35 protein-coding genes are annotated in these 43,180 nt (G+C 50.2%); 21 read left to right on the forward strand and 14 right to left on the reverse strand.

Annotation, left to right across the window (positions count from 1 at the left end; all coding sequences use genetic code 11):
- Positions 1-272 precede the first annotated feature (272 nt).
- On the forward strand, positions 273-2,099 hold the full coding sequence (gene mrdA / locus IQ256_RS14515; RefSeq protein ID WP_193856264.1) for a penicillin-binding protein 2: 1,827 nt from the start codon (positions 273-275) through the stop codon (positions 2,097-2,099).
- A gap of 141 nt (positions 2,100-2,240) precedes the next feature.
- On the opposite strand, the gene IQ256_RS14520 is transcribed toward mrdA, so the two are convergent.
- Positions 2,241-2,594 (reverse strand): phenylpyruvate tautomerase MIF-related protein, encoded by a 354-nt coding sequence (locus tag IQ256_RS14520; RefSeq protein WP_193856265.1) that lies wholly within the window; start codon positions 2,592-2,594, stop codon positions 2,241-2,243.
- A gap of 215 nt (positions 2,595-2,809) precedes the next feature.
- On the opposite strand from IQ256_RS14520, the gene IQ256_RS14525 reads away from it, so the two are divergent.
- Positions 2,810-4,228, forward strand: coding sequence for a folate/biopterin family MFS transporter (locus IQ256_RS14525; protein ID WP_193856266.1), 1,419 nt, complete (start codon positions 2,810-2,812; stop codon positions 4,226-4,228).
- Positions 4,229-4,413: 185 nt separating this feature from the next.
- Positions 4,414-5,892, forward strand: a complete 1,479-nt coding sequence (locus IQ256_RS14530; RefSeq protein ID WP_193856267.1) for a carotenoid oxygenase family protein — start codon at positions 4,414-4,416, stop codon at positions 5,890-5,892.
- On the opposite strand, the gene IQ256_RS14535 is transcribed toward IQ256_RS14530, so the two are convergent.
- Both IQ256_RS14535 and IQ256_RS14540 read right to left on the reverse strand, forming a co-directional pair.
- Entirely contained in the window at positions 5,889-6,398 is a 510-nt protein-coding gene (locus IQ256_RS14535) for a methylated-DNA--[protein]-cysteine S-methyltransferase (RefSeq protein WP_193856268.1), read from the reverse strand. The genes IQ256_RS14530 and IQ256_RS14535 overlap by 4 nt on opposite strands.
- Complete coding sequence (locus tag IQ256_RS14540) at positions 6,398-12,913, reverse strand: hypothetical protein (protein ID WP_193856269.1); 6,516 nt, start codon at positions 12,911-12,913, stop codon at positions 6,398-6,400. The genes IQ256_RS14535 and IQ256_RS14540 overlap by 1 nt, the downstream gene beginning before the upstream one ends.
- 501 nt (positions 12,914-13,414) lie before the next feature.
- Here IQ256_RS14540 and IQ256_RS14545 point away from each other — a divergent pair.
- The 3 genes from IQ256_RS14545 to cobT all read left to right on the forward strand — a co-directional run bounded on the left by IQ256_RS14545 (position 13,415) and on the right by cobT (position 16,147).
- Complete coding sequence (locus tag IQ256_RS14545) at positions 13,415-14,104, forward strand: Crp/Fnr family transcriptional regulator (RefSeq protein WP_193856270.1); 690 nt, start codon at positions 13,415-13,417, stop codon at positions 14,102-14,104.
- Between the two features lie 12 nt (positions 14,105-14,116).
- Positions 14,117-14,980, forward strand: coding sequence for a DUF2232 domain-containing protein (locus tag IQ256_RS14550; RefSeq protein WP_193856271.1), 864 nt, complete (start codon positions 14,117-14,119; stop codon positions 14,978-14,980).
- Between the two features lie 69 nt (positions 14,981-15,049).
- Entirely contained in the window at positions 15,050-16,147 is a 1,098-nt protein-coding gene (gene cobT / locus IQ256_RS14555; RefSeq protein WP_193856272.1) for a nicotinate mononucleotide-dependent phosphoribosyltransferase CobT, read from the forward strand.
- 227 nt (positions 16,148-16,374) lie between these two features.
- On the opposite strand, the gene IQ256_RS14560 is transcribed toward cobT, so the two are convergent.
- Positions 16,375-16,752, reverse strand: coding sequence for a hypothetical protein (locus tag IQ256_RS14560; RefSeq protein ID WP_193856273.1), 378 nt, complete (start codon positions 16,750-16,752; stop codon positions 16,375-16,377).
- A gap of 390 nt (positions 16,753-17,142) precedes the next feature.
- On the opposite strand from IQ256_RS14560, the gene petE reads away from it, so the two are divergent.
- The 3 genes from petE to IQ256_RS14575 all read left to right on the forward strand — a co-directional run bounded on the left by petE (position 17,143) and on the right by IQ256_RS14575 (position 19,277).
- On the forward strand, positions 17,143-17,550 hold the full coding sequence (petE, locus tag IQ256_RS14565) for a plastocyanin (RefSeq protein ID WP_193856274.1): 408 nt from the start codon (positions 17,143-17,145) through the stop codon (positions 17,548-17,550).
- Positions 17,551-17,866: 316 nt separating this feature from the next.
- Complete coding sequence (locus tag IQ256_RS14570) at positions 17,867-18,565, forward strand: hypothetical protein (RefSeq protein ID WP_193856275.1); 699 nt, start codon at positions 17,867-17,869, stop codon at positions 18,563-18,565.
- A 49-nt stretch (positions 18,566-18,614) separates the two neighbouring features.
- Positions 18,615-19,277, forward strand: a complete 663-nt coding sequence (locus tag IQ256_RS14575; RefSeq protein ID WP_193856276.1) for a glutathione S-transferase family protein — start codon at positions 18,615-18,617, stop codon at positions 19,275-19,277.
- 74 nt (positions 19,278-19,351) lie between these two features.
- Here IQ256_RS14575 and secA read toward each other — a convergent pair whose 3' ends face one another.
- Together secA and IQ256_RS14585 are read right to left on the reverse strand one after the other, a co-directional pair.
- Positions 19,352-22,141 carry a preprotein translocase subunit SecA gene (secA, locus tag IQ256_RS14580; protein ID WP_193856277.1) on the reverse strand — a complete coding sequence of 930 codons (2,790 nt, stop codon included), beginning with the start codon at positions 22,139-22,141 and terminating at the stop codon, positions 19,352-19,354.
- Positions 22,142-22,357: 216 nt separating this feature from the next.
- Complete coding sequence (locus tag IQ256_RS14585; protein WP_193856278.1) at positions 22,358-22,954, reverse strand: diheme cytochrome C; 597 nt, start codon at positions 22,952-22,954, stop codon at positions 22,358-22,360.
- A gap of 124 nt (positions 22,955-23,078) precedes the next feature.
- Here IQ256_RS14585 and IQ256_RS14590 point away from each other — a divergent pair, with 124 nt between their 5' ends.
- Positions 23,079-23,567 carry a GNAT family N-acetyltransferase gene (locus tag IQ256_RS14590; RefSeq protein WP_193856279.1) on the forward strand — a complete coding sequence of 163 codons (489 nt, stop codon included), beginning with the start codon at positions 23,079-23,081 and terminating at the stop codon, positions 23,565-23,567.
- 8 nt (positions 23,568-23,575) lie between these two features.
- Here the strand turns inward: IQ256_RS14590 and IQ256_RS14595 are convergent, their stop codons facing one another.
- Positions 23,576-23,821: a hypothetical protein gene (locus IQ256_RS14595; protein WP_193856280.1), complete on the reverse strand. Its 246-nt coding sequence runs from the start codon at positions 23,819-23,821 to the stop codon at positions 23,576-23,578.
- A 312-nt stretch (positions 23,822-24,133) separates the two neighbouring features.
- On the opposite strand from IQ256_RS14595, the gene IQ256_RS14600 reads away from it, so the two are divergent.
- From IQ256_RS14600 to IQ256_RS14625, 6 genes are all read left to right on the forward strand, one after another.
- Positions 24,134-25,420: a ferredoxin:protochlorophyllide reductase (ATP-dependent) subunit N gene (locus IQ256_RS14600; RefSeq protein WP_193856281.1), complete on the forward strand. Its 1,287-nt coding sequence runs from the start codon at positions 24,134-24,136 to the stop codon at positions 25,418-25,420.
- Between the two features lie 69 nt (positions 25,421-25,489).
- Positions 25,490-27,187, forward strand: a complete 1,698-nt coding sequence (gene bchB, locus IQ256_RS14605) for a ferredoxin:protochlorophyllide reductase (ATP-dependent) subunit B (protein ID WP_193856282.1) — start codon at positions 25,490-25,492, stop codon at positions 27,185-27,187.
- Between the two features lie 92 nt (positions 27,188-27,279).
- Positions 27,280-28,218 (forward strand): ferredoxin:protochlorophyllide reductase (ATP-dependent) iron-sulfur ATP-binding protein, encoded by a 939-nt coding sequence (gene bchL / locus IQ256_RS14610; protein ID WP_193856283.1) that lies wholly within the window; start codon positions 27,280-27,282, stop codon positions 28,216-28,218.
- A 238-nt stretch (positions 28,219-28,456) separates the two neighbouring features.
- Positions 28,457-29,284, forward strand: coding sequence for a lysophospholipid acyltransferase family protein (locus IQ256_RS14615; RefSeq protein ID WP_193856284.1), 828 nt, complete (start codon positions 28,457-28,459; stop codon positions 29,282-29,284).
- Positions 29,285-29,317: 33 nt separating this feature from the next.
- The gene (locus IQ256_RS14620) at positions 29,318-29,821 is read left to right on the forward strand and encodes a GNAT family N-acetyltransferase (protein WP_193856285.1); all 504 of its coding nucleotides are present in this window, start codon (positions 29,318-29,320) and stop codon (positions 29,819-29,821) included.
- 206 nt (positions 29,822-30,027) lie between these two features.
- Positions 30,028-30,618, forward strand: a complete 591-nt coding sequence (locus IQ256_RS14625; protein ID WP_193856286.1) for a sulfite oxidase-like oxidoreductase — start codon at positions 30,028-30,030, stop codon at positions 30,616-30,618.
- A gap of 67 nt (positions 30,619-30,685) precedes the next feature.
- Here IQ256_RS14625 and IQ256_RS14630 read toward each other — a convergent pair whose 3' ends face one another.
- On the reverse strand, positions 30,686-31,348 hold the full coding sequence (locus tag IQ256_RS14630) for a hypothetical protein (RefSeq protein WP_193856287.1): 663 nt from the start codon (positions 31,346-31,348) through the stop codon (positions 30,686-30,688).
- The gene (locus IQ256_RS14635) at positions 31,338-33,044 is read right to left on the reverse strand and encodes a cyclic peptide export ABC transporter (protein WP_193856288.1); all 1,707 of its coding nucleotides are present in this window, start codon (positions 33,042-33,044) and stop codon (positions 31,338-31,340) included. The genes IQ256_RS14630 and IQ256_RS14635 overlap by 11 nt, the downstream gene beginning before the upstream one ends.
- Before the next feature lie 314 nt (positions 33,045-33,358).
- Between IQ256_RS14635 and IQ256_RS14640 the strand changes: the two genes are divergently transcribed.
- On the forward strand, positions 33,359-33,955 hold the full coding sequence (locus IQ256_RS14640; protein ID WP_228024892.1) for a fasciclin domain-containing protein: 597 nt from the start codon (positions 33,359-33,361) through the stop codon (positions 33,953-33,955).
- A 148-nt stretch (positions 33,956-34,103) separates the two neighbouring features.
- On the opposite strand, the gene hpnA is transcribed toward IQ256_RS14640, so the two are convergent.
- The 3 genes from hpnA to IQ256_RS14655 all read right to left on the reverse strand — a co-directional run bounded on the left by hpnA (position 34,104) and on the right by IQ256_RS14655 (position 38,818).
- Positions 34,104-35,087 carry a hopanoid-associated sugar epimerase gene (hpnA, locus tag IQ256_RS14645; RefSeq protein WP_193856289.1) on the reverse strand — a complete coding sequence of 328 codons (984 nt, stop codon included), beginning with the start codon at positions 35,085-35,087 and terminating at the stop codon, positions 34,104-34,106.
- Positions 35,088-35,090: 3 nt separating this feature from the next.
- A complete protein-coding gene (locus IQ256_RS14650) occupies positions 35,091-37,841 on the reverse strand; it encodes an efflux RND transporter permease subunit (protein WP_193856290.1) in 2,751 nt (916 codons plus the stop codon).
- A gap of 137 nt (positions 37,842-37,978) precedes the next feature.
- Positions 37,979-38,818, reverse strand: a complete 840-nt coding sequence (locus tag IQ256_RS14655; protein ID WP_193856291.1) for a squalene/phytoene synthase family protein — start codon at positions 38,816-38,818, stop codon at positions 37,979-37,981.
- Positions 38,819-38,972: 154 nt separating this feature from the next.
- Between IQ256_RS14655 and hpnH the strand changes: the two genes are divergently transcribed.
- The 3 genes from hpnH (at position 38,973) to IQ256_RS14670 (ending at position 41,616) form a co-directional block, all read left to right on the forward strand.
- Positions 38,973-39,986, forward strand: a complete 1,014-nt coding sequence (gene hpnH, locus IQ256_RS14660) for an adenosyl-hopene transferase HpnH (RefSeq protein WP_193856292.1) — start codon at positions 38,973-38,975, stop codon at positions 39,984-39,986.
- Between the two features lie 165 nt (positions 39,987-40,151).
- Entirely contained in the window at positions 40,152-41,249 is a 1,098-nt protein-coding gene (locus IQ256_RS14665; protein ID WP_193856298.1) for a sulfotransferase, read from the forward strand.
- A 94-nt stretch (positions 41,250-41,343) separates the two neighbouring features.
- On the forward strand, positions 41,344-41,616 hold the full coding sequence (locus IQ256_RS14670) for an acylphosphatase (protein ID WP_193856293.1): 273 nt from the start codon (positions 41,344-41,346) through the stop codon (positions 41,614-41,616).
- 67 nt (positions 41,617-41,683) lie between these two features.
- On the opposite strand, the gene IQ256_RS14675 is transcribed toward IQ256_RS14670, so the two are convergent.
- Positions 41,684-42,130 (reverse strand): DMT family transporter, encoded by a 447-nt coding sequence (locus tag IQ256_RS14675; RefSeq protein WP_193856294.1) that lies wholly within the window; start codon positions 42,128-42,130, stop codon positions 41,684-41,686.
- 161 nt (positions 42,131-42,291) lie between these two features.
- Between IQ256_RS14675 and IQ256_RS14680 the strand changes: the two genes are divergently transcribed.
- Positions 42,292-42,474 (forward strand): CsbD family protein, encoded by a 183-nt coding sequence (locus tag IQ256_RS14680; RefSeq protein WP_193856295.1) that lies wholly within the window; start codon positions 42,292-42,294, stop codon positions 42,472-42,474.
- Between the two features lie 324 nt (positions 42,475-42,798).
- Here IQ256_RS14680 and IQ256_RS14685 read toward each other — a convergent pair.
- Positions 42,799-43,180: hypothetical protein (locus IQ256_RS14685; RefSeq protein ID WP_193856296.1), on the reverse strand; the 382-nt coding region annotated here is incomplete at its 5' end.

Consider the following 43,180-nt stretch of genomic DNA (forward strand, 5'->3'; position numbering starts at 1 on the left):
CCCCTGCACCACCGCCGCCACCTGCGGCTCCTATTCCACTACCGCCTACCGCTGCGCCGCCGCCGCCAGCTCCAGCTCCAGCTCCAGCGCCCGCTCCTACACCACCACGGCCTAGAGCTTTGGACAACTAGGACTTCAGATAATTAGAACGCTGTGTATCTAGGAGCCCTAGAAAGTTCTAGGTAGCTAAAGCACAGGTAAAATAGGCAGCACAATTAAAGTACATAGTAGCTAAGCTGTAGAGTAGCTCTAGTTTACGGCCCTAAGATAGTATGGCTTTTTCTCAGCGCACAACCTCTAGTTTTAGCTCATCTAGCTTTGGCGAAAAGAAAAGCGGACGTACGGTTGGTCGTCAATACCAGTCAGTTGTGATCATGCTACTGCTGAGCCTTTCGATGATTGGGGGCATTGGCAGTCGTTTGGCCTATCTTCAGATCGTTCAGGGAGAGCGCAATCGTGAGCTAGCTGAAGATAACCGAGTCCTGCTATTACCCAGGCGACCCGCTAGAGGAACCATCTTTGATCGTAACGGTGAAGTTTTAGTGGGTTCACGGCTATCTCATTCCGTTTCTATTTGGCCGATCGCACTTCCCAAAGAAAATGCGGACAAAAGGGAAGTCATCGAGCGCCTAGCGCAGATATTAGATGTGCCAGTTGAAGAAATAGACGAGCGCCTAGCGCAAAGTAGCTATAACCTCAATAAGTCTGTGCCAATTGCGCGAGGATTAAGCTCTGCTCAAACCACTGCACTCGCAGAATACGCAAACCAGCTACCCGGCATTCGCGTAGAAGCAGAAGCCGTTCGTAACTATCCTCGTGGGGACTTAGCTGCCCACGTCTTAGGGTATACCGGTGAGCTCAATGATGCTGAGCTAGAAACACTCAAAGAAGAAGGCTATCGACTAGGGGATGTCATCGGTAAGCTGGGATTAGAGAAGGCTCTAGAGTCTCAGCTACGTGGGGAGTGGGGCGGCCAGCAAGTAGAAGTGGACAGCAGTGGCCGCGTACTCAGTATCATTGGTGAAAAGCCTTCGATATCTGGTCAAGACGTACAGATTACCTTAGATTTAGAGCTGCAAAGGGCGGCAGAAGAAGCGCTCGGTGACACCATAGGTGCCATCGTGGCGATCGATCCGCGTGACGGCGCAGTCAGAGCGATGGTCAGCAGACCTACCTTCGATCCCAATATCTTTTCTACTCGAATTACTCAAGCCCAGTGGGAGCAAATTACGAAAAACGGCTATCCCTTAGTAAACCGGGCTATGCGTGCCTATGCGCCTGCTAGTACATTCAAGGTAGTAACCGCAACGGCGGGTATGGAATCAGGTAAATTCTCCCCTGATGTTGTGCTGCAAACCTATCCATTTTTGACTATTGGCGGTATTCAGTTCTGGGACTGGAACAATGCCGGCTTTGGGCCTTTGGGATTTAGGGGGGCGATGGCAATGAGTAGCGACACGTTCTTTTATCAGATCGGCAGAGGCGTGGGTGAGAAAAGCCTGCAAGAGTGGATGCATAACTATGGGTTAGGAGAGCTAACTGGGATTGAGCTAGGCGATGAGGAAGATAAAGGGCTGGTGCCCGACGAAGCCTGGAAGCGTCAAGTTCTAGATGAGCCCTGGTATCTAGGCGATACGATCAATTCCTCGATTGGGCAAGGAAATGTACTGGCAACGCCTTTGCAGATAGCGGTGATGTTTGCAGTTGTGGCCAATGGAGGCGATCGCGTCACCCCGCACTTCGTCATGGACGAGGAGCAAGATCCTCAACAGTGGCGAACCTCTATAGGCATGAAGCCCAGCACCGTAAAAGTATTAGAAGAGAGTCTGCGTCAGGTGGTAACCGCAGGCACAGGGGGAGCCGTGAACGATCCGGCCCTCCCCCCGATTGCGGGCAAAAGCGGAACAGCCGAAGCCCAGCCTAGAAAAAGCCACACTTGGTTTGGCGCTTATGGCCCCTACGAGAATCCTGAGATCGTAGTGGTTGCCTTTGGGGAGCACTCTGGCGGCGGCGGTGGCTCTTTTGCTGCGCCTATGGTGAAGAAGGTGCTAGATCAGTATTTTGGGGTAGAGCAAAAGGAAGGATCGACGACACAGTAGGGCGGGGCAGTAGGTAGAGAAAGATGGAAAGTGAGCCGTCGAAAGCAAGATCTTGCAACGCGCTTTCTATTGCGTTGGACAAACAAAACAGCTCACTACGGCTCACTACCTTCTTAGTCCAAAGCCTTTATCCAAAAGCCTCTATCCAAAAGTAGTCCCGTTCCAGCCCCACATTGCGCCTTGTGAATCAGCAAAGTCGATGTAGGTACGGTTGGGAGGAACGCCAAGGGAAGCTTGAACTTTGGCACAAAAGTCCTGACTCATCGTTTGGGTTTTATCGCTACCCATGGTGCCGACGCTTTTGATCTGGATATAGCAGGTAGGGTCGCTGGTGCCACCGAAGGTCATTGCTGTACCAGGTTCGAATGCCGTCATGACGTAGGATTCGGGTTTGTTTAGATGTTTAGCTAGGCTAGCTGATAGCTGTTTGAGTAGATCCTCGACAGTGGTTTTAGCCGGTGATTCTACTGAGGTTTGGACTTTGATTAGGGGCATGAGATAACACGCTTTACGGGGATAGACTATTTCTATCATCTCAAATCGCACTGATATACAGCGAAGCTATACGGCAGAGTGTGGAATGCTATAGCAACCAGCGAATCAGTTCTTCGTTGATAACCTTACAGAGCCAAGCACTCAACCAATAGAGAGACTTTTTAGAACAAATCGAAGAAGCCAGCTATCATAGAAGAGACTTTACACTTCTTCACATGTCAGCGTCTTCGACTACCCAGCGTTCAGTAGGCCAGCGGGTCAAAGGCTTTATTGAAAAGCGAATCCTATTAGGTCAGCCACTGACGCTAGAGCTGAGCGCGATTTTAATCGTGTATTTTGTCCAGGGAATTTTGGGACTGGCTCGTTTAGCTGTGAGCTTTTTTTTGAAAGATGACATTGCCCTATCGCCAGCAGAGGTGTCGGCGCTGATGGGCATTGCGGCGCTGCCGTGGACAATCAAACCCGTCTTCGGCTTTTTGTCAGATGGGCTGCCAATCTTTCGATACCGACGACGGCCCTATTTGATTTTGTCTGGCGTGATTGGGGCGATCGCGTGGCTGTCTCTAGCTACTGTTGTTCATACTGGCCTGAGCGCGACGATAGCAATTCTCTTGACCTCGCTCTCAGTAGCGATTTCAGATGTCATCGTTGATTCGCTAGTCGTAGAACGTGCGAGAGAAGAAGATCAAGGAAACGTAGGCACACTGCAGTCTCTAGCCTGGGGAGCCTCAGCAGTAGGTGGAGTGATCACCGCTTACCTAGGCGGACTGTTGTTAGAGCGTACTAGCAATCAGGTTATTTTTGGCATTACCGCAACTTTTCCGCTGGTTGTCTGCGGCGTGGCGTGGTTAATCGCAGAAGATCCCGTCACGGAGAAGTCAAATCTTGAGGTTGTCATTAATCAAGTCAGGCTGTTGAAACAGGCTGTCTCCCAAAAAGTCATCTGGATGCCAGCACTGTTCTTATTTTTGTGGCAAGCAACGCCTACCGCTGATTCGGCCTTCTTCTTCTTTTCTACCAATGAACTAGGTTTTGCGCCTGAGTTTTTAGGTCGAGTCAGGCTGGTCACTAGCCTGGCGTCTTTAATAGGTATCTGGATTTTTCAAAGGTTCCTCAAAGAAGTCTCCTTTCGTAAAATCTTTGGCTGGTCTACGCTCATCTCGGCAGCGCTGGGAATGACCACCCTTTTACTGGTGACTCACGCAAACCGCAGCCTAGGCATAGACGATCAGTGGTTTAGCTTGGGCGATAGTTTGGTGCTGACTGTAGCAGGGCAAATTGCCTTTATGCCTGTGCTCGTACTTTCGGCCAGACTGTGCCCTGCTGGTGTAGAAGCAACGCTGTTTGCGCTGCTGATGTCTGTTGTAAATCTGGCCGGGCTGCTCTCTCATGAGCTAGGGGCGCTGCTCACTCATCAGCTTGGCATCACCGAGACCAACTTTCAGAACCTATGGCAGCTGGTGCTGCTGACTAATCTAACTACGCTCTTGCCGCTACCTCTGTTAGGTTTACTGCCAGCAGCCTCTGCTGTGGGCAGCGAAGAAGTCAGGGATGGCGGTGCTGATTCGGTGCTGGTTCTTGCTACGCCGGAGGTGACAGACGACGCCAATGTTCGCCTAGATATTTCACTCTAGGCATTTTACGTCGGGCATTTCACGCTGGGCATTTCACGTTAGAGATCTCATTCTAGATATCTCACCTGAGGACAAAGTGCTTACACCTTTCTGTTTTAGATAAGACAATCGGCCTCAAGTATCTTCTGATAGATACTGATTCTCGTTCGACCGTATATTCCAATCACTTTCAACCTTTTCAACCTATGCAAACGCTCGAAGCTCCTAACCAAACACTCTCTTACACTCGTGAAGATTGGATAAGTGGCTACCGCTCCCAGCCAGAAGAATTTGCCTACTGGATCGATAATGTCGAAGGAGAGATTCCTGCGGATCTAGAAGGAACAGTGTTTCGCAACGGTCCAGGACTGACAGATGTCAACGGCCATCGGCTGAAGCATCCTTTTGACGGCGATGGCATGATCAGCTCGGTTGCCTTTAAAGGCGGTAAGGCTTTCTATCGCAACAAATTTGTGCAGACTGAAGGATATACCGCCGAGCAAAAAAGTGGTAAGCCTGAATACCGAGGTGTTTTTGGGACTCAAAAACCGGGCGGATGGATAGCAAACGCTTTTGATCTGAAGCTGAAGAACATTGCGAACACGCATGTCGTGTACTGGGGCAATAAGCTACTTGCTCTGTGGGAAGCAGCAGAACCCCATAGATTAGATCCGCAGACGCTAGAAACGATAGGGATTGATTATCTCGATGGTTTGTTGAAAAAAGGAGATGCCTTTGCCGCACATCCGAAATTTGATCCAGACTGTGAAGGAACACAGCGGATGATTAATTTTGGTGTAAAAGCAGGACTTTCTAGCACGATTAGTCTGTATGAGTTCACACCAGACGGACAGCTTGCTCATCAGCATAAGCACAGCGTACCGGGCTTTGCCTTTCTCCACGACTTTGCAATCACACCAAACTATTGCATCTTCGTGCAAAATCCAGTGGGCTTTAATCCTTTGCCGTTTGTTTTTGGCCTCAAGGGGGCGGCGGAATGCATTCAGTTTGATTCAAAACAGCCAACCAAGATTGTTTTGATCCCTCGCAATGGCAAGGATGAAATTCGCTTTTTCGATACCGATCCTTGCTTTGTCTTTCATCACGCGAATGCCTTTGAGCAAGGCGATCAGCTGATTCTAGATTCGGTTTGTTATGACAGTTTCCCAAGCATCGATGATGCGGAAGATTACAGCACTGTAGATTTTGATCATGTACCGGCTAGTCAGCTCTGGCGATTCACAATTGATTTGACGACAGAGAAAGTAGATGTGAAGAAATTGATTGAGCGGCCCTGCGAGTTTCCGACGCTAAATCCGAGGCAAGTAGGTAGGGAGTATCGCTATCTATTTATGGGTGCAACAGATGGCCTAGTCAAGAATGCGCCGCTGCAGGCCCTGATCAAAAGGGATATGAAAACGGGAGAAGAGCAGCTATGGAGCGCGGCACCACGCGGATTTGGGGGAGAGCCACTGTTTGTAGCAAGGCCGGGAAGCGAGGTGGAAGATGATGGATGGGTGCTGCTGTGGATTTATAATGCGGCGGGCGATCGCACCGAACTCGCTATCTTTGACGCAAAAGACATCGCACCCGGCCCCATCGCGACGCTGAAGCTAAAGCATCACATTCCCTATGGCTTACACGGTAGCTTCGTATCAGAGTACTTTGGACCAGCGCTCACCTAAGTATCTTGATATAGCAGATCTAGCTGAGCCACTGGTTCCTCATGCTGCAGCAGCCAGTGTTTTCGTTCAATGCCACCTGCATAGCCAGTGAGCCTACCGTTGGCGGCAATTACTCTATGACAAGGAACAATAATAGAGATCGGATTACGACCATTGGTAGCCCCTACCGCCCTAGAGGCATTCGGCTGTCCGAGTCTCCTGGCTAACTCGCCATACGAGATCGTTCTACCAAAAGGAATATCAGACAGATGCTGCCAAACCTGCTTTTGAAAATTCGTTCCTTTGGGTGAAAGCGGCAGGTTGAACTGTTGCCTGCGATTGTTGAAATATTCAGTCAGCTGTTGACAGGTGCGAGCGAAGGGAGCTGCGTCAGGCAGTTCCTGCCAATCAGTGGTAATGAGAGGAAAGTGCTTTTGCCCTTTTAGATAGAGGCCAGTGAGCGATCGCCCATCAGAAGTCAGCAGCAGCTCGCCAATAGGACTTTCTGACCAGCTGTAGTAAGTCATTACTGTCTCTTTTCCACGCTTTCGATCTCCGTTTGAGCAGTCAGAGAATCTGCTGTCATCGGCTTATCTAGCGATTGAGCTTTAGTCGATAGTAAAGACTCTAGGTGAGAGCGCAGTCTTTCACCCTGCTCAAAATCGGCGACATAGATTTGTCCCCCCTGTTTCCTCAGTAAAGGCAGCTCTGCTAACAGACGGTAGTTCTCAATATCTGAGGTTTGGGCGCTGACCAAAGGGCGATCGCCTTCGGTAGGCACTAAACCCGGTGGCAAACGACCTTCGATCAGCGCTAGCAGATGCGCCTGACAAGCTGGAATATCCACACCGCGCTGAGCCAGTAGGTGCATAATGCCACCAGCCGGTAAGGGCTGCTCTGGCAAAGTGCGTAACAGCTCTAACAGCAGGAAATAGTCGTTGTAGCGATGGCGAGTAGTGTCTAGAACAGCAGGATAGTGACATAGATTCGCTAAACCATAGGCAACTCGACTACAGCTATTAGAGTACTCACCAGCGTAGGTATCTTGAATAATGGTAGCGTTAGGAAATTTTTGTCTAAGCCAGTCGGAGATCGTCCCTAATGAAGCGGCACCCCCTGTACAAATAACTTGCTTGATTGACTGAGGTGAGAGGGGTTTTTGATCGAATAGGGCGCGGGTTAACCGATCGATGCGCTGAATATAGGGAGCGAAGACCTTGGCCTCTAGATCTTTGCGCGTGATAATCCAGGTGCGATCGCCTAGTTGCACATCCACTTCTTCATCTTCTTGCAGCATCATCTTTAGATCCTGAGCAGCGGCTAGGGCCTGTCGTCCTAAAGATGAATCGTTCAATCGCTGATACAGACGGTGACGGATGATTCGATCGGCCTCACCCGGTCGAGGCAGCTGAAGCTGATCGAGCTTCAAACTTTCCCAGTCATTAGCAGAAAATTGAGCGGATGATTCGTCCTCTCTCGCTTCATTTTGAATAGGCAGATGTAGTAGCTGACAGATAATGTCTTGGTCTATGCCGTCGCCTGCGTAGGTATAGCTGCGCGAAGTAAAGTCTGCATAGCTCAGCTGCGTGAGATCTTTCGGCAGATCGGCGATCGCAACTTCGGTTAGTGCTGCCCCCGCGCTCACGATAACGGTACCACCGCTCCAGTTGCAGTTGTACAAACCCGGCTGCTGATTATCGCTGGAGACATCTACACCGGGCATTGGCAAAGCAGATAGCAAAGCAGCGATCGCATCTTCTACAAAGAAAATCTGATCGGGCCTCGCCACCAGCTTGGTTGATAGCACCGCCTCGCGAATATTAAAGCTATAGGTATCTGGCCAGTTGGTCGGATAGCCGATGATCACACTTTGTAAATTCGCCAGCGCTCGGCGCAAAACGGTATCTTTTAGCCCCACGGCATGACAGCTCATATGGCTAGGGCTCAGCGTTCGTAATAGATCGCAAATTGCTGTTTGCAAAGATAGTAGTGGCAACGACATTTGATCAGACCACTGCATCCATGGCTCTCCTGAGACATCATCAGGAATGCCAGTTTTGACCATCGGTTTGAGCGATCGCAGCAAAGGCATATCCTCTTGCTGCAGCGCCGCTGGGCCCACTACACCAATGCCTAGCTGCCCAGTTGGCCCTTGTGTATTCACAGCAGCCACCGCTGGCAAGCGGAAGCGTTTGGCCTCGCGATCGCCTGCCACACTCCAGCACAGCTCATACATACGGTGAGTACGCCGCTCCATCAACACCGCTGATATGCCTGTCGTCCCCAAGTCGATACTCAGAAACCAGTTTGTCGGTCTATCCTCGTCGTCAAAGGTCAACCCTTCGTGATCAATCGGCTGAAGGGCAGTCTCTTTGACCGTTGTCTGGGCTGATTCTACTGACGCTAGCTCAGCAGCATCGGCCAAATCGGACAGCTCTATTGAGGGCGGCTGTGAACTATCAGATTGCGGAGAACTGTCTGGCTGCTCGGGCGAATCAATTGGGTCGATCGGCGGATCAACTAGTAAAGCAGTTGCCGGAACAGCAGATGGCAGCTCTGCTGGTGGCTCGGCAGAAGCAGTAAGCTGGCTAATCGCTCGATCTTCTTCTAAAGGAATTGCTGATTCTTCAGAGCTTTCTGACTCATTCTCCAGTGAAGTTGATGGTGAGACTTCTGTTACTGTTGTCATCGAATCTGCTGCTGACGGCTCTTCCGCTGGCTGATTTTCTGCAGGGCGATCTTCTACAGACTGACTCATGTCGAAGAAGTCGAGGTCATCGTCAAATAGAGGCACCGGACTATCAGTCTCAGGTTGTCCTAGCGTTGTTAGCAGTTCCATATCGTCAGCTAGCAGTTCCGTCACACCCGTCGAAGGTAAGCCTTCGACAGAAAGACCCTCGAAAGCAGAGTCTTCAATGAAAAGAGCTTCTATCGGCATTTCTCCAACAGGCACCTCTTCATCGAACATTTCTACAACAGGTAGCTCTTCATCGAACATTGCCTCAATAGGCGTCTCTTCATCGGATACTTCTTCGGCAGGCTCGTCCACCAGCATTGGCATGACGGTATCGGAGGACTCGGTATCGGAGGACTCAGTAGAGGACTCGGTGTTGGAAGACTCAGTAGAGACCTCAGCCGAGACAGCGGCAGGCTGGTCTGCTGCAATGGCCATCGACTCCAGGTCATCTGAATCGCTCTCTAGTGCTGCAATATCTAAATCTGCAGTATCTAAATCTGCAGCATCGACCGCTCCACTTAGTTCATCTAAGATTGGCTCATCTGGGATTGGCTCATCTGGGATTGGCTCATCTGGGATTGGCTCATCTGGGATTGGCTCGTCTGGGTTCGGTTCATCTGGAATCAATGCAGACTCTAAAGACTCTGAAGCAATAGGCGAACTTGAGCGTGAGACAAAAACATCCTCGGACAGCTCTGAGACGGTTGGTTCTTCTAGATCGGGAACCAGCTCGTCTTCAGCTACCGCTGGCGCTTCGAGGGCGTTTCGTATCGACGCCTGATTGTCTTCTTCTAACGCATTTTGTAACTCGTCTGATAGTGCCGTATCGCTCTCTTCTAACAGAGGAAGCTGGTCTGGCACCTCTTCGTCGGTATCGATTATGTCCGGTGTCAGAGATGACTCTAAAACTTCGACCGACTGGCTCTCTTGATGTTCTTCGAAGCCACGTTCTTCAAAGTCATGTTCTTCGAAGAACGTGCTAGCGTTCACTGGCGCTTCTTCGGCACTATACGACTCAACCTGGCTATCTACTTGCTGGCTATCTACTTGACCGCTGCCGTCTTCAGGCTCTACAACCTCGGTTATATCGTTAGTCTCGTTGTTAAGCCCTTCTGTATTAGGCTCTTCCACACCGGGCTCTTCTGCCAGGCCGATTTCATTCAGCTGATTAGTTTCACCTGATTGCTCGATTCGATCTGAGCGACTAATTTCCTCGTCTATAGGTTCGTCAGCAAGGTCGTCTGTGTCTGTGAGTTCGTTATTGGGTTCATCTGGAATTAAAGCTGATTCTAGAGGCGCTGGTTCTAGAGACGTTGTTATAGAAGTGGCTCGTGAGATCAAGGCGTCTTCAGACAGATAAGAAACGGTCGGCTCTTCTAAATCTGGCACCAGCTCGTCTGTATCTACCGATGACATCTGATCAATTGCGTTACGGATTGATGCCTGATTGTCTTCTTCTAACGTGTCTAATAAATCTTCTGATAGCTCTTCTGGTAGACCCTCTGATAGTGCAGTGTCAGAACTATTAGGTAGAAACATATCGTCTTGAGTCTCCTCGGCGTCAGGAGAATTTAGAGAAAAAGACTCTGAATCTTCGACTAGCTGACTTGTATCAACTGTGGGCTCTTCCACTCCTGACTCGGCGATTACAGTCGCTGGCTCAGTCACCCTCGTGGCATTCATGTACTCATCTTCAGCACTATCATGCTCTTCTTCAAGACTCTCTAATCCTAGGTAGCTTTCTTCGAGCGCGCGTTCTTCAGGTGCAATCTCTTCAGCATTTACATGCTCATCGTCTTCGTTATTTGAGATGTCTTCTGAGACGGTCTCTTCTGAGGCGGGCTCTTCTAAGACGTCTTCTGATGGCGACATTGCTGGAATGGCGACAGACGGCAGAAGAGGACCCAAATCAGGTAATACGGCGGCAAGCTCTACATCGTTTTCAGCTTCGTAGGTATCTATTGCTGATTGCGCCTCGGCGCTGTTGGTTCCTAACGCTGTCTCGGATGATTGATCAGAATCGTTAGTTGCCTCCATTGCTGGAGGAAGAAGGTCATCCGCAGGCACCTTGGCAGCGGTCAATTCATCGTCAACGGCTAGATCATCGATAGTCAGATCGTCAATGGTTAGCCCGGCTAGGAAGGTAGCATCTGCTGTGGGCATTACTTTTGCTTCAATCTCAGGATCTTCAGTTTCGGCTTCGGCTATCTGCGCGTCTGCGATCGCAGCATCTACCATAATCTCATCTGGTACAGGAGCGCTCTGATCGCTTCGATCAACGTCCAATTTCAACAGGTCAACATCGATTGTGCCGTCTTCTCGGATGAACGTTGTCGGATCGATGTCGCTAGCTTCAGGGTCTAATTCGTCAGCATTTAGTTCATTGACGTTAGGCTCACCTGGCAAGATCTCATCGAGAGAATTCACAGTATCTCTGGCTGGACTTGCGGCGACTAGCAAAGCTTCAGTATCTTCTGCAGCCATCTCTGGCTGGCTATTCTCTTCTACATCAGCTGCTTCTGTATCAGACTCTTCTGAGTCAACCTCTTCCGAGCCAGCCTCTTCCAAATCGAATTCTTGCTCGGGGGCTGTTCTCGCAGCTGGCTCTGGCTCTGGCATCGAAAGATCATCTGTGAATAAATCATCTGACAATTCATCCATCAGCTCGTCTAGCTCTGCATCATCTAACTCAGTAATCGGCAACACGGACGTATCACTTGAAGCATCATTAGATGACGTAGCAGGAGGTGACGTAGCAGGCATAGAGGCAGTCGTTTGATCGAGCTGGTCGAGCTGTGTAGTCAGACGCTCGACGAGCGATCGCATTACCTCTTCGCCCTGACGGCCTAGGCTTTTCACCGTTTCGATCTCTTCCCTTAGCGATCGCACAACTCCCTCACCCCGATGGCTCAGGCTCTGCATCGTTTCAAGCTCTTCGCTCAGCGAGGCTTGATAATCGTTGATATTACTTTGCAGCGTTTCGATCTCTTCGCTCAGCGATCGCACAGTCCCCTCACCCTGACGGCCTAGGCTGTGCATCGTTTCGAGCTCTTCGCTTAGTAACCGCACAGATCCCTCACCCTGACGGCCTAGGCTGTGCATCGTTTCGAGCCCTTCATTTAGCGAGGTTTGATAGCCGCTGATATTGCTTTGCAGCGTTTCAAACATCTGCTGCAAGAGCGATCGCACCTCCTCTTCGCCCTGGCGACTCAAGCTGTGTGTAGTCTCAATCTCTTCACTCAGCGAGGTTTGATAGCCGCTGATGTTGCTTTGCAGCGTTTCAAACATCTGTTGCCAAAGCGATCGCATCTCCTCTTCGCTTTGGCGACCTAGGCTGTGCGTCGTTTCAATTTCTTCGCTCAGCGAGGTTTGATAGCCGCTGATATTGCTTTGCAGGGTTTGAAACGCCTGTTGTAGCGTCGAATCAATCTCTACTAGCAGTTGATCGGAGCGCGACTGAAGCTGCTGCATCTTTTCTAGCTGAGCCTCACGGCTAGGCTGTAAGGCCAATCGATCAGATTCTGTGGTGGCTTTGATCGCGGCGATCGCAGCGGCATGGTCTGATTCCATCTGCACTAGCGTCTGTGTCACCTGTGTAGACAAGTTCTCTTGCAAACGCTCCATCAGCGCTGATAGAAACTGATTGAGCTGCGCTTCAGCGATCTCCTGGCGCACCTCTTGATTACGCGCCTCCTGATTACGCGCCTCAGCAGCTTGACGCTCATTAGTCTGTTCGGCCAACTGCTCAGCTAGCGTCTGACTAACCTGCGATCGCTGCTCTTCTAACGTCTCAACCTCTTGCTGCAGTACCTCTCTAGCCGACTGCAAACGGTCTATTTCTAGGCGCAACGGCTCCAACGCGCTCGACTTCAAGAATCTCATCTCGGTTCGTAGCTCCCGCAGCAAATCTTCAGCAGATTTGACCGCAGCGCTATCGACAGGGCTACTTGCAGAGGCGCTATCCGCAGAAACGCTTTCCACGGATCTACCTTTTGCCTGCACCGAAGCAGCAGCAGACGACGATCCTAGGGATTGATCAAGTGTCTGATAGGGCGATCGCCCCGCCAAAGCATTGTCCACTTGAGCATCGAGCCGTCCTGTATTGGGATCGACTGGCCCCCACCCACCGGGCACTTCAAACATCTGCTCTAGCGACATCAAATAGGTCTGTGCTCGCGCGAGCGCCTGACGCTGGGGTTCAATCTCACTGGCTTTCACCCAGGGCGTTCTTGGCTTCTGTGCCCCCAAGGCCCGTTCTATGTCAGCGATCAGCGATTGAATTTGTTCCTTCTGAGAAGTCACCATGAATGCCTTAAGTATAGTCAAAGATTCTTTACCCAAAAGCTGCTTGGCGCTAACAGCAAAAGTAGAGTATTCGGCCAGAGGAGGGCTGTAAATAAGCTAGCTTAGACAGTAAATGCTCAAAGTTTAAGTCAGCTTTGCCCAAAAAAACGCCCGCTCGAACCGTTCGCTCAAACCGCTCGCTCTGAAAGCGGCTTCATCCCGGCTCTACTACATAGATTTTGGGCTAGCTAGTAGTATTGGTTACAGCATTAGGAACGCAAACGAATATCCCGGAAAGTATACTATTCCTGTCTTTTTTGCAATGATCCTAAACAATAGAAGAGAATGGTATAAGTTATAAAACTTTAGATAGGCTCAAGTAGTATCAAAAATTGTTGCGATACTAGGGTCGATACCTCTGTCTAAAAGCGCCTGTTCTTCGGTATAGGGCTGTTTGATCTCCAAACGACGTGCATTCTGCTGTTTCAATCGACCCTTGTATACGCTATTTACTAGTTGACCATGGACGGACACCCTCTCGATACCAGCGAACTTATCCGCATTACTCCTTTTTTTTCTGAGCTCGATCCGGCGCTAGCCACAGAGGCTGCTGATCAGGTAGTTACCCGTCACCATCCTGCGAACCAGGTTATTTTGCTAGAGAACGACTGGGGAAATTCTGTCTACTTTGTTCTAGAAGGCTGGGCAAAAATCCGAACATACAATATAGATGGCAAGGAAGTCACGCTCAATATTTTAGGGAAAGGTGAGGTGTTTGGTGAGATGGCTCCTTTGGAGGAAATTCCGCGCTCTACCGATGTGATTACCCTGACGCCGACTGTCATTGGCAGCATGCCTGCACCGCATTTCGTTAAACTGCTCCATACAGAGCCGATGGCGGGTCTATATCTAGCGAGGCTGATGGCCAAGCGTCTAAGACAGGTTAATCGCCGCCTGCGTCTGCGTGAATCAGATAGTCAGTCGCGCGTTGCGGACGTTCTCTTGTTTTTGGCAGAAGGTCAGGGCAAAATCGCGGGTCAAGGAATGGAAATCCCTAACCTACCTCATCGAGAGCTCAGCGGACTGAGTGGGCTGGCTAGAGAAACGGTGACCCGAGTGCTGAACAAGCTAGAGAAGAAAGGATTAATTCAGCGCGATCGCGATATCCTCAAAATCATCGATATCGAAACCCTCGAAAAACTTCTGGGATAGCAGTCTTTGTCTATGACCGAGCCCAACCACGATCCAGTCTCAGAGCAAACAAAGGACGATGAGCCTTGGATAAAAGACGATGAGCCTTGGATATCGGATTCTGCGCTGCCTGCTACCCATGCTGCCGATCGCTATTTTGCTCGGCCCAGCCGCGCTACGAACACAGCTCATCCTCACGATCCTGCTCAGGCTGCTCAGCCCGCCGACCAACCCCCAATTTCGCCTAATCGTTCTCTGCCGCCTTCCCCGCTGCCTCTAGTCGAGACTGCCTTTCTCGCGAGCGCCGCTAGTCTCATGTGGTTAGTCAACGTCTACTTTCCGCCCGGTCCACTGCTACGAATTCTGTTTCCCTTACCAATTACGCTGATCTACCTACGTTGGAATGCCCGCGCTGCTTGGATGGGGACAGCGGTATCTGGGCTATTGCTCACTATCTTGCTAGGTCCTACTCGCAGTGTCCTATTTGTGATGCCCTATGGGATTTTAGGCGTGCAGCTAGGGTATCTGTGGCGTCGCAAAGCCGGATGGGGGATTGCTATTTTGACTGGGGGACTGCTCGTTGCGTTTGGCACGTTCTTTCGAATTTGGCTGGTCTCTATCTTGGCAGGCGAAGATCTGTGGGGCTATCTGATTGCTCAGATTACTCAGTTTATTGACTGGAGCGTCAGGCTGCTGACCAACTGGGGCTGGATTGGGCTAGGGCGATTTGGCCAACCCAATATGGAAGTGATTGCGATCGCGGCTGTCTTTATGACCGTCTTCGCCAGCGTTGTTTATCTATTTACCGTACATCTTGCCGCCTGGCTGATCCTAGAGCGTCTTGGTATTGCCATGCCAGAGCCGCCTAACTGGGTCCAGGTGCTGATAGATGAGTAGCACGAAAATAAGTAGCCTGATCAAAGTTCTGATGATTAATATCTGATGATTTCTGGTGATTAGAGTCTGATGATCAAAGTCTGCGCCGAAGCGGTTCCGGGCGAGAGCCGCCGATGGCTTGAGCACTACCAAGGAAAGAAGCCTCTGTTTGCCTGCGTTCTTAGCTTCACAGAAACCGCCCTCCTGCCAAATATCTCTGCTGCCGGACAAACCTCTCAAGACCGACTAGCTACTGCAGCTACCGACGGTAGCTATTTGCTCAAAGGAACACCGCTAGTCTCCCTATCATCTGGCGTTTCTCCTGCTGTGATTACTCGCGCTATCTTGCGCGGACAGACTATTCACTGTCAGCTAGTGAGTACTGGGCTGCCGACAGCGCTTAGCGTTCCACATCTGTCGCTACCTCGAACCCTAGCCAAATCTGTCCAAACGGGGCAGGCGATGTCGATAGCCGAAGTTAGCCAGCTCTTCTACTCAGCTCAAGCGCTAGGCCACCAGTTAGCCAGGCAGCTAGCTAATCACTGCCAAGACAGCTATCTAATCGTCGGAGAATGCGTGGTTGGTGGGACGACGACAGCCCAAGCCATACTGACGGGCCTAGGCTATGCCGTTGCTGGCCAAATGAGCAGCAGCTGGCGAGGGGGCAATCATTTACAAAAGCAAGCCTTGATTAAGCGCGGATTGGCGGAGTGGAAAGCTAGATGGCCGCAGCCTCAGCAGGCATCGGCTCTAGGGTTGGTTGCAGCGATAGGCGATCCGATGCAGATTGCAGCGGCGGGCATAGCACTATCGGCGAGTCAGTCGGGCGGGGTGCTGCTAGCAGGGGGGTCGCAGATGCTAGCGGTCTACGCGCTGTGCCAGGCGCTAGCGAGAGAAGAATGCATTGGGTGGCAGCCTGAGCAAGTCTTGGTAGGTACTACCCGCTGGGTAATAGAAGATTCCAGCGCGGATACAGTGGCGATCGCCAGGCAGATAGGCGCTGCTTACCTAGCCAGCGAAATCACTTTTGCTCAGTCCCCTTATATGCAGCTCCAGGCTTATGAGCGAGGGTTTGTGAAAGAGGGTGTGGGTGCCGGGGGATGTGCGATCGCCGCGCATCTGTACAAAAAATGGACGCGATCGCAGATTCGGCATGCGGTTGAAGCTCAGCTCCGGCAATCTATCTGACAAGCGCCCAACAATAGCTAATTCAACGAGATTTAGACCAATCGAACCCAGCCAATACAGCACAAAAAAAGGCAGTACCTTCAGTAGTGCCTTCCAAACGGTGCCTTTAACGAGTAGAAATTTTGAGCCTTTGAGTTAAAGCCTTCAAGCCTTTGAGTTAAAGCCTTCAAGCCTTTGAGTTAAAGCCTTCAAACCTTCAATTTAGGCATTGAACCTAATACTTTAACCTAATAAGAGCGATAGGCCATAATCTGCTCCTCTAAGGCCGCAATACGGTTGTATGCAGCAGTCAGCTGAGCCGTCAATCTCTGGATTTGAATCTCTGGCGATAGCGTCCTAGTAGTGCTCAATGACTCTCCTTCCAAATAAGGATCGTCGCTCAGCACATCCTTGTGCATCATCGATGGATTCGGGGCGCGGCGCATGGCCGTTGGTGATAGATTCACCGCGTTGGCGTCTGGCAAAATATCTTTACTTGTGGTGGCAAAACGATCTTGCCCGCTAGTGATGGTAGCATTCACTTTCTCAGTCAACTGCGCCATCAAGCTATGAAGCGAGTCGACTTTGTCACTCAGCTCAATTACCTGCATTTCTAAAACATTCATAGCCATAAAAGACAGTTGTGTTATTGATTTTTTCAATCCTATTAATAAGTGCAGTAACTGATCACTGAACCCACTAAATCATTTAACCTTTGCTAAAAAAAAATTATGGAACCTTAAGATTCATGATTCCAAGGCTCATCTTTCTCGGTGAGTCGTCACTACTTTTTAGCGCTCAGATGCTGTCTTGAACTCAGATCATAGGTGCCTTAGCAAAAGACAGGCTAACCCCATCGCCGCCAGGACTTGTTGTCTAAATAACGCTTGAAATCACCCGTATAAGACGAGTCGTCAAATCCGAACCTTTACAGAGCGTCAAAATCCTCGCCAGGCGATATATAATTCTCATTAAGTGCAAAGAAAGTACACACACGTTTTAGCCCCAGAGGTCCTATGAAATTTTTAGCGAAAGCATTCCGCAGCTTGGGTACTACCCTAATGATGGCTGCTCTTGTCGTCAGTAGCTGCGTAATGCTGGCGTCGCCAGCGCTGGCTGCTGACCACACCGTAAAGATGGGTTCTGACGGTGGACTGCTTGTCTTTGAACCAGCAACTGTCACTGTCTCAAAAGGCGATACCGTCACCTGGGAAAATAATAAGATGGCTCCCCACAATGTCATCTTTGATGCAAACAACATTCCTGGTGGCAAAGAAGTCGCAGATCAACTGACTAACAAGCAGTTAACTTTTTCGCCTGGTGAGTCCTACTCTAGTACCTTTGATGTAGAGCCCGGTGAGTATACTTACTACTGTGCGCCCCACCGTGGTGCTGGCATGGTTGGTAAGGTAGTTGTCGAATAGCTTTCGGCTGGATGATCAGCTTTTATGAGTATTTCTCGGCTGCGTACTTCAGCAGAAGGCCGCGTTGATGATAAAGACCAGTAATTGCGATAAAGCCCAGTAAGGAAGGACTCTGTTGAAAGTATTCAGCAGAGTCTTTCTTTATCTAGAGTCTTTACTTTATCTGAGGGTGCTTACCGCCGCCTTTTACCTGGCAGTTGCTACTGATCTAGCAATTGATTTTGTGTGATATTCTTTAGCTGATAAAGTTCCTGGCCAGGGCAGTATTGAGTAAAGAAGGCGTGTTGAAACGTTTGTTCGCTGGGGTGATAAGCCGATGAGCGATACAACCGCATACTTGGCGGGCTGTGCCACTACGGGTGTCGCAGCTTTAGTGCTGCTAGTAGCTCGGGTGGGAATGGTCTCTGCCGATGGTGATGCTGAGCAGGCTAATCGATCGGGCGATCGCACCGCTCAGATAGAATCTGCTACTACCCAGTCCCAGCAGGCGTTAGAAGCCGAAATTCGCAGAGAGTTAGACAAGCAGCAGACCCTCACTCAAGCATTAGAGGAACAGCTAGAAGAGCAGGAAACGCTCTCTGCCAATCTAGAGAACCAAATGCAAGAGCAGTCTGAAAAAACTCAAGACCTGCTCGATCGTATTCAGAACTATCAGCGCTCCGTAGAAGATCTAGAGCTAGAAGATAAAATCGCTGCCGCTGTTCAACCTGCCGCCGAAGCCAATGCCCGTCCATCTGGGCCTCCCACTTCGCTGATCTGGCTAGGCGCAGGCATTGTTATCGTGCTAGGGCTAGGTGGCGGTGGGCTGATCCTTTGCTCAGTGATTTTGATTTTGCAGGCTCAAAGGCGCTCTGTAAGACCTATGCCGATGCGGCCTATGCCAATGCCACCCATGCCTATGCCACCTACCGCGTCAAACTACTACGACCCGGCCTTCTTGTCTGCTCCACAGCTTCCGCCACGCCGCGCTCCCTACTACGACTATCCCGCTGCGCCCTACGACTACACACCGTAGGTCTTTTCTAAAAGTTTTCTGGGTTTAAAGAGGCTCGCAAGGTCGCTGTATGAAACTAATTATTGGTAACAAGAACTATTCTTCTTGGTCTTTGCGAGCTTGGATGCTACTGAGCAAGTTCGATATTCAGTTTGAAGAGGTTTTAGAGTCGCTTGAGCGCGAAAATTCACGCGGAACCCTCACAGAACGGCTAAAGCAGTATTCTCCAACGGGCCGTGTACCCGTTTTGATCGATCAAGAAATCACAGTATGGGACTCGCTCGCAATCTGCGAATATATTTCTGAAAAGTATCTATCGGGCGAGGGCTGGCCTGCTAAGGCGTCTCTAAGCGCTGAAGCTAGATCTGTCTGCGCCGAAATGCATGCCGGGTTTGTGGGTTTGCGTAATGAGCTGCCTATGAACTGCCGGGCTCGCAGAAAAGTCGATCCTTCTGCCGCCGCCCTTCAAGATATTGCTAGGATCGACGCTATTTGGTCAGGCCGTATGGAGCGAAATCCTGACACCTGGCTATTTGAAAAATTCTCCATCGCTGACTGCTTTTATGCGCCCGTAGTGATGCGCTTTAAAACATACGACATTGCTTTGTCAGCACTAGCCACTCAGTATCAAAACTTTTTCCTGAAGGATGTCACGCTGCAGAAGTGGGTTGAGGCTGGTAAAGCAGAAACCGAAGTACTGCCAGAAGACGAAGCAGGAGAACCTCGAAAGTAGCAGCCCAGCCGTAAAAAGCAAATAGCGTGTCTCAAAGGCACTCGAAACACGCTATAGCGCTTAGGTACAGGGGTCTACACCATTTCAGATTGCTTAGCGGCGGGCTGGGGCTGGGGCTGAAACTGGAAGAGCGTGTACACGACGTTGCGACGAATGCCTGTCATCATTTCTAAGAAGACTTCGTAGCCTTCACTTTTGTATTCAATTAGCGGATCTTTTTGACCGTAGCCACGTAAGCCGACGGTTTCGCGTAGGGCGTCCATCTGCTGTAGGTGCTCGCGCCAGAGCGTATCGATCTGTTGAAGAATAAAGAATCTCTCCGCTTCACGCATCAGGCCGGGCTTGATCATGTCAACTTGAGCTTCTTTGAGGTCATAGGCAATGCGAACCTGCTCAGCTAGAAAAGTTTTCATCTCGCCCATAGATAGATTCTCTAGCTGGTCTGGCGTCAGGTCGGCCAACAGATAGACAAACTCTTGCACTTTGCTAACGACGCTAGCGAGATCCCATTCTTCTGAAGGCAGCTCTGGGTTGACATAGGCTTCGACAATGTCGTCCATAGTCTGTACGGCATAGCCCAAAACCAGCTCTTTGAGCGCTTGGCCTTCTAGTACGCGGCGACGTTCAGCGTAGATAGCGCGGCGCTGATTGTTCATTACCTCGTCGTACTCAAAGACCTGCTTACGAATGTCGTAGTAGTAGGTTTCGACTTTCTTTTGAGCGCCTTCTAGCGAACGGGTGAGCATACCAGATTCGATCGGCATGTCTTCTTCTACGCGAAAGGCGTTCATTAACCCAGCAACGCGATCGCCCCCAAAAATCCGCAGCAAATTGTCTTCTAAGCTCAAAAAGAACTTGGTCGAACCAGGATCACCCTGACGCCCTGCCCGGCCTCGAAGCTGGTTATCTACTCGGCGAGATTCGTGGCGCTCTGTTCCGATTACGTGCAGACCGCCGAGTTCAATGACGTCATCATGTGCAGCTGAGGTAATTGCTTCGTACGCTTCTAGAACTTGATTGTAAACATCGCGCAGCTTCTGGATGACCGGCTCGTCGGAGGGTGCTTTCTCTGCGGCTACCGCAATCTTGTCTTCTGCGGCTAGCTCTGACAGGCTCTGCGCTCCATAGGTCTTGACCGCAAAATCAACCGCTGCTTTCAAATTGTCTTTGATCTCGGGGGAGAGATCGGTTGGAAAAATCTGCGGGGCGACTTTCCAGGTCTTGACCTTCTTTTTGTCGGCAAAGCCTTCTGCCTGGCGGCTGTTCTTGGCCGCAGACACTTGCGCTACGCCAAACTTATCGTCGTCTTCGGGCTTGACCAGCCTGGGCATAAAGTATTCACGTACCTTTAGTCGGGCCATGTAGTCGGCGTTACCACCGAGGATGATATCTGTGCCGCGTCCGGCCATATTAGTGGCGATCGTGACTGAGCCGCTACGACCGGCTTGAGCCACAATTTCTGACTCTCGCTCTACGTTCTCTGGCTTGGCGTTTAGGAGATTGTGCTCAACGTTGAGATCGCTTAGCAGGGCCGAGAGAACTTCAGATTTTTCGACGCTGGTCGTACCCACGAGAACAGGACGGCCAGTTTCGTGCATCTCAGCGCATTCTTGGGCGATCGCGTTCCACTTCGCATTTTCAGTTTTGTAAACGACATCCGGCAAATCGTGACGCTGCGAGGGGCGATTGGTAGGAATAATCGTCACTTCTAGCTTGTAGATCTTTTCAAACTCAGCTTCCTCTGTCTTAGCAGTTCCGGTCATTCCAGAAAGCTTGGGATACAGCAGAAAGAAGTTCTGATAGGTGATAGAAGCCAACGTCTGAGTCTCAGGCTGAATCTCAACGTGCTCTTTAGCTTCGATTGCCTGGTGCAGACCATCACTCCAACGCCGACCCGCCATCACCCGACCGGTGAACTCGTCGACGATCACAATTTCGCTATTGCGTACGATGTAATTGACATCTTTGGTGAACAGCTCTTTGGCCTTGATCGCGTTGAAGATGTAGTGGGCCCAAGGATCTTTAGGATCGAATAGATCGGTGACGTTCAGCAGGTTCTCTGCTTTCTCGAAGCCTTCATCTGTGAGCAGCACGTTACGAGCCTTTTCATCAACTTCGTAATCGACTTCATCGCCTTCTAGTTGAGTGGCAACTTCGGCTGCCTTCGTGTATTTTTCACCAGGGCGTTCTACTTGGCCAGAGATAATCAAAGGCGTCCGGGCCTCGTCAACCAAAATCGAATCGACTTCGTCAATTACACAAAAGTTGAAAGGGCGCTGAACCACATCGGCCATCTGCGTTGCCATATTGTCGCGCAGATAGTCAAAGCCAAACTCGCTGTTAGTGCCGTAGGTGATATCACAGGCGTAGTTTTTCTTGCGATCCTTTGGACTCATGCCCTGCTGGATCAATCCCACACTGAGCCCCAAGAATCGGTGAACCTGGCCCATCCACTCCGCATCCCGGCGAGCAAGGTAGTCATTAACCGTGACAATGTGAACGCCTTTGCCTGAAATTGCATTCAAATAGGCAGGCAGCGTCGAAACCAGGGTCTTACCTTCACCCGTTTTCATCTCAGCAATTTGACCGTCGTGCAGCACCATACCGCCTAGTAGCTGCACGTCGTAGTGACGCATGCCCAAAACTCGTATGGCGGCTTCTCTGACGACAGCAAAGGCTTCTGTCAGGATATCGTCTGTGTCTTCGCCAGCTTCTAGACGCTGTCTAAACTCGGCTGTCTTACCCGCTAGCTCATCGTCAGAGAGAGCCTGCACTTCTTCTTCAAGCAGATTCACCTCTTTAATATCGGGCTGATATTTTTTGAGCTTGCGAGTATTTGGATCGCCTAGAAGTCTTTTTAGCATGTCGGGCTGGAGAAACGACGAGCGAGGCGAGTATAGTCAACCCCGGAATATTAATTCTACCTGTATCTTATGGGGATAGCCGACCGATAGGAAAGGGTTGAGCAGGTCGGGTTTCCCTACAAAGCGTCTCAACGGCAGAGGGCAGTGCTCTAAGGACAGGTCAGTGCTCTAAGGCCTGAGCAGTACAGATCTAGGTGCCAAATCTACAGACTGGGTCTACCTATCTGAATTCGAGCTGATGTTTCGGTAGTTTTGAGTAGTGGCTGAGAGATGGCAGCTAGCACAGGTACGCAGATTTAGCGGTTGGGGAAGGGTGACCTGAGGATGGAGCGCCCGGAAGTAGTCGGAGTCAGATAGCCTGAAGGGCAGCGAATCGTGGCTTTGATGAGGACGAGAGTAGGCTTGGAGGTAGTTGGCAATTAATTGCTGCTCGAAAGTGGTAATGCCACTGAGAGTAAGGCCGTAGTGAGCAGAGTCAACGACGAGAGTCTGCCAGGTTTGCGTGGGGAGAACGGCTGGCGGCAGAGCGACGTGGCAGGTGGCGCATTCGTCGAGATAGACGCGATAGCTAGCCTCAAGCTGAGGGGAGACGGGATCGACCATGCCGTACGGATCGGCTGTAGCTGTAGAGTCGGCTGTAGCTGTGGAGACTGCTTTGATACCCGCGCCAATGCCCATATCAACACCCTCTATGCCTGTATCGACGCCTGAGCCAATAGCAGCGGCGACGCCCGCACCGAGCAAGATGCTAAGCGTAAAGCATAGGCAGAGCGAGAATAGCAGTGAGAGGCGAACTGGCCGATTAAATAGCATGTTTTAGGCGGTGCGTGGAGGACTTCAAGTCATGAAAGCTTCACTTTAATTCGAGACAGACCAGTGAGTCCGCCTCTATATTGAAAGATGGATTGTGTAAACAATTGTATTTTTGGTGAGGTCTATGGACGGTCGGAATACTCAGTTTCGCTATATGCAGACGTTTTCACCCTGTGAGCTTGAGCAGGTATGTGATTTGTTTGGGCGAGCTGCATTTTGGGCTAAGACTAGAAGACCGGCAGAGATGGCGGTGGCGATCGCACACAGTCATCCAGTCGTGACAGCATGGGATGACAAACATCTAATCGGGTTCTCACGAGCGACATCAGACGGCGTTTTTAGAGCGACCATTTGGGATGTTGTGATCCACCCCGACTATCAAGGGGCTGGGCTAGGCCGCAGATTGGTTGAAACTCTGATCGCCCATCCACACATGAATAAGGTAGAGCGCACCTATCTAATGACGACTCACCAACAGCGCTTTTATGAGCGGATTGGCTTCGAGAAAAACACGACTACCACCATGGTTCTACACAGCCAGCCGATTCCAGACTGCTTGCTACAGGCAACGGAGCCACAGCTAGTTGAGATAGCTGAAACCGTGGATGTGTAGGAATACCTCTAAGCTTCTTCTGCCTCAATTTTTGCTCTTGACTCTCCCCAATAAGCGCTGTAGGTCCATTCTTCTTTGGCCCCTTTGTCTACAGTTTTCCAACGGTAGATCACGCCTTGGTTTGGGTTGACGCCGACTTCTAGGAGTTTGGCTCCCATGTAGTATTCGGTTTGCTTGAGGGTGCGGTTACGAAAAAACTCACTCTCTCGCTTAGAAATCATTTTGGTGATGTGAGCTTGGGTCGGCTTGGCCATGATTTCGAGGATCTGTCTCTAGTCAGCAATTTTTATTGCTCTCTATAGTAGGCCGTTATGACCTCCGCCTTGTCATGTAGAGTCGATACTTTCACTAAAAGATGCGTTAGGTAAACATTAATGGCTGAATGTAAATAAAGCCTGCTGACTACCAAGACCGGATCAAACAGGTATCTATACTGAACACTTCAGCTCATTTTGTTGTGGCTTCTTTTGATTCGTTCAAAGAAAAACCAAGGCGAAGCAAAACAAGGCGCTGATACCTGCCCGCATATATTCTAATTTGTTGATACAAAGAGCGAAGAACTAAGTATGGCGCTACAGGCTTGCACAGATAATCCCACCGAAACAGTCAGCTCTGATATGCCGGTTCTAAAAGAGCGCGGCCAACGAGAAGTGTTTTGCGGACTGACGGGTATCGTTTGGCTGCATAGAAAGATGCAGGATGCCTTTTTCTTGGTGGTCGGCTCTCGCACTTGCGCCCACCTAATTCAGTCTGCCGCTGGCGTAATGATTTTCGCAGAACCTAGATTTGGCACGGCGATCTTGGGCGAGCGCGATCTAGCGGGGCTAGCGGATGCGAATGAAGAACTAGAGCGAGTAGTGGAAGAGCTGCTGCTGCGTCGGCCTGATATTGGCACTTTGTTTTTGGTTGGCTCTTGCCCTTCTGAGGTGATTAAGCTGGATCTGGCTAAGGCCGCTGAGAAGCTGAACCATCGGCATTTTCCAAAGACCAGGGTACTGAACTATTCTGGCAGCGGGATTGAAACAACCTTCACTCAAGGAGAGGACGCCTGTCTAGGTTCGATGGTGCCGGTGTTGCCTAGCAAGGAAACCGAGGAGCCAGCGCTGATGGTGGTCGGTAGTCTAGCTGATGTTGTTGAAGATCAGTTTCAGCGATTGTTCGATCGAATGGGGATTGGTCCGGTTTCTTTCTTTCCACCGCGCCGGGCCTCGAATTTGCCTAGCGTTGGTAAAGGGACAAAGCTGTTAGTCGCTCAGCCGTTTTTGAGCGAGACGGTGCGGCTGTTAATCGCTCGGGGCGCGGAACTGCTGCCTTCGCCCTATCCTTTTGGAATTGAGGGAACAACGGCTTGGCTGAAGGCGGCGGCGGATACCTGGGGCGTGGAGGAGGAGACGTTTGAATCGGCGATCGCACCCGCAGTCGCTAGGGCCAACACAGGGTTAGAGCGCTACCGTCAAGAACTCAGCGGTCGCAAGGCATTTCTTTTCCCCGATTCACAGCTAGAGATTCCGCTGGCTCGGTTTCTCTCGCGTGAGTGTGGCATGGAGCTAGTCGAAGTCGGCACACCCTACATCGATCGTCTGTTGATGGACCAAGAGATTGCGCTACTGCCAGAAGGAACTTCTCTTTCTGAGGGGCAAGACGTAGAAAAGCAGCTAGATCGCTGTCGAGCAGCTCGCCCGGATATCACGGTTTGTGGTCTGGGCTTGGCCAATCCTCTAGAAGCAGAAGGGATGGCGACGAAGTGGTCAATTGAGCTAGTGTTCTCGCCGCTGCATGGCTATGACCAGGCGGCTGATCTGGCGGAATTGTTTACGCGATCGCTAGAACGACGGAAGCGATTGACGGTTTGATAGTGCCGAATTTTGATACCTAGATAACCAGATAAAATCAGCCAACATTAACCCTTCTTTCTTTAACTTATGGAATTGACTCTGTGGACTTATGAAGGCCCTCCCCATGTTGGGGCCATGCGCGTGGCAACTTCGATGGAAGGGGTGCATTACGTGCTCCATGCGCCACAAGGGGATACCTACGCCGATCTGTTGTTCACAATGATCGAACGACGCGACCAGCGTCCTCCCGTCACCTACACCACCTTTCAAGCGAGAGATTTGGGTGGGGACACGGCTGAGATGGTGAAAACATCCGTGCGCGATGCCTATGAACGGTTCCAGCCCCAGCTCATGCTAGTGGGCGAAAGCTGCACAGCAGAGCTGATTCAAGATCAGCCCGGCGCACTGGCGCAAAGTATGGGTTTGCCAGTTCCAGTCGTGAATCTAGAGCTGCCTGCCTACTCCAAAAAAGAGAATTGGGGTGGTAGCGAGACCCTCTATCACTTAGTCAGAACTTTGTTGTTATCGGCAGCGTTGCCACCGGGAACGAAGCGTCCTGAGAGAGAGCCAGCCATTCGCCCTAAGGCAAATATCATCGGACCCACGGCGCTAGGATTTCGCTGTCGAGACGATATTCAAGAAGTGTTGAAGCTGCTAGGTGAAATCGGCGTCGATGCGAACGTAATTGCGCCTTTGGGAGCGACGCCTGAGGATATCAAGCGAATTCCTGACGCGGATTTTAATATCTGCCTGTATCCAGAGATTGCTCAGACCACTTGTGACTGGCTAAAGCGGAATTTCGCTCAGCCAATTGTGAAGACTGTGCCGATTGGCGTCGGGGCAACTCGCGATTTCATTGCTGAAATTGGTGAGGTCGCTGGCATTGATGTCAGCCGGGTACTGGCTCGCTCGAAGTCGGAGACGCTAGGCAACTGGAACGTCTCGCGAGTCGCCTCTTCTGCGATTCCTGGTGCTTCTCGGATGCCCTGGTATTCTCGCTCGGTAGACTCGACTTATCTAACCGGTAAGCGAGTGTTTATCTTTGGCGATGCTACTCATGCGATCGCCGCCGCCAGAATTGCGACCGAAGAACTTGGCTTTACCCTAGTGGGCATCGGTACCTACAGCCGCAAGTTTGCCCGTCAGGTGCGCGAAGTCGCTAAACAGCACGGCGTTGAGGCAGTGATCAGCGACGACTATCTAGCGGTGGAAACAGCCGTAGCAGAAGCTGCGCCAGAGCTAGTCCTAGGCACACAGATGGAGCGTCATATTGCCAAGCGGCTAGGCATTCCTTGCGCGGTTATTTCTACGCCAATTCATGTGCAAGATGTACCGGCTCGCTACTCGCCTCAGATGGGTTGGGAAGGGGCAAACGTTATCTTTGACGACTGGGTGCATCCATTGATGATGGGCCTAGAAGAGCATTTGATTGGCATGTTCCGTGAGGATTTCGAGTTTGCAGAAGGCCATATGAGCCATCTGCACACCGCACCGTCTGTAGAGGAGAGGACCGCAGAAGAAGCGGCTGAAAAGGCGACTGAAGAGGCGAAAGCACTGGCTGCTCCGACTGATCATGACGCCGCCGTAAAACCGATGGGCTCTGCGCCAGATGCGGCGACGGCAGGCGGGAACTGGAGCCCGGATGGTCTAGCTGAGCTGAAAAAAATCCCGTTCTTTGTACGAGGGAAAGTGAAGCGAAATACTGAAAAATTTGCGAGCGATCGCGGCATCACCTCCATTACCGTAGATACCCTCTACGAAGCCAAAGCCGCCATCGGCAAATAAGGTTTGCCGACGGGAATGACCTCTAGGCATCAGAGCTTTCAGACGCTCGAAGAAAAAGTATCAAACGTCAAACAAAAAATAGGAGACCTACTGTGGTAGTTTCAAACGACCTTCGACCTAACGTTGCCAATAAAGATGCTGTCAGTAAAGCTGTCGTCAACAAAGGTGCTGATGGCGAAGGCAGTGTCCAGGTCCATCAAGACGAGTCGATGAAGATCGAGTCCGGGGCCTTGGTAATTGCTGTGTACGGCAAAGGCGGTATCGGTAAATCAACCACCTCTTCTAATCTATCAGCGGCCTTCTCTCGGCTAGGTAAAAGAGTCTTGCAAATCGGCTGCGACCCCAAGCATGACAGCACCTTCACCCTGACCAAGAAGATGGTGCCCACAGTCATCGACGTGTTGGAATCGGTGGATTTTCACTCTGAAGAGTTGCAGACCGATGACTTTATGTTTGAAGGCTATAACGGCGTCATGTGCATCGAGTCGGGTGGCCCTCCGGCGGGTACGGGCTGCGGTGGCTACGTGACTGGCCAAACTGTGAAGCTGTTGAAAGAGCATCATCTGTTTGAAGATACTGACGTAGTTATCTTTGACGTGCTTGGAGATGTGGTCTGTGGCGGTTTTGCTGCGCCGTTACAGCATGCTCACTATTGTCTGATTGTGACTGCTAACGACTTTGACTCTATCTTTGCGATGAACCGCATCGTGGCGGCAATTAAATCCAAGGCGAAGAACTATAAGGTGAGACTGGGCGGTATCATTGCTAATCGAAGTGAAGGCACTGACCAGATTGACAAGTTCAATGAGCGGGTCGGCTTAAAGACTTTGGCGCATTTCAAGACTGTGGATGCAATTCGCCGCAGCCGACTGAAGAAGTGTACTGTGTTTGAAATGGACGAAGAGCCCGAAGTCTTGGAAGTGCAGCAAGAATATTTGAAGCTAGCAAAAGGAATGATTGAAGATGCTAAGCCGCTAGAGGTAAATCCCCTCAAAGATAGAGACATCTTCGACCTGTTAGGGTTTGAATAGGCAGAGTTTGAATAGGCAAAGTTTGAATATGCTGAGGTTTGAGTGCATTAAAGGTTCGAACTAAGGTCTGAAATGTGATCGCCTCTCAATCATCACGATCGCTACAAAATATAAAGTACAAAAGGGTTTGTTGGCACGGCTAACAGACCCTTTACTGTGAATGCGTATGAATCCTACCGCTTTGTTTTCTCTATTTGCTGCTGTAAAGACCGCACGTGAGGGGTATGCTACTCGCTCTATGCGGTCTTTAGACGGCTGGTCTCTTGAAGATCGCGATCCTGTGGTCTTGCAGAAAACAATGCCGCTGATGCGATGGTTTTACGAACATTACTTTCAAGTATCAACAGACGGATGGGAACAGATTCCAACTGGTGAAGCCGTAATGTTTGTGGGCTCTCATAATGGTGGACTGCCGACGCCAGATCTGCATATGATGCTGTATGACTGGTGTCGTCGGTTCGGTGTCGAAAAGCCACTCTATGGATTAATGAGTCCGAAGATGTGGGATGTGTTTCCTACTGTTGCTAGATCAGCTACGCAGGTAGGCGCAGTGCAGGCGCATCCGAAGATGGCGATCGCAGCGCTAAATAAAGGCGCAAATATCGTTGTGTATCCGGGCGGCATGCAGGATGTGTTTCGGCCTTATCACCAACGGCACCAAATCTATTTTCATCAGCGCAAAGGATTTATCAAGCTAGCAATCAAAAAGGGCGTTCCCATCGTGCCGATGATCTCTTGCGGCGCGCATTCGACCTTTGTTGTATTAGCCGATATCTATCCACAGATGAAAGTGCTGCATGAATTGGGAATGCCGTGGGCTTTTGGCATCGATCCAGAAGTTTTTCCTATCTATTTGGGACTGCCTTGGGGCTTATCAGTTGGGCCATTGCCACACATTCCACCACCGACAAAAATTCATACGCGCATCTGTGAACCGATTCGATTCGATCGATATGGGGGTAAAGCTTTGCAAGATAGTCACTATATTGATGCGTGTTTTGAGAAGGTTCGTAGCCAGATGCAGAGAGCCCTTGATCAGCTAGTGCGCGATTCCCTGCGTAGATAGTTAGTTAGGAAGCGATCGCTCACTAGCACTATCATGATTTTCTTTGAAACAAAACGACTACTATTTCGCCGCTTTGAACCAAGCGACTTAGACGAACTCGCCAGAATTTCTGCTGATGTGGCTGTCATCTGCTACGTCGGCAATGGACAGCCTCTCACCCGAGAGAAAACGCAGGCATGGATAGACAAATCGAGAAGCAATATCGCGCAGTTTGGCTATGGAACTGGAGCAGTGGTCGAGAAAGAGAAGAAAACCTTGATTGGCTGGGCTGGTATCGGACGCCCTACTGATGATAATGGGTTAGAAGAAGTGGTCTATGGATTGGACAGCCCATACTGGCGGTTGGGTTTAGGTAATGAACTGCTGACTGGACTGGTTCGTTGGTCGAGAGACACGTTGGGACTAGATGAACTTCGAGCCACTGTATTCCCCGAAAACGCGGCTTCAATTGCCTTACTATCGCGTTATGGGTTTGAGCTGGTTGACGATTGTTATAAGGGCGATCCCAATACCCATCTCTATACTGCTTCGTTCTAACAGTTGTCATGTTGATAACCCGTTATCTCAAACTGAAATCTTATGTGTTAGATGGGATCGCAGCAGCAATATTGACGAGCGTATCTAGATTCGATACCGCATACTTCAAGTCGTACAAAAAACTATGCAGACCCTATGCATTTTGACGGTATTAACCGATCGAATTAGAGCACTACAATAAGGGCAATCTCTATTGCTTTTGTGCCATGAAATTCTTTGAAAAACCCAGCACAGATCTAGCTGACCGGGTTCCGCCAGGACAGCATTTGGCCAAAGGGTTTCCGGTCTTAACCTATGGCGATACGCCACAAATTAGTACAGAAGCATGGCAGTTCACCGTTTCTGGTCTTGGCAGTTCTAAGACACTTTCGTGGCAAGATTTTATGGATATGCCACAAACTGAATTTACCGCAGACTTTCACTGCGTGACCCGGTGGAGCAAGCTAGACGTAAAATGGTGCGGTATCAAGGTTGTAGATTTTTTGAAAGAGATTGACGTAGAGCCGACCGTTACCGATGTGATGGCGCATTGCTATGGCGGCTATACCACCAATATCTCGATGGAAGACTTTGCGAGAGAAGAAAACTTTTTTGCTCATACGCTTTTTGACGAGCCGCTGCCCGCAGAACACGGTGGCCCCATGCGGCTAGTGGTGCCACATTTATACGCTTGGAAAAGTGCAAAATGGATCAATGGCTTAGAATTTTTGGCGGATAGGGAACTGGGCTTTTGGGAGAAGAATGGCTATCACCACCGGGGTGAACCGTTTGCAGAGGAGAGATACAGCTCGCTGTAAAAGGCATGGCTACAGAGAAAATGGCTCTAGAAGAAGTGGCTTTAGAGAAAGTGGCTTCAGAGAAAGTCTATTGCGAAAAAGCTCTGTGGGTCAGATCTTCTAGCGCTTTTAGTGCCGTTAGCGATCCACTAATCAACCGAATTGCTGCTTTTGGTTTTTTCACGAAGCCGATCGCTAGCTGAACGGGTTTGAGAGATCCGTCTGGCGCGATCGCATTCCCAATATCCGGCAGATCGCCCTGACAGTCATCACTGATCACTCTAACGACACCGACCGCAACAGATAGATTTTTCAACAAAACAGCCGCTTCCATATCAACCACATCAGCGCTGTAAGTATCTCCTAATTGCTGCTTTTCTTTGGCGGCGGTAATAATGTGATCACAAGTCACACCCGTGCCGATAGCGATTGCCAACCGATGCGCCAGCCGTTGCGTTGTTTCAACATCGCATTCAAAGATTTCTTGGCTGGCGTGATGCCAAATTTTTTGGAGTGCGATCGCCTCTCCAATTCCATGTTCATTTGCAAGACTACCGCCCAATCCCATTAGCAATAGACCTTTGCCATTCAGTTCGGGCACTGGCCAATCCCGCAAAAACGTCTTCAACCCCTGGGGTCCGGCTGGAATAGCGACCAGCCGAGGCGCATTCTGGATGTTGCTTAGCCCTCGTTTTACGGCTTTATATTCAGCACCTGCAGGCACCAATATGGTGTGAACCTTATCTCGCATAGGCTTGGGGGGTGGGCGCTTGATCGAGAGTAACGCTGCCGTAGTCGAGCTTGATAATGCGATCGGCTAGGTGAAAGTAGCGATCGTCGTGACTGATGACAAAAAGTGTTTTTCCTTTTGCTTTTAGGTCGGCGAGAAACTGGGTGTAAAAAATATCTTTGAATGTCGGATCTTGGTCGGCAGCCCATTCGTCGAATAGATAGATCGGGCGATCTTCTAGATAGGCGCTGAGCAAGGTAAGGCGCTTTCGCTGGCCCTGCGAAAGATCGGTCGTAGAAAATCGGCCTTGGGTGATGCTGACTTTGTGATCGAGCTGCAGTTTTTCTAGGTAGGCTTGGGCTTTGCGACCGTCGCTGCTAGCACTAAAGCCAAGCAGCCGCTCAAATAGATAAAAGTCTGAGAATATTGCTGAAAAGTGCTGGCGGTACCAGTCCTGGTTTTGCGCGGTGATCAGCTGATCGTCTAGGTAGAGAGCACCCGCCTGAGGGGCGTAGAGACCCGTGAGTAGCTTAGCGAGGGTAGATTTGCCGCTGCCGTTGCCGCCGATGATGAATATTAGCTCGCCAGGGTGAACGGTGAGATTAATTGGGCCAAGGGTGAATTCGCGATCGCCTTGGTCAGTTCGGTAGGTATTGGTCGCACCCTTGAGCTTAAGCTGATGCCAGCTATCGGGAGTCAAAGAAGCTGTAGAGCTTTTAACTGGAGAGCTTTCAACAATCGTAGAATCTGTTGATGCCTTAGCGTCACTGGTTCGGGCATTACCAGTTTGATCATTACTAAGACTCAACCCTAATGCCTTTATCTTCTTTAGGGCGATACTGGCTCGGCTGAGAAAAGGGATTTTGTTGACTAGGCTCTCCATCGGACCTAACACATAGGTGAAAGTGAGCAAATAGCCAAAGCGAGTTTCTGGGCTGATGCCAATCCAGCGGGGTAGTGCAAAGAGAATCAGGCCAACCGCAAAGAAATAGATAAATTTTCCCCAGCTATCGACCACCGCAAATTGACTCATGCCGCGCTCATTAGCACTTTTCACCTGCAAGGCAGTCTGCGAGAGATCGGCTGCCAAAAAGTCTTGTTGTCCAATCGGATGCAGCTTTAGTTCCTTGATACCGTCGATCAGCGTCCGAAAATGCTGAAACAGTCGATCTTGGTATTCTCTGGCTTCATTCAACCCGCGCCAGCCAGTGACCAAAAACCACCGACAGCTCACAGACGCGACTAACGTGAGCACCGCGACCAGCGCCAGCACCTGCCACGAAAGCCAAGAGATATAGAGCATACAGCCAGCGGCGCTAGCGGTGTTGATAATCAACATGGGAACGACGCCTGCTGCGGTGGCGATCGCCTGCACATCATCTGTCAGCACCACCAACAACCGAGGCAACCCAATTGTCTCTAGTGGCTTTAGCTCAGTGGCTAAAATCTGACGGCTTAGCCGCATTTGCAGCTCGAATACAGCAGCTTGAGAAAAGCGAATTAGCAAAATGCGAGAAAGCATCGCCGTGAGTAGGGCGACGACACCCAAAGCAATGAAAAAGAGGGCGATCGCACCTGATGGCGATCCCTCTTGCACAGCAGCCCTACTAATAAGTGCGATCAAACCCGCATTGCAGCCACCACTAATGACACCTGTAAACAGTGCAATGGACAGCGACTTCCAAGAAGATTTAAACAGAAAGACAATAAGATCCATAAGCTTATAGAAGCAAAAAGCTGACGCTTCTGCCTGTAGCCATCTCTTAACACCCTTCTATCAACCCAATCTATGAAGGCTGTTCTATCGGCAGCTTATTCCTTCGGAAATAGACCTTAAGACAGAACGTACAGTTTATTACAATTCTGTCACTAAAACGTATACTAAATAGCTCTTTTCTATTCTTACACTATGGATTAGAGAAAAATTTCTGCTGAAGGTTGCTGTAGTTCTCTCACTATCTACAACTACGATGCATTGACCTTTAGCAAACTGAAATCTCTATTGCCCATAATTTCAATACTAATCAATACATGCGCTTCTCAATTTCTAACAAGTCTTTCAATAAGTTCGCTGGTGTTGCTGCTGCTCTGATGATTTTGCCAGTAGCCGTAGCCTGTGACAGCCAGGTCGCAGACACTACCGAGTCTATTGAACCGGTTGACACTGAAATGCCTGCGGATACCGCTGAAACAACTGAAGGCGAGACTATCGTAGATGTAGCCGCCGCTAATGGATCGTTCGATACTTTGGTTGCTGCTGTTCAGGCTGCGGGGCTAGCCGAAACCCTCAGTAGTGAAGGTCCTTTTACCGTTTTCGCTCCTACAGACGAAGCCTTTGAGGCTTTGCCCGAAGGTGCGCTCGACAGTCTACTTGAGCCTGAAAATCAAGAAGTACTGTCGCAGATCTTGACCTATCATGTCGTGCCTGCTGAAGTTCCCTCTAGCGAAATCGCGCCTGGAGCTGTTGCAACTGTCGAGGGCGAAGAAGTAGATATCGCTGTAGATGGTGATACCGTGAGTGTCAATGACGCAACTGTCGTAACAGCGGACGTGATGGCCAGCAACGGTGTCATCCACGTAATCGACAGCGTGCTGGTCCCCCCTACTGTTGATCTGTCTGCGCTTTAATCTGTCACGACAGACGACAACAAAGCCCGTACGAAGATTTCAATAGGCTTAGCCAGAAGCCCCTGCTGCTTTACATAGAGCGGCAGGGGCTGGCTGTAGGTTGTCATGGTCAACCTCTTGCTCATACTGCTTTTATTCTGACAGCTACCTAGTCAACATATCCATTCGCTCTATACCAATCGACTGAGCGCTGCAGGGCCTTGGCAATATCGGTCTGCGGTAGACCTAACTCGTTCACCGCTTTCGAGGCGTTGTAGTACATTGTTTTCGTGCCCATCCTTACCCCGTCTAAGGGGACGTTTGGTGATTTCCCTAGCCGAGCTAAGACAGTCTCTTCTATCCAAGCAACGGTCATAGGCACAGCGACAGGAATTGACTTTTCGGGCGCACTCACGCCCGTTAGGTTCTCCAAAATATCCAGCATAGACTTTAACTTCATGTCTCGGTTACCTAAGATGTATCGCTCGCCAGATCGACCTTTCTCTAACGCGAGTAGATGGCCTTTAGCAACGTCTTGTACATCAATTACATTTAGCCCAGTGTCTAGATAGAAGGGCATCTGCTGCCGCAAAAAGCGTAGAACAATATTGCCGGTAGGTGTTGGCCGCGCGTCCCATTCGCCAACCGGAGAAGTGGGATTGACAATCACTACATCCTGGCCAGCTTTCGCCGCTTTGAAAGCTTCCTGTTCTGCCTGGTACTTCGACTTTCTGTAGTGGCCGATTAGCTCATTAGCTGAGGATTGATGAGTTTCATCAACTGGCGTTCCTTTGGGCCCAAGGCCAATTGCCGCCGCAGAACTGGTGTAAACCGTTCGGTTGATGCCTGCTTTTTGAGCGGCGGCTAAGCAGTTGCGAGTGCCGTTTACATTGCTGCGATAGAGCTGTTCTTTGTCTGACTGCCAGAGCGAATAAAAGGCAGCAACATGAAACAGCGCCTCGGCACCCTGCATTTTTTCGTAGAGGTCAAGGTCGTTGAGCTTGCCTACGACTTTCTCAACTTCTAAGCCTTTCAAGTTATCAAGATTGCTGTTTTCTCTAACGAGTACTCGAACGGAATGGCCAGCCTGTAGAAGGAGTCGAACCACGTTGGCTCCGATAAAGCCAGTGCCGCCTGTTAAAAATACCTGCATGGTTTACGCTTTTCTTCCCACCTTTTTCCAGCCGTCTTCCAATAAACTGTACAGCACTGGCACCACGATCAAACTCAATAGCGTCGAGGTTAACAGTCCACCGATAATTGCCACGGCTAAAGGCTGTCGTAGTTCTGAGCCCGCGCCTAACCCTAAAGCAATCGGAATCATGCCGAGCACGGTAGAAGCGGTTGTCATCAAGATTGGCCGCAGCCGCACCTGACCCGTTTTGATAATAGCCTGGGTGCGCTGCATTCCAGCTCGCCGTAGCTGATTGGCATAGTCCATAATCAGCAGTGCATTTTTGTCTAATAGGCCGAGTAAGAACAACAGACCTAACACCGAAACTAGACCAAAGTCGCTTTGGGTGACGAGTAGCGCTAGCATCGCCCCCACCACAGACAAAGGTAGCGTGAGGCCAACAACGGCAGGTTCTAACAGTCGACCAAAGGGCAATAGCAGCACCGTCAGCATACAAACAATTGCCAGCGCTAAGGTTCTACCAAAGCTGCCTAACACTTCTCCAATCCGGGCAGAATCTCCGCTAAGCCCAGTACTCACACTTTCTGGAATGATAGACTGAGCGATTTCCACAACCTGATCGGTCGCATCTCCTAACGCCCTTCCCTCATCGAGATTGGCGCTGATAAAGGCAACGCGCTGCCCGTTTTGATGGTTGATTTCAACAATATTGTCAGCGGTGTTGGTCTCGCCAGATCTGCGAACATCGGCAAAGCCAGGGCGAGTAGCGACTTCGGTTTGAACAGCGATCGCACTTTCATTCAGTTCTGCTAGATCATCCCCTAATAAAGCGACCTGCAATGGCTTTTCACCACCTGTATCAACAAACTGAATGTCTTCAACGCTAGTAGTAACGTTGCCTTGTTCGGGTAAGTCCGCTCGCAATTGAGACTGAACGGTGGCGGTATCACGAGTGCGATCGCCCGCTAATTTCACATAGATTCTGCCTTGGTTGGGCTGGCCGCGATCGCCGACTGTTGTCAGCGCAGACTCTACTTCTGGCAATTGAAAAATAGCATCTTCTAACGCATCTGCTGCTAAAAGCGTTTGTTGTAGCAACTGCTCTCTGGGATCTCTTCTGGGATCTCTTCTGGAGTCTTCTCTGGGATCTTCTTCTCTGGGATCTATGGAAGGATTGTCTAGAGCGCCGGGGAGATTATCGCCTAGCTGGCCCAATTCTGCTGGAATCTGACTGGATGTCGCTGCTGGCGATGAAGGCAGCTCAACGGTGTAGTTCAAGTAAAATTCGCCGCGATCAAGCTGAGGAATAAATCCCTGCGGAATCAGCGGAATGATGGCAATTCCAGCAATGAAACTTGTGATCGCAATGCCAACAACGCTCCAGCGATGGGCCAAAGACCAAGCCAGCAATCGGCTATATGCTCGCTCTAACCAAGAGTCAGAAACAGATGGCTGACTAGCTTGTAGTCCACTGTCCTGCAGTTCATTTTCTGGCTGTTCATTTTGGCCAGATGGCCTCGGCTTTAGCCAATAGACTGCCAGCACCGGGGACAGCGTCCTAGCCACTAGCAACGATACCAGCACCGCCGCCGATACCGTCAGACCAAACGGCTTGAAGAACTGACCAACGGTGCCGCCCATAAAGGCCACTGGCAGAAAGACCGCCGCAATCGTCAGCGTAGAGGCCGATACCGTCAGGCCAATTTCCTCGGTGGCTGCAAGCGCTGCCTGCCTGGGGCTTTCTCCTAATTCAATGTGCCGAATAATATTCTCTAGCTCGACAATGGCATCATCTACCACAATGCCAATCACCAGCGCCAGCGCCAGCAGCGTGATCGTCTCTAGATTAAAGCCGTAGTAGGCCATGACGATACAGGTGCCTAGCAGCGAGAGGGGAATCGCCAGCGCTGTGATTAGCGTGGCCCGCCAGCTTCGCAAAAAGGCAAAGATTACCAGCACAGCAATGGCGATCGCACCGACCAAAGAGCTCACCGTCGCCTGCGTGGCCGCTTGAATATACTCCGCTTGCGTGGCCGCTAGCGCCAACTGCACCTGTGGCAGGTCTTGGCGTAGCGCCTGCACCGCCGTATCCACCTGCTCTACCACTTCTAGCGTGTTGGCATTGGCCTGCTTGATCACCTGCACCGCCAGCGCCGTCTGAGTATCGAACTTTACCCGAGTCAGATCTTCTCCAAGTAGATCCACGCGCAAGACGCCCGGTACCGATTCTAGAACGGGTAAAATCTCGACCGCCGCTAAATCAGTCAGCTCGCCTAGCGATCTCGAATCGCTCAGCAGCGCATAGCTGACCACCGCCGCCTCGTTCAGATTCAGAGGAATAACTTCATAAGAGGCCTCCGTAGGCAGCGCTGCGGCCTCTACAGCTTCCTCTACAGCTATTGCCGTGTCCGCGAGCGAGGTGCCAACTCGAAATTCCAGCGTGATCACCGTGCGCCCCGCCAACGTAGAAGAACTGCTGCGATTGAGCCCGTCTATCCTAGAGAGCTGATCTTCAATTGGCGTGGTCAGTAATGATTCAGTTGCCTCTGGCGTGCTAGCTTCTGGCGCTTGTCTGTCTACAGTTTCTGTCGCCAGCGTGGCGTTGATCACAACTACGGGGAAGGTGATATCGGGGAATAGGGCATATTTCAATGAGCCGAAAGCGATTAGGCCGATAGTTGCGATCGCTATCCAGCAGCAAACTGTTAGCCAGGCGTTTTGGATGGCTAAGCGAGAGAGATTGAAGCGATCGCGCCAAGAAATAAGCGTCAAGGCTATAGCAAGAGAGTAGAGAGAGGGCAAAAAAGCGGGAGTAAGGCAATAGACCCGCTCTCCCACTTTCTCTAAATGAGCTTTTAGCTAGGATGAGTGAAACTAGTTAGCAGGTGAAACCAGCTTCCAGTTACAGGCTAGCGCGCCAGCGTCGTCGCGATTTGCCCTTTGGTAATTTGGCCCACAATCGAAAGCACATCGCTGCGGCTGAGCTTCTCCTTGCCCTGCGATAGCGCGTCTAGCGTACCGTGCGCCAGCGCCAAAGGAATGCGACAGAAGGTCAGCGCCGGTCCTTTGGGCAGCGCATTAGTATAGGCATCTGCTAGGGCCAAGTTGCGGCGAGCATACTGCTGCATATCCGCGTCCGTCCAACCAGGCGGATAAAAATCAACGCTTCGCACCTTATCTTCGGCGTGATTACGTAAGACATTCACCGATTGCAGCCCCCGGCCAAAACCAATCGCCTCAGTCCGGTTGCTAGCGGTGCCATCGTGCCAGGCCCAAAGATCTGAGAGCATTAGCCCCACAGACCCTGCCACGCTAAAGCAATAGCGATCGAGATCGGCCTCATTTTCAATCAGCCAGTTACGCTCTGCCCAGTACGCCATCCGGTCAGCCATTGCCGCTGTCGCATCCCAAATCCTCGGAGAAATAGTCTGAGGTGCTAGCAAGGCCCACTCCCCAATTCGCAAGGTAACTTCTTCCAAGTCTGCGTCAAAAGCTTCTAATCCTTTGGCAAAATCAGCGGCGTTTGAGTTTTCTGTACCCGCCTGCAAATTCAAGCTAAGCTGTCTCAGCAGCTTAGACTTCAAGACAAAGTCCATATCGGGATGGTCTTCGATTTGATCGATAGCTCTCATGCATAAGTAGGCAGAGGCGACAGCTTCCTTCAGTCCAGTCGGCAAGAGATTGATTGGGATGAAAAAAGTGCGGCTAGTTGCCTTGAGCAAAGCCAGTGCGGGATCAACAGACGGCATACAGTTCTCTCCTCATATACATCGCAAATATGCGATGTTTTATCTACAAAACAATTAATGCTTAATTAATTTTTCCGAAGTAAAATTTGTCACCATAGCTATTGCAGCTAAGTATGTAAGATAGCGGAAAACATCTAGAGGAGTAAAATCAAGCGTGGGAATTCATTTACAGCAGGCTATTTCAGTCGGACAATACCTAGTCTCTCAGCGTCTCAAAGGCCGCAAGCGCTATCCGTTAGTTCTTATGCTAGAGCCCCTATTTCGGTGCAACTTAGCCTGCTCTGGCTGCGGCAAGATTCAGCATCCTAAAGAAATCCTCAAGCAAAACCTTTCACCCGAAGAATGCTTCGCGGCTGTAGAAGAGTGTGGCGCTCCGGTGGTGTCCATTCCAGGCGGCGAGCCCCTTTTGCATCCACAGATCGATGAGATTGTTGAAGGGTTAATCAAGCGCAAAAAATTTATATATCTATGTACCAACGGCTTGCTGCTAGAGAAAAGTTTGGATAAGTTCCAGCCATCTTCGTATCTCAGCTTCAGCGTGCATTTAGATGGACTGCAGGAACTGCATGATCAATGCGTCGATCGTCAAGGCGTCTTCAAAAAGGCCGTCAGCGCTATTCGCGCGGCCAAAGCTAGAGGATTTAGAGTGACGACGAACACCACCGTCTTTGAAGGCACCGATCCCAAAGAGATTCAGGATTTGTTTGATTTTCTTACTGATATTGGCGTGGACGGGATGATGGTCTCACCGGGCTATAGCTACGAATGGGCACCGAACCAAGATCGCTTCTTGAGAAAAGAGCAGACTCGGGCGCTGTTTAAAGAAATTTTGGCTCCTTATAACGATGGTAAGAAAGGCTGGCAGTTTAACCACAACCCACTGTTTTTAGACTTTTTAACCGGTCAAAAAGACTATGACTGCACGCCTTGGGGCAGCCCTAGCTACAGCGTTCTGGGCTGGCAAAAGCCTTGCTATTTGCTCAATGAAGGGCATTACAAGAGTTTCAAAGAGCTGCTAGAGGAAACCGAATGGGACAATTACGGCGCTAAAAGTGGTAAACCAGAATGCGTAGATTGTATGGTGCATTGTGGCTATGAGCCGACAGCCGCGCAGGACTCACTACAGCCGAAGAACATGGCTAGATCGTTTAGCAGTCTATTTGGTTAATTTTGATCGAATTGTGCAGGTCGGCTAGTCGTGTCAGCGGCTAGCTGGCTCTGGTTCTGTGACCTTTCTACAGATCTGATGGAGTGCCTCTTCTAGACTCTTTTAGCAGGACGCTCCTACCCTAAATCTTGTTTCTAACGTTACCTTGCCTTTGTGGCTTCTACTGTGCCCTCTACGCGACCTCGACTGCTACATCCGCTCATGGGTGCAAACTTAAAGACACTCCTGGCGCTGCTGCGTGAGAATGGCCCTGGTCGCTATCCACTGCATCTGTTGATTATTTGGGCGACGGCGATCGCCCGCTTGCCATTTTCGACTTATGAGCGGTGGCAGGTAGCGCGATCGCCCCATCTAGAAAGCAAACCGCCTATCTTCATCATTGGCCACTGGCGCAGCGGTACCACCTTTCTACATAGTGTGCTTAGCCAGGCACCTCAATTCGCCTATACCTCGCCGCTCGCGGTCGGCCTCCCCTGGGACTTTCTCACCTTGGGCAACGCTCTGCGGCCTATTCTAGAAGGCGCTTTGCCTAAAGACCGCTTTATTGACCGCGTGCCCGTTAATCCAGACTCTCCTCAAGAAGACGAAATTGCCCTAGCCAGTATGCAGCTACTGTCTTTCTACCAAGGGCTCTATTTCCCAAAACAATTTTCAAAGCATTTCAACGCTGGCATCTTTTTTGAAGGCTGCAGCGATTTGGAGATTGAAACATGGCAGCAGGCGATGGTGCTATTTTGTAAAAAGCTGCAGCTACAAAACCCAGATCAGCAGCTACTGATCAAGAATCCGGTCTACACCGCCAGAGTACAGAAACTGCGCGAGCTGTGGCCAGCGGCAAAATTTATTCATATCTATCGCAATCCTTACATCGTCTATCGCTCTACGCTCAACTTCTACGACAAGCTTTTTCGAGAGCTGTCTCTACAGGCATTCGATCAGGTGCCCGTAGAAGAAATTATCTTAGAAAGCTATCCTAAAATGATAGAAACCGCTCAGCGCGAGACGTCGGCCCTACCCACACAAGATTTTGTCGAGCTGCGGTTTGAGACCTTTGAGGCCAACCCAGTAGAACAGCTAGAAAAGATATACGCTCAGCTTGAACTAACTGGGTGGAAAGAAGATTTGCCCTATTTTCAGCGGTATTTAGAATCGCAAAAGCACTATCGAAAGAATGAATATACGTTTCCTAAAGAGATGACCGAGCGGGTGCGCGATCGCTGGCAGCCGCTACTAGAACAGTGGGGCTATGAACCCCCTATCTGATCCTGGTCGCCGCGTGGTTTGCTTTTAAGATCAGGTGTCTTCAAGACCAGACATCTTCAAGATCAGACGTTTTCAAGATGGAGGTGTTTAAAAGATGGTTTGCTTTCGAGTACTGATTTCAGGCCAGGTACAAGGTGTGGGATATCGCTACAGTACAAGAGAAAAAGCGCAAAAGCTAGGGTTAGTCGGCTGGGTACGGAATTTACCTAATGGCAGGGTAGAAGCGCTGATTGTTGGAGACTGCACGCAGATAGAGAGTATGGTGGCATGGTTTCACGATGGGCCACCTGCCGCAAACGTGGCCACCGTTGAAGCCAAAGAAGAGATGTCTCCTCAGAAATTTGAAAGCTTTGAGATTCGACGATAAATCCATATCGCGCACATCTTCGATTCGGGGAAGTTAAGCAATCAGGATTGGGGATATACTATCAACCCTACTTTTGAATCAATACTGCGCCAGCTAGCAATAGGAGCGTTCCTACAACACGAGAGGAACTCAGAGATATCTGAGTCACTCCGAACGCACCAGTCGCGTCTAGCACGATTGACATCATCACCTGGCCAGCAATAATTAACGAAAAAACGGAGGCAACACCTATCTTTGGAATAGCCACCAGAGAAGATACCAAGTAGTAGGCTGCGAAGACACCCCCTAGCCAAGACCAGAGCGGGACAGAACTAAAGGCGGGCAGCGATCCTCTTTCAGTCGTGCCGCTAATCCACAGCAAAAGGAGTAAAAGCAAGCTGACAGCAAGAGAAACGATCGTTGTCAGTATTGGAGACCCGGTTGAGAGCCGTAGCCGAGCATTCCAAGTGCTTTGAACAGCAAGTCCAGCGCCGCCGAGCGTCACTAAAAGAAGTAGAAAAAGTCGGTTGAGCATAGCATGGCCTAATGTAAGACTGTGGCTTGATTTCTGTCGTTATTGGTTTAGCCATCAATCTATCTTTGGATCAGTCGATAGATGCCTTAGGATAGAGAACGGAAGTTGACTTATCCTCTACCATGACAGGGCATTATCAAGATAGTTGGAGAATACTTATTATGGGTCTCGACGACAAGATACAGAACGCTGCTAAGGATATCGAAGGTAAAGTTCAAGAAGCTGCTGGTAAAGCAACGGACAACAAAGAAGCTCAGGCAAAGGGAAAAGCTAAGCAGGCAGAAGCCTCTGTTCAGAAAGCAGGGGAGAATGTCAAAGATGGCATAAAAGATGCCATCGACTAAATTTAGCTTTTAGCTGAATTTAGCTTATCAAGCTGGCCTTAAGTCAGATCGGCTCTGCTAAGCGTAATAAGGTGACTAAAATGCATTGCATTTTAGTCACCTTATTCTTTGGGTGTCTTGTCTTCGGTTGCTTGAAATCGCTGGTCTGTATACCCAACTTCATATAGTGACTCTATACAATGACATGCAACAGTGACATGCACCGAGCACATTTTCAGCAATGTATCGGCTCAAAGTAAAATACACGAAAACTCTTTTGCCACAGCCGTTCAAGGACAGCAGGTGGCAAAAGAGCTACGAGAGTCTGTCAATTGAGCGTAGTTTTTAGCCTTCTGTTAGGCGATAGGCACCTCTAGCTCCCTTATACCATTCTCCATCGCGGACGCCGCCGGACAAGATATTAGAGATTCGATTGCGAGCTTTCAGGTACTGGTTTTTGGGCATATCTTCTTTAAAGAGCCCCGACATGACTTCTGCAATCTTGAAATCTTCTTTGGGCTTAGTTGCCAAAATCAGCTTCACAGCTTCTGGCATGGGCTGATCGCCTACGCCCGGCAGCGTATATTTCTGCCAGTCAGCAGTCCGACCATCTTTTTTCTTGGCTCTTCCCTTGGTTTTCGTCTTTGTCTTAGTCTTGGTCGTAGACGAAGTAGATTTCTTCTCAGCAGTAGATTCCTTGGCTTTAGCAGGCTCTGTAGTCTTGCTT

The organism is cf. Phormidesmis sp. LEGE 11477 (genome assembly GCF_015207105.1).
GTDB lineage: Bacteria > Cyanobacteriota > Cyanobacteriia > Phormidesmidales > Phormidesmidaceae > Phormidesmis.

Bases quoted from the DNA above. Each gene is read 5' to 3' on its own strand.
- bchB (WP_193856282.1), top strand. From the start codon at position 25,490: ATGGAATTGACTCTGTGGACTTATGAAGGCCCTCCCCATGTTGGGGCC.
- IQ256_RS14680 (WP_193856295.1), top strand. From the start codon at position 42,292: ATGGGTCTCGACGACAAGATACAGAACGCTGCTAAGGATATCGAAGGT.
- IQ256_RS14655 (WP_193856291.1), bottom strand. From the start codon at position 38,818: ATGCCGTCTGTTGATCCCGCACTGGCTTTGCTCAAGGCAACTAGCCGC.
- secA (WP_193856277.1), bottom strand. From the start codon at position 22,141: ATGCTAAAAAGACTTCTAGGCGATCCAAATACTCGCAAGCTCAAAAAA.
- IQ256_RS14540 (WP_193856269.1), bottom strand. From the start codon at position 12,913: ATGGTGACTTCTCAGAAGGAACAAATTCAATCGCTGATCGCTGACATA.
- IQ256_RS14595 (WP_193856280.1), bottom strand. From the start codon at position 23,821: ATGGCCAAGCCGACCCAAGCTCACATCACCAAAATGATTTCTAAGCGA.
- IQ256_RS14585 (WP_193856278.1), bottom strand. From the start codon at position 22,954: ATGCTATTTAATCGGCCAGTTCGCCTCTCACTGCTATTCTCGCTCTGC.
- mrdA (WP_193856264.1), top strand. From the start codon at position 273: ATGGCTTTTTCTCAGCGCACAACCTCTAGTTTTAGCTCATCTAGCTTT.
- IQ256_RS14625 (WP_193856286.1), top strand. From the start codon at position 30,028: ATGAAATTCTTTGAAAAACCCAGCACAGATCTAGCTGACCGGGTTCCG.
- IQ256_RS14640 (WP_228024892.1), top strand. From the start codon at position 33,359: ATGCGCTTCTCAATTTCTAACAAGTCTTTCAATAAGTTCGCTGGTGTT.
- petE (WP_193856274.1), top strand. From the start codon at position 17,143: ATGAAATTTTTAGCGAAAGCATTCCGCAGCTTGGGTACTACCCTAATG.
- IQ256_RS14545 (WP_193856270.1), top strand. From the start codon at position 13,415: ATGGACGGACACCCTCTCGATACCAGCGAACTTATCCGCATTACTCCT.
- IQ256_RS14620 (WP_193856285.1), top strand. From the start codon at position 29,318: ATGATTTTCTTTGAAACAAAACGACTACTATTTCGCCGCTTTGAACCA.
- IQ256_RS14525 (WP_193856266.1), top strand. From the start codon at position 2,810: ATGTCAGCGTCTTCGACTACCCAGCGTTCAGTAGGCCAGCGGGTCAAA.
- IQ256_RS14560 (WP_193856273.1), bottom strand. From the start codon at position 16,752: ATGAATGTTTTAGAAATGCAGGTAATTGAGCTGAGTGACAAAGTCGAC.
- IQ256_RS14570 (WP_193856275.1), top strand. From the start codon at position 17,867: ATGAGCGATACAACCGCATACTTGGCGGGCTGTGCCACTACGGGTGTC.
- IQ256_RS14670 (WP_193856293.1), top strand. From the start codon at position 41,344: ATGGTTTGCTTTCGAGTACTGATTTCAGGCCAGGTACAAGGTGTGGGA.
- cobT (WP_193856272.1), top strand. From the start codon at position 15,050: ATGATCAAAGTCTGCGCCGAAGCGGTTCCGGGCGAGAGCCGCCGATGG.
- IQ256_RS14535 (WP_193856268.1), bottom strand. From the start codon at position 6,398: ATGACTTACTACAGCTGGTCAGAAAGTCCTATTGGCGAGCTGCTGCTG.
- IQ256_RS14675 (WP_193856294.1), bottom strand. From the start codon at position 42,130: ATGCTCAACCGACTTTTTCTACTTCTTTTAGTGACGCTCGGCGGCGCT.
- IQ256_RS14630 (WP_193856287.1), bottom strand. From the start codon at position 31,348: ATGCGAGATAAGGTTCACACCATATTGGTGCCTGCAGGTGCTGAATAT.
- IQ256_RS14550 (WP_193856271.1), top strand. From the start codon at position 14,117: ATGACCGAGCCCAACCACGATCCAGTCTCAGAGCAAACAAAGGACGAT.
- IQ256_RS14575 (WP_193856276.1), top strand. From the start codon at position 18,615: ATGAAACTAATTATTGGTAACAAGAACTATTCTTCTTGGTCTTTGCGA.
- IQ256_RS14615 (WP_193856284.1), top strand. From the start codon at position 28,457: ATGCGGTCTTTAGACGGCTGGTCTCTTGAAGATCGCGATCCTGTGGTC.
- hpnA (WP_193856289.1), bottom strand. From the start codon at position 35,087: ATGCAGGTATTTTTAACAGGCGGCACTGGCTTTATCGGAGCCAACGTG.
- IQ256_RS14520 (WP_193856265.1), bottom strand. From the start codon at position 2,594: ATGCCCCTAATCAAAGTCCAAACCTCAGTAGAATCACCGGCTAAAACC.
- IQ256_RS14530 (WP_193856267.1), top strand. From the start codon at position 4,414: ATGCAAACGCTCGAAGCTCCTAACCAAACACTCTCTTACACTCGTGAA.
- IQ256_RS14600 (WP_193856281.1), top strand. From the start codon at position 24,134: ATGGCGCTACAGGCTTGCACAGATAATCCCACCGAAACAGTCAGCTCT.
- IQ256_RS14635 (WP_193856288.1), bottom strand. From the start codon at position 33,044: ATGGATCTTATTGTCTTTCTGTTTAAATCTTCTTGGAAGTCGCTGTCC.
- IQ256_RS14590 (WP_193856279.1), top strand. From the start codon at position 23,079: ATGGACGGTCGGAATACTCAGTTTCGCTATATGCAGACGTTTTCACCC.